Origin of the sequence: Modestobacter sp. VKM Ac-2978 (assembly GCF_026968025.1) — a bacterium.
GTDB lineage: Bacteria > Actinomycetota > Actinomycetes > Mycobacteriales > Geodermatophilaceae > Modestobacter.
In genome coordinates this window covers 739,766-793,726 of record NZ_JAPVBP010000001.1, presented here as the reverse complement: position 1 = coordinate 793,726, position 53,961 = coordinate 739,766, and the positions used below count along the sequence as shown (strand labels likewise).

Genomic DNA, 53,961 nt, shown 5'->3' with positions numbered 1-53,961 from the left:
AGGCGTCCAGAGCTGACATCAACTCGCTCACGGACACCTCCCGACGTATTCGAACGTGTGTACGAATACTACCGCCGTCGAGGACCCCGAGCAACACGGATCCGCAGGTCAGGAGCCTGTCCACAGATGCGATCAGGCTCTTGACAGGCCCGCTCCAGTCGCGGTCAGCCGGCCGAGCCGGGGCCCGCCAGCAGGCCGCGCTCGACCGCGACCAGGACCGCCCGCGTGCGGTCGTCGACCCCGAGCTTGGCGAACACCCGGAGCAGGTGCGTCTTCACCGTCGCCTCACCGATGAACAGCTCCCGGCCGATGTCGGCGTTGGTCAGCCCGCGCGCCACCCCGGACAGCACCTGCAGCTCCCGGGCCGTCGGCGCCTCCGCCGCCGGCGCCCGCAGCCGGGACACCAGCCGGGCCGCGACCGGCGGGGCCAGCACGGTCTCCCCACGGGCCGCTGCCCGCACCGCGTCGGCCAACTGCGCCAACGGCGTGTCCTTGAGCAGGTAGCCGGTGGCCCCGGCCTCCACCGCGCGCACGATGTCGGCGTCGGTGTCGTAGGTGGTCAGGACCAGCACCCGCACACCCGGGTGTGCGGCGGAGATCCGGCCGGTCGCCGTGACGCCGTCCATCCGGGGCATCCGCAGGTCCATCAGGACGACGTCCGGCTGGTGCTCGGCGACCGCCGCGAGCGCAGCCAGCCCGTCGCCGGCCTCCCCCACGACCGCCAGGTCCGGCTGGGCGGCCAGCCAGCCGACCAGCCCGCCGCGCACGACAGGGTGGTCGTCCACCACCAGGATCCTGATCACCCTCGCTCCGCTCCGGTCGTCGGCGTTCCCCGGGGTGAGCGCTCGACGTGCGCCTCCACGGTGGTCATCGCGCCGGCACCTGCACCGTGACCCGGGTGCCCTCCCCCGGGGCCGAGACGACGTCGACCGCGCCGCCCACCTGCTCGGCCCGGTCCCGCAGCCCGGCCAGCCCGACGCCGTCCGCCGCGGCCGGGTCGAAGCCCACCCCGTCGTCGGAGACGTGCACCGACACCTGCCCCGCCTCCCCCACCCCGATCCGCAGCACCACCGCGCTGGCCGCGGCGTGCCGGCGGACGTTGGCCAGCGCCTCCTGCGCTCCCCGCAGCAGCACGATCTCCTCCGCCCGGGTCAGGCCGGCGTCGTCCGCCAGCGCTGCAGTGTCCAGCCGGGTGGGCAGGCCGGTCTCCCGGCCGAACCGTTCGGCGAGCCGTTCCAGCGCCTCCCGCAACGTCGAGGAGTCCAGCGCCACCGGCGCAAAGGCGGCGACCATCGCCCGGGCCTCGGCCAGGTTCTCCCGGGCGACCTCCTCGATCAGGGCCACCCGCTCCGCGGCCGCACCCGGGTCGCCGGGCAGCTGCCCGGCGGCGGTCTGGGCCAGGACGACGATGCTCGTGTAGCCCTGCGCGAGGGTGTCGTGCACCTCGCGGGCCCAGCGCTCCCGCTCCGCGGCGACGCCCTGCTCACGGTGCGCCGCGGCGAGTTCGGCGCGGGTCGCCTCCAGCTCCTGGATCAGCGACGCTCGCTCGCGGCTCTGCGCCAGCACCCGGCTCAGCCACAGGCCCAACGCCAGGCTGAACACCAGACCGACCGAGGTCTGCACGACGCCCGACAGCGGCTCGGTGCCGCGGCTCCAGGAGACCGCCGGCCCGGCCGTGCTGGCCAGCGCGAGGAGCACCGTCCAGGTGACGCCCGGCCGGGCCGACTCGACGAGGAACCACACCTGCGAGTAGGCCAGGAAGAGCAGGAACAGCAGCTCAGGTGCGTGCCAGCCGAGCACGGTGAAGACCGCCACCAGGACAGCGAGGTAGCCGACCGCGCGCCGAGAGTGGTCGTCGCCGATGGCCGGGGCGCCGAGCACCGAGTAGGCGACCACCAGCACCCCGAGGGCGCCGAGGGTGACCGTGCGCGACCCCTCCACCCGAGCCACGAAGGTGGCCAGCACGGCGACGCCAATCATCACCACGAAGACGACGTGGAGGCCGACCACCGTAGCGCGCCAGGCGTGGTCGGACAGCGGCGCGCCGCCGTCGTCCCCACCACGGGCGGGGACGACGGCGGCGCGGAGCCGGGAGCCGACGGTCATCCGTCGGCCCGGCGCCAGCGGAACGTGCGCACGCACACCATGACGCCGATGATCACCCATGCCACCAGCACCAGGGCGGTCATCCCGTGCTCCCACCCGCCGGCGACCTCGAAGGCGGCCGCCTGCTCGGGCAGGAACGCCGAGCGCATCCCCTGGGTCAGCCACTTCAGCGGGAACACCGCCGCGACCTGCTGCATCCAGCCCGGCAGCTCGGGGAAGGCGAAGAAGACGCCGGAGAAGAACTGCAGCACGATCGCGAACGCCGAGATCGAGGTGGTCAGCGAGCTCGCACTGCCCGGCAGCGCCGAGACCGCGATGCCGAGCACCGTGCCGGCGAGCGCGCCGAGCGCGGCGACCCAGAGGAACGTCAGCCAGTGCCCGAGGTCGACCGGCAGCGGCACGTCGTAGCCGTAGCGGGCCACCGGCAGCAGCAGCGCCAGCTGCGCCGCGGTGGTCACCAGCACCTGCCCGGCCTTGCCGGCGAAGTAGGCCGCCGGCGGCGTCCCCAGCAGCTGCAGCCGCTCCAGCTGGCCGGCCTCGCGTTCGTCGGCGATCGCCGTCCCGACCGCCTGGAAGCTGGTCAGCATGATGCCGGTGGCCGCGATCCCGGCCAGGAAGTACTGCGGGAACGGCACCCCGCCGGGCAGCACGTCACCGCCGAGCACCGAGCCGAAGACGACCATCATCACGACCGGGTAGGCGAAGGAGAACACCACCTGCTGGCGCTCCCGGGCGAACAGCCGCAGCTCCACGCCGACCCGGGCCAGCGCGATGTGGGCGGTCGAGGGCGGTGCGGGGCGGGCAGTGGTGGGACGAGCAGTGGTCAGGACGGTCATCGGGGCTCTCCTCCGGGGGTGCCGACCAGCTGGAGGTAGACGTCCTCCAGGTCGGGGCGGGTGACGGTCAGACCGGGGACCTCGCCGTGCGGGGAGGCGGCGAGCAGGTCGCGCAGGACTGCGGCGGGGGTCTCGGTGGGCACCGCGCGCCAGCCGCCGTCCTCCCGCCAGCGCACCGTGGCCTGCCGGCGCAGCGGCGCACCGAGCTCGGCCGGCGGGGCGACCTCGACCAGCCGGCCACCGGCGATCACCCCGACCCGGTCGGCGAGCTCGGCGGCCTCGTCGAGGTAGTGGGTGGTCAGCAGCACCGTCGTCCCACCGGCCCGCAGGTCACGCACGAGCTGCCAGAACTGCCGGCGGGCCATCGGGTCCATCCCGGTGGTCGGTTCGTCGAGGAAGACCAGCTCGGGCCGGCCCTGCACCCCGAGGGCGACCGCGAGCCGGCGCCGCTGGCCGCCGGAGAGGCGCCCCACCCTCGTGTCGGCCTTCTCCTCCAGGCCGACCGCCGCGAGCAGCTCGTCGGTGGGCCGCGGGGTGGACGTGTACCGGGCGAAGTGGTCGAGGGTCTCCCGCACGCTCAGCGCCTGGCCTGCGCCCTCGCCCTGGCTCACCACCCCGATCCGGGCCCGCCAGGCGCGACCCGCGGTGGCCGGGTCCTCCCCCAGCACCGCGACCTGGCCGGCGTCGCGCCGCCGGACGCCCTCGAGCACCTCGATCGTCGTGGTCTTGCCCGCGCCGTTGGGCCCGAGCAGCGCGAAGCACTCCCCGCGCCGCACCTCGAGGTCCAGCCCGTCGAGGACGGCCTTCCCCCCGTAGCTCTTCCGCAGCCCGCGGACCTCGACGGCCGGGGTGAGCCCGCCGGTCGTGATCGGCAGGGGCGCTGCCTCCGTCGTCGTCATGCCCTGACCCTGTCGCCGCACCGGGCTCGCCGGGACCACCGGAGCGTGGGTCCGCCGTCCACCGATCGGTGGACGGCGGACCCGGTCATCCGAGACTGTTCACCGCGACAGCCCCTGGAACCGGCGGATGCTGAGCGCCGCGAACACGACCGTGAGCACCAGTGGCCACCCCACCGCGAGCAGCAGGGCGTGCTCGGTCGCCCAGCCCCCGCCGGCGCCCACCGGGGCGCCGAACAGCTCCCGGACGGCGGTCACCGTGCCCGCCACCGGGTTCCACTCCGCCACCGTGGCCAGCCACCCCGGCATGGACGACGCCGCGACGAAGGCGTTGGAGAGGAAGGCGAACGGCCACACCAGGATCTGTACCGCGACGACCATCGACGGGTCCCGGGCGAGCAGGCCCAGGTAGATCCCGATCCACAGGAAGGCCAGCCGCAGCAGCACCAGCAACCCGACGGCGGCGAGCGCGGGCACGACCCCGGCCGGCCGCCACCCGACCGCCAGCGCCGCCACCATCAGCACGGCCAGCCCGACGAGCGAGGACCCCAGGTCCGCCAGGCAGCGGCCGGCGACGACGGCCGACGAGGCCATCGGCAGGGACCGGAACCGGTCGGTGATGCCGCGTGCGGTGTCGGTGACGACGGCGGTCATCGTCGCCTCGACCCCGAAGACCATGGCCAGGGCGAGCATCCCGGGCACCAGGAAGTCGCGGTAGTCGCCCCCGCCGGGGACCACCATGCCGCCGCCCAGCAGGTAGGTGAACATCAGCAGCAGGAGCACCGGGAACAGCGCACCCACCAGGACGGCGGCCGGTTGCCGACGCCAGTGCGCCACGTCCCGTCCGGCGACGGCCAGCGCATCGGCGACGGCCCACCGCGCCCGTTCGACCGGACCGGGCTCGACCGGGGGCGCCTGCAGCGCGGTCATGCCGGCACCTCCGTGCGCTCGGCGTCCCGGCCGGTGATCCGCAGGTAGGCCTCGTCCAGGGTGGTCGGGCGCAGGACGACGTCGTCGACGTCGATCCCGGCCTCGTCCAGCGCGCGGACCACCGCCCCGACGACGCCCTGCCGCCGGGCCACGGGCACGACGACCCGCTCCCCTCCCCCGGCGGACGTCGACCGCGGCGCCGGACCCGCGACCCGCTCGGCCAGTCGGGCCGCCTCCGCTGCCCGCTCCGGATCGGCCACGACGAGCTCGAGCCGGTCGCCGCCGATCGCCGAGGTCAGCTCGTCGGGCGTCCCCTGCGCGACCACCCGCCCGCCGTCCAGGACGCAGACGTCGTCGGCCAGCTGCTCGGCCTCCTCCAGGTACTGGGTGGTGAGCAGGACGGTGGTGCCACCCGCCACCAGCGCCCGGATCGAGCCCCAGACGTCGCGCCGCCCGGCCGGGTCGAGCCCGGTGGTCGGTTCGTCGAGGAAGAGCACCTCCGGGGCCAGCACCAGCCCGGCGGCGATGTCCAGCCTGCGGCGCATCCCACCGGAGAAGTCGCGCACCGGCGTCGTCCCGGTGCCGAGGAGTCCGACCTGCGCGAGCAGCTCGTCCGCGCGGGTGCGGGCGGTGCGCCGGTCCAGGTGGTGCAGCCGGGCGAAGAGGACCAGGTTCTGCCGCGCGCCGAGGACGTCGTCGACAGCCGGCTGCTGGCCGATCAGACCGATCCGGCGCCGGATCACCCGCGGGTGCCGGCTCACGTCGATGCCGGCCACCTCGACGCGGCCGCCGTCGGGGCGGACCAGGGTGGCCATGACCCGTACCGCCGTCGTCTTCCCCGCCCCGTTCGGACCGAGCAGGGCACAGACCGTCCCGGGCGGGACCTCCAGGTCCATGCCGTCCAGGACCACCTTCCCTCCGTACCTCTTGATGAGCCCCACCATCGAGATCGCGCTCGTCACGGACTACCTCCGTACGCTGTACGACAACTGGTCAGACCGGCACCGTACGCCGTACGGGGACACGGCGCCAGGCCCGATCGCGCAGTGCGGGAGAGTGAGGGACATGGCGACCGAGTTCACCGGCACCGGAGACCCGGCGCGCAGCATGTCGCTGCTCTGGCGCACGCCTCCTGCCGACACCGCACGCCCGGGACCGAAGCCGTCCCTGGACGTCGACCGGATCGTGACCGCGGCCGTCCACCTGGCGGACGCCGAGGGGCTCGCCGCGCTCTCCATGCGCCGGGTGGCCACCGAGCTCGGCGTCGGGGCGATGACCCTCTACGGCCACGTGCCCGGCAAGGGCGAGCTGGTCGACCTCATGCTCGACGCGGCCCTCGGTGAGCTGTACCCCGACGACGCGGTGGTCACCTCGGGGAGCTGGCGAGCCCGCCTGACCGCCGTGGCCCGGGCCAACTGGGACTTCTTCGTCCGGCACCCCTGGGCGCTGCACCTGGCCACCGGTCGCCCGCCGTTGGGCCCCCACCTCATGCGGAAGTACGAACTGGAGCTGCGCGCCGTCGACGGGCTGGGCCTGCCGGAGGTGCAGATGGACCTCCTGGTCACGCTGGTGAACGGCTTCGTCCGCGGCACGGTCAGCGGCGTCCACGAGAAGGCCGACGTCGAGCGCGCGACCGGGGTGACCGAGGACCAGTGGTGGGCGGCGACCGAGCCCTACGTCGCCCAGGTCTTCGACGGCGAGCGCTTCCCCACCGCCGCCCGGGTCGGTCCGGTCGCCGGCGAGGAGCTCGGCGCCGGCGACCCGCACCGGTCGTTCGAGTTCGGGCTGGAGCGGCTGCTCGACGGGATCGGCGTGCTGATCAGCGACCCCACAGGCTGACCGGGACGGCGTCCCCGCCGCTCACCGTCGTGTCCGAAAGCCGCCAGTCGGCCGGGCCGGACGGTGCCATGCTCGTGTCATGACCGAGGTGCTGGAACGGGGACGGCTCGACGTGGAGCACTGCTACCGCGCCGTCACCAGCCGCGACCCCCGCTTCGACGGGTGGTTCGTCACCGCGGTGCACACGACCGGGATCTACTGCCGCCCGTCCTGCCCGGCACGCACGCCGCTGGAGCACAACGTCTCCTTCCACACCACCGCGGCCTCGGCCCAGGCGGCCGGCTTCCGCGCCTGCCGCCGCTGCCGCCCGGACGCCGTCCCCGGGTCGCCGGAGTGGGACGTGCGCGCCGACGTCGTCGCCCGGGCGATGCGGCTGATCGCCGACGGCGAGGTCGAGCGCGGCGGGGTCGGCGGGCTGGCGGCACGGCTGGGCTACTCCGAGCGCCAGCTGCACCGGCTGCTCACCACCGAGCTGGGGGTCGGCCCGCTGGCGCTGGCCCGTGCGCAGCGCGCCCAGACCGCCCGGCTGCTGATCGAGACCACGCTGCTGCCGATGGCCGACGTCGCGTTCGCGGCCGGCTTCGCCAGCATCCGACAGTTCAACGACACGGTGCGGTCGGTGTTCGGGACGACGCCCTCCGCGCTCCGCCCGGCCACCCCGCGCAGCGACGGCGGCACGCCGGGCTGGCTGACCCTGCGGCTGGCCGCCCGCGCGCCCTTCGCCGCCGACGAGGTGCTGCTCTTCCTCGGCGCGCACGCCACCCCGGGCCTGGAGGAGTGGGACGGGACGACGTTCTCCCGGGTGCTGGACCTCCCGCACGGCCCCGCCGTCGTCCGGCTCTCCCCCGCTCCGGACGGCGGACCGGCGGTGCTGGCCCGGCTCCGCCTGACCGAGCTGCGGGACCTCGGGGTGGCCGTCTCCCGGTGCCGGCGGCTGCTGGACCTGGACGCCGACCCCGCCGCCGTCGACGCGCTGCTCGGCGCCGACCCGGCGCTCGCCCCGCTGGTGACCGGCGCCCCGGGACGGCGGGTCCCGGCCGCCCCCGACGCCGAGGAGCTGGCGGTCCGCGCGGTGCTCGGCCAGCAGGTCTCGGTGGCCGGCGCCCGGACGCTCACCGCCCGCCTGGTCACCGCGGCGGGCCGGCCGCTGGCCGAGCCGGTCGGCAACCTCACCCACGCCTTCCCCCGCGCCGACGCCCTGGTCGACGCCGACCTGTCCGCGGTCGGGCTGACCGGGGCCCGCCGGCGCACGGTGCACACCCTGGCCGCAGCGCTGGCCACCGGCAGCGTCCCCCTCGACCCCGGCGCCGACCGCGACGAGGCCCGCAGTCAGCTGCTGGCCCTGCCCGGCATCGGCCCGTGGACGGCGGCCCTGGTCGGGTTGCGCGGGCTGGCCGACCCCGACGTCTGGCTCCCCGGCGACCTGGCGCTGCGGCGCAGTCTCGCCGCGCTCGGCAGCTCCGACGCCGACGCCGCGGCCCGCTGGCGGCCGTGGCGCTCCTACGCCGTGATGCACCTGTGGGCGCTGGCCGTCCCGTCCCTGTTCACCCGCGGCACCACTCCCGATCGGAGCCCGTCATGACCACCGCACCTGCCCGCTACGCCTGCGTGGCGACCCCGCCCGGACCGTTCACCGTGCTGGTCACCACCGACCCCGACGGCACCGACGTCGTGCTGGCCAGCGGCTGGACCGACGACGTCGGCGAGCTGCTGCCCGTCGTGCACCGCTCGCTGCGGCCGACCTGGGTGGAGCACGCCGACGAGCTGCCGGTGCTCGACGTCGTCGCCGCCTTCACCGCCGGGGACGTGACCGCGATCGACGCCGTGCCGGTGCGCCAGCGCTCGGGCCCGTTCCTCACCGACGCCTGGGAGGTGCTGCGCACCGTCCCCGCGGGCCGGCCGGACACCTACGCCTCCTTCGCCGAGCGCTGCGGCCGCCCGTCGGCCGTCCGGGCCGCGGCGGGGGCGTGCGCGCGCAACGCCGCGGCGCTGTTCGTCCCCTGCCACCGGGTGCTGTCCACCGGCGGTGGCCTGGGCGGCTTCCGCTGGGGCACGCCGGTGAAGCGCTGGCTGCTCGACCACGAGGCCGAGCACGCCCCCGTCGCCGTCTGACCGGCGCGCCCCGCCGGTTCACCGGAACTGTCGGACCCGTCCGGCAACCTGACCGGCATGGACGCCGCCTCCCTGCTCGTCGGGCTCCTCATCGGCGCGCTCCTGGCCGCCGCCGTCACCCTCGGGCTGGTGGCCGTCCGCGGGCGGGCCGGTGCGGCGCCGGAGGCCCTCGAGCCGGTGCACGAGTCGCTGGACCACCTGCACCGGCTGCTGGCCGGGATCGAGCGCGACCGGGCCACCGCCCACGGTGAGCTGCGGGAGCAGGTCGGCACCATCGGCCAGACCTCCGCCCTGCTGCGCCAGGAGACCGCCGCCCTGGTCACCGCGCTGCGCACCCCGCACGTGCGTGGGCGCTGGGGCGAGCTGCAGCTGCGCCGGGTGGTGGAGGTGGCCGGGCTGCTGGAGCACTGCGACTTCGTCGAGCAGCCGTCCGGCACCACCGACCAGGGGTCCGGCGTGCGCCCCGACCTGGTCGTCACCCTGGCCGACGGCCGGCAGGTGATCGTCGACGCGAAGGTGCCGTTCACCGGCTACATCGAGGCGGTCCAGGCCACCGACCCGGCGGTGCGTGCCCAGCGGGTCGCCGACCACGCGCGGCAGCTGCGCGCCCACGTCGACATCCTCGCCGCCCGCCGGTACCCGACCGCCTTCGGCACCGCCGCGCCCTTCACGGTGCTGTTCGTCCCCTCCGACGGCTTCCTCACCACGGCGCTGGAGGCCGAGCCGGCGCTGCTCGAGCACGGCTTCGGCCGCGACGTCATCATCGCCACGCCCAGCACGCTGCTGGCGCTACTGCGCACCGTCGCCTACTCCTGGCGGCAGGAGCGGCTGGCGCACGACGCCGCCGCCGTGCTCGAGGCCGGGCGCACCGTGCACGCCCGGCTGAGCACCCTGTCCGGGCACCTGACCCGGCTCGGCTCGGCCCTGGGCTCGGCGCTGACCCGGTACAACGAGACGGTCGGCTCCTACGAGCGCTCGGTGCTGGTGGCCACCCGCCGGTTCGACGACCTCGGCGTCGCCGCCGCCCCGGTGCCCACCCCGGCACCGGTCGAGGGCACGGTCCGCGCGTTGCGGCCGCCGTCCCCGGAGCTGCCCGGGTTCGAGGAGCGCGACGGCACCACCGGCTGACCCGGAGGCCGGGCTCGACCTGGATCGGTCAGGTGCGCGCGGTCGTGGTCGTCGATCCGCCCGGCAGCGGACGATCGGGGGCCGCAGCACCGGCCTGCGCGAGGCGGGCCTCCGCCACCCGGATGGCCGTCAGCTCCAGCTCGGCGGAGACCGCGAAGGCCAGGAAGATCGCACCCGAGGTCAGCTGCGCCCAGAAGAGCAGGGCGATCACGCCGGTCAGTGGTCCGTAGGCCGAGCCCAGGTAGCTGATCAGGTTCAGTGCCCCCGCCAGCAGCAGGGTGAGCCCGGTCCACAGTCCCAGGGCCAGGGTGCTCCCCAGCACCAGCAACGACCAGTCGGGCTGGCGACGGTACGGAGCCCGGCGCAGCATCAGGGTGATCGCGGCGAGCAGCAGCCCGACGGCGACCGGGCCGACCACCAGCACGACCACCTCCTCCTCGATGCCGTACACGTCGTCCATCGCCTCGGCTGCGGCCACGAGCGTGGTCACCAGCACCGACCCCACCAGCAGCGGCACCCCCGCGATGCCGGCCAGCACCAGCGCGCGGCGGTACTTCTCGACGGTGGGCCGGTCCCGCTGGATGCCGTAGATGCGGTTGGCCCCGCGCTCGAGCTGGCCCATGGCGGTCGCCAGGGCGAGCGTGGCCGCAATCAGCCCCAGCGCGGTGGCGATCGGGATCCCGTCCGGCTGGTCGCTCCACGGCGACAGCACCCGCCGGACCATCGGGTCGGAGGACCTGGGCGAGAGCTGCAGCACCGTCCGGTCGACCAGCAACCGCAGCGATGGCGTCTTGAGCAGGTTGCTCAGGCCGATCGCGGCGATCAGCAGCGGCACCGCGGCCAGCGAGAACTGCAGCCCGAGCGCCCGGGCGTGGGAGAAGCCGTCGCCGTAGCGGAAGCGGGCCCACGAGGCGCGCCACAGGTCGCTGACCCGGCAGCTGCGCAGGACCGCCCACGCGGCGCGGGCGGTCAGCCGCTCCTCGTCCCGCGCGGCGACCTCGGGGACCAAGCTCACCGAGCTCATGCAGGCGAGTCCTCCTGGACGGGGTCGTGGACGGGCGCGGTGCCCGCACCGCCGGCAACCACCCCTCGGCGTCGACCAGCCTGTGGTCGATCCCCCGACGCCCCTCCGTTCATGCCCCGCGTGTCGGGATCGTCACCGAACCGCCACGTCCTCCTCAGCCGTTCGGGTGGCCCCGGGGACACGTGGGGCGAGTGAGGCCCTCGTGCCCACAATGCGCCACCTCGGTGGGACGACACCGGCGAGTTCTGACCCGCCACTCCCGGTCGGGTCCAGCGTTCACTCAGGAAGGGCCGATACCGTGGCCCGACCAGTGGGCGGCCTCGGCCCTCCGCTGCCGACGAGGAGGTGCACCATCGCTCCGGTCACTGTCGATGCCCGAGTTCGAGACAGGCGGGAGGACGCCGTGCGTGCAGAACGCAGCGACGCCGGCCGAGCCGCAGGCCGCGGCTACCCGTCGCCCCGGGCGGCCGGTGGCGCGCCCCCCGGCCGCGCCCCCGAGCGTCGTGCCCCCGACCCGCGTGCCGCCGGTCGCGGCGGCCGCCACCCCGACGAGGTCCGCCGCCCCGCGCCCTCCGCTGCAGCACGCGACGGAGGACGGAGCGGCTCCTCTGCGTACGGCAGCCGCACCCAGAGCACCGGGATCCGCGGCGCCCTCGCGATCGCCGGCGTCTTCCTGATCACCCTGATCGCCGCTGCGGCCGACTCCTACATCGGCCTCGGCCTCGGCACGATCACGCTGGTGGCGCTCACCGCCGGGACCATCGGGGCCGCTCTGGTCACCCGACGGAGCGACCTGCTGAGCGTCCTGGTCGCCCCGCCCCTGGTCTTCGTGGCGGTGGCCCTGCTGAACATCGGCCTGGCGCCGTCGGCCAGCCTGAACCTCCCCACGCTGGCGACGCTGCTCGTGCGCGGGTTCCCGGCCATGGGCCTGGCCACCGGCGCCGCGCTCGTGATCATCCTCGGGCGGCTGGCCGCCCGCCGCTGAGCCACCCGGACACGCGAGAGGGCCGGCACCCCGATGGGGTGCCGGCCCACTCGCGTCCCGCCCGGTGTCTGCGCAGGGCGGGTCCGTCAGTCGGTCTCGACCGCGAGCGCCTCGCGACGCGGCTTCAGCTCGTGCGGCAGGGCGAACACGAGTCGCTCCTCGGCGGCCTTGACCGTCTCCACGTCGGCGTACCCGCGAGCCGCCAGCCAGTCGAGCACCTCGCTGACCAGGATCTCCGGCACGGAGGCGCCGCTGGTGACCCCGACCGTGCCCACGCCCTCCAGCCAGGCCTCGTCGACCTCGGAGGCGAAGTCGACCAGGTGCGAGTCGCGTGCGCCGGCCTCCAGGGCCACCTCGACCAGCCGGACCGAGTTCGACGAGTTCGTCGAACCGACCACCAGCACCAGGTCGCACTCGGCGGCCATCTGCTTGACGGCCTGCTGACGGTTCTGCGTGGCGTAGCAGATGTCGTCGCTGGGCGGGCTCTGCAGACCGGGGAAGCGGTTCTTCAACGAGTCGACCGTGGCCAGCGTCTCGTCGACCGACAGCGTGGTCTGGGACAGCCAGACGACCTTCTCCGGGTCGCGCACCTGGACGTTCGCGATGTCCTCGGCGCCGTCGACGAGCTGGGTGTTCGACGGGGCCTCGCCCATCGTGCCCTCGACCTCTTCGTGCCCGCGGTGCCCGATCAGCAGGATGTCGTAGTCGTCCTTGGCGAACCGCTTGGCCTCCATGTGCACCTTGCTCACCAGCGGGCAGGTGGCGTCGATCGTCCGCAGTGACCGCTGCTCCGCCTCGGCCTTGACCGCCGGGGAGACGCCGTGGGCACTGAAGACGACGACCGCGCCCTCGGGCACCTCGTCGGTCTCCTCCACGAACACCGCACCCCGGCGCTCGAGGGTCGCCACGACGTGCTTGTTGTGCACGATCTGCTTCCGGACGTAGACCGGGGCGCCGTGGATCTCCAGCGCCCGTTCGACGGCGATGACCGCCCGGTCGACGCCGGCGCAGTACCCCCGGGGGTCGGCCAGCAGGACGCGTCCGCGCGGTTCAGCCATGCCCCCACTGTAGGTGCGCGCACCGCACAGGACCCGCCGCTGCGGCCCGGAACGGGTGGCGCTGGACACGCTGGGGCGGCAGGAGTGCGCCCGGACGGGGGACGCCGCACGCGGTCGGGCTGCCGGTGATCGCCACGTGCGGCACCCTGGGCCCCATGGCTCGAGAGATCCCCGAGGTGGTCCGCGCGGCAGCCGGACTGGCCGCCACCGTGCTCGACGAAGCACGCAAGCTCCCCACGACGTTGCCGGGGCTCCCGGTCCGGCTGATCGGGCAGGCCCTGCAGACCTCGCTGCAGCTGCAGCAGCAGTACTCCGGGCTCGTGGCCCGCGGCGACGAGGTGCTCACCAGCCTGCGCGGCGACGCCGGACCAGGGCTGGCCACCTTCGACGAGGAGGACGAGGCCCCCGCTCCCCGGCCGGCCTCCGCCGGGCGCGGCTCCGCCTTCGACCGGGTCGTGGACCTCGACGACGACCCCACGGCCGAGGAGCTCGCCGACACGCTGGCCGACGACCTCGCCGCCGCCGACCTGCCGGTGGTCGACCCCGACGACCTCTCCGACGAGGTGGCGGCCGTGCTGGCGGCCAGCTCCGACGACACCGTCGCCGACCTCTCCCCGGCCGAGGTCGCCGCGCTGCCGGACGACCCGGAGGCCGACGCGGTGACCGCGGTCGTCGACGAACTGGCTGCCGAGGTCGCCGACGAGGTGGCGGTGGAGGCGCCCGACGCCGTCCCGGACGAGGTGCTCGAGGAGCTCACCGCCGACACCGTCGCGGACATCGCCGAGGACGAGGCCGAGATCGAGGCGGCGGTCGCCGACGAGCTCGTCGCCGAGCCCGCGGTGCCCGGCACCCCGCCCGCGGAGGTCCTCGGGGCCGGGGTGTCGACGCTGGAGGACATCTCCCCCGAGCAGGTGCCCGGGCAGACCCGGATCGTCGACGACGCGGTGCCCGACGTCCCCGCGCTCGACGACGCGACCGAGGAGCTGGTCGACCTCGGCGGACCGGAGGCGGCGGAGAGCGTCACGCCCGGCAGCGCGGTCACCGACAGCGCCGCCAGCGACCCGCTGGTCCCCTCCGACACGCCGGCCGACGCGACCGGGCCGGATGCCGACGGGGCACCGGTCAGCCCGGTCGAGGGCTACGACTCCTTCAGCATCCCGGCGTTGCGCGGGCACCTGCGCGCCTACCCGACCGAGACCGTGGCCGACCTGCTCGACTACGAGCGGGCCACCCGCGCCCGCGCGCCCTACGTGACGCTGCTGCAGAACCGGCTGGAGAAGCTCAGCGCCGACCGCGGCTGAGCCGGCGGCAGGGGACGAGGCAGGCAGCGGAGACGGTGGGCAGCGCGGACACGAGGGGCACCAGGCACACGAGTGGCACCGGGCACACGAGGGGCACCGCCACGGGGGGACGTCGACGGCTCGTCCTGCTGCTCGCGCTGGTCACCGTGCTGGTCGTCGCGGTCGGGGTGGCCGTCTGGCTGCGGGGTGGGGCGGACGACGACCCGGCCCCGACGGCTGTCGGCGACCCCGCCACCACTGCGTCGGCCGTGACCCCGAGCCCCACGCCCACGCCCACGCCCACGCCCACGCCGACCTTCGACCGCACCCAGCAGTCGCTCACCGACCCGGCCAGCACCTGGGTGGTCGTCAACAAGGCCCGCCCGCTCAGCCCGATCGACTGGGCCCCGGCCGACCTGGTCCCGATCGGGAACGGCTACCAGCTGCGCGCGGAGGCGGCGCAGGCGATGGACGCGATGATCGGCGCCGCCGCGGCCCAGGGCCTGGACCTGAGCGTGCAGAGCGCCTACCGGCCCTACGAGTACCAGGTGGCGCTGTTCAGCGCCCAGGTCAGCCGCTTCGGCGAGGACCGAGCCGAGATCCAGGTGGCCCGGCCCGGCCACAGCGAGCACCAGACCGGGCTGGCGGCCGACGTCGGTGGCGGCGGCTGCGACATCGAGAGCTGCTTCGCCACCACGGCCGAGGGCCAGTGGGTGGCCGCCCACGCCGCCGAGTTCGGCTGGCTCGTGCGGTACCCCGAGGGCGGCCAGGACGTGACCGGGTTCAAGTACGAGCCGTGGCACGTCCGGTACGTGGGCGCGCCGCTGGCCACCGAGATGCAGCGCACCGGGGCAGCGACCATGGAGGAGTTCTTCGGGCTGCCCTCGGCCCCGGGCTACCCCGGCTGAGACGGCCTCCTCCCGGGGCCCGTCCCGAGCTCGCCGGGCTCGGGGAGGAGCGGACCCCCCGTCTGGCAGGCTCGGGCGGGTGACCAGCCCGTCGTCCCCCGAGTCGCCCTGGCCGGTCCGCACCGTGGCGCGCAAGGTGGCCGAGTGGATCGGCCGGCTCGGTGAGGTGTGGGTCGAAGGGCAGGTCGCCCAGCTGTCCCGGCGCGGCAACGCAGCGACCGTCTTCCTCACCCTGCGCGACCCCGCCGCGGACCTCTCGGTGCCAGTCACCTGCCACCGGGACGTCGCCGACCGGCCGGGCCTGGAGCTCACCGAGGGCGCCCGGGTCATCGTCCGCGCCCGCCCCGACTACTACGTCGCCCGCGGGTCCTTCTCGCTGCGCGCCACCGAGATCCGGGCGGTCGGCCTCGGCGAGCTGCTGGCCCGGATCGAGCGGATCCGCCGGCTGCTGGCGGCCGAGGGCCTGTTCGACGTCGCCCGCAAGCGTCCGCTGCCCTTCGCCCCGGCCGTCGTCGGCGTGATCACCGGGCGGGACAGCGCCGCCGAGCGCGACGTGCTGGTCACCGCCCGGCGACGCTGGCCGGCGGTCCGCTTCGCGATGCACAACTGCGCCGTCCAGGGTCCGACGGCGGCCGAGTCGGTGATCGCCGGGCTGCAGCGGCTGGACGCCGACCCGACGGTGGAGGTCATCGTCATCGCCCGCGGTGGCGGTTCGGTCGAGGACCTGCTGCCGTTCTCCGACGAGGGCCTGGTGCGGGCGATCGCGGCCAGCCGCACGCCCGTCGTCACCGCCGTCGGTCACGAGACCGACACCACGCTGGTCGACCACGTGGCCGACGTCCGGGCGGCCACCCCCACCGACGCCGCGCACCGGGTCGTCCCGGAGATCGGTGAGCAGACGCAGCTGGTCGAGGGCCTGCGCGCCCGGGCCCGGCACCTGCTGGGCAGCCGACTGGAGCAGCAGGAACGCTGGCTGGAGTCGGTGCGCAGCCGCCCGGTGCTCGCCGATCCCCAGCGGCTGCTGGCCGGCCGCGCCGACGACGTCAGCGCGCTGCGCACCCGGGCCACCCGCACGCTCACCCACCGGGTGGAGGGCGCCGAACGCGACCTCGTGCACGCCCGCGCCCGGGTCGCCGCACTGTCCCCCGCGGCGACGCTGGAGCGCGGCTACGCGGTGGTCCAGCGGGCCGACGGCGCGCTGGTCCGCGACCCCGCCGGGGTGGACGACGGCGAGCGGTTGCAGGTGCGGGTCGCCGGCGGCCGGCTACCGGTGCGGGTCGACCGCACACCCGCCGGGGAGGATGGGGAACCGTGACCGAACAGCCCGAGCAGGCCGTCGAGCCGACCCAGACCTACGAGCAGGCCCGCGAGGAGCTCGCCGACGTGGTGCGTCGGCTGGAGGCCGGCGGCCTCACCCTGGAGGAGTCGCTGGCGCTCTGGGAGCGCGGCGAGCAGCTGGCCGAGCTGTGCCAGCACTGGCTCGACCGGGCCCGCGAGCGCCTGGCCGCCGCCGCCCCCACCGGGCAGGACTAGGGGGCGTACGGCTCCAGGGAGCCGGCCAGGGTCGCCAGCTCCTCGTCCGACGCCGAACCGCTGACCACCAGGGTGGCGCCGTCCGCGGTCCGGGTCAGCGCCGTCTCCCCGCGCTGGGTGTCGAGCCGCTCCCACGTCTGTCCGTCGACCTGCTCGGTGCCGTCGGCGGTCGCGCCGTCCAGGACGTCGGCGAGCGCAGGTGCGCCCGGGTCGTCGCTGACCACGTACCCGGCGTACTCCTCGCTGGGGGTGAACCAGCCGATCTCCAGGGTGACCGGGGCGCCGGCCTGCACCGAACCGGCGTTGGTGCGCACGCTCGTCGACCGCCACCCGTCGGGGAGGTCGGTCGGCACCAGCAGCTCGTAGTCGGCCCGTTCGGCGGCCGCCCGCTGCGCGCTCGCGGGGTCGACGTCGCGGACCGGGTCGGTGGGGTTCTGCCGCAGGGCGGTGACGCCCACGATCACCAGGCAGATGACCAGCAGCGGCAGCAGCGACCGGATCATGTTGGCCGAGGTGAAGCGGTGCATCCGGTCTTGGGCCGGGGAGGCTGCGGGGGCCGGGCCGCCGGCGTCGGGAGACGCGCCGGTCGCGGTGTCGGTCGCGGTGACGGAGGGCTGGGCGGGCCGGGGCTGCTCGCCGTCCTGGCCGGTGTCGGGCATGCCCCTAGGATCGCAGCACCGCTCCACCACCCCGCTGGGCAGCGTCGCCCGACGGCTCTCAGGAGGTCCTGTGTCCCTTCCCCTGCCCGACGGCCCGCTGCAGGCCAGGCCGGCCTCCACCCTGCGCGCCGACCGACCGGCGCCGGACCGCAACCTGGCCCTGGAACTGGTCCGGGTCACCGAGGCCGCCGCGCTGGCCGCCGGCCGCTGGGTCGGCCGGGGCGACAAGAACGGTGGCGACGGCGCCGCGGTCGACGCGATGCGCGCGCTCATCGGCACGGTGCACATGCGCGGCGTCGTGGTGATCGGGGAGGGCGAGAAGGACGAGGCCCCGATGCTCTACAACGGCGAGCACGTCGGCGACGGCTGGGGCAACGACTACGACGTCGCGGTGGACCCGATCGACGGCACGACGCTGATGGCCAAGGGCATGCCCAACGCGATCGCGGTGATGGCGGTGGCCGACCGGGGGGCGATGTACGACCCGTCCGCCGTCTTCTACATGGACAAGATCGCCACGGGGCCGGCCGCCGCCGACGTCGTCGACATCACCGCACCGGTGGCGGACAACATCCGCAAGGTGGCGAAGGCCAAGAGCAGCTCGGTGGGCGACGTGACCGTCTGCATCCTGGACCGGCCGCGGCACGAGACCCTGGTCCGGGAGGTCCGCGAGGCCGGCGCCCGGATCAAGTTCATCACCGACGGCGACGTCGCCGGGGCGATCGCCGCCGCCCAGGAGGGCACCGGTGTCGACCTGCTGATGGGCATCGGCGGCACGCCGGAGGGGATCATCACCGCCTGCGCCCTGAAGTGCATGGGCGGCGCGCTGCAGGGCCGGCTGTGGCCCAAGGACGACGCGGAACGGCAGCGCGCCCTGGACGCCGGCCACGACCTGGACCGGGTGCTCGTGATCGACGACCTGGTGCGCGGCGACGTCTTCTTCGTCGCCACCGGCATCACCGACGGCGAGCTGCTGCGGGGGGTGCGGTACCGCGCCGGCGGGGCGACCACCCAGTCGCTGGTGATGCGCTCGCGCTCGGGCACGATCCGCTCGATCGAGAGCCTGCACTCGCTGGAGAAGCTCAACCAGTACTCCGCCGTCCCCTTCGGCGAGGACGACGCCTGAACCGTCGGCCCGCGCCGCCCCGGCTCAGCTCGCGGGCGGCGGGGCCGACCGGCGCTCGGCCAGCCGGTCCAGGACGGCCCGCCACCGGCTGGGCGACTCCCCCGGTGCCAGGCTGCGCAGCTTCAGGTCACCGAAGACCGTCCAGCCCCGGACGACGACCCGCGGGGTGCCCGGGAGCCGCGGCACCGGCGCGAGCTCGGTCTTGCGGTCACCGAAGACGGTCCAGCCCTCGATCTCGGCGGCGACGCCCTCGCTGACGATGACCTCGACGTCGCCGAAGACCGTGCCCAGCTGCAGCGCCACCACCTCCTCGGAGGTCCGCAGGCCGCGGAGGTCGATGCGGACGTCGCCGAAGACGGTGCTCGCCCGCTCCGGCACGCTGGTGGTCGCGGTCAGCTTCACGTCGCCGAAGACGGTGGCGATCGTGCCCGTCGTCCGTTCGCCGACGATCTCCCCGACCGCCGGGACGGCCGACGCCGGCGCGGGGAGGTCGGTGAGCAACTGGTCGAGGTCGGCCGTCGTCACCGCGGCGTAGGCGACGTCGGCCCGCTGGGTGAACTCGTCCACGCTGATCCGGCCCTCGCCGAGGGCGGCCTGCAGCCGGGTCACCACCGCATCGCGCTCGGCGTCGGAGGCACGGACGACGGGCACCGGGTCGGGCTCCCCGGCCTGCTGCTGGCTCATGCGCCGGACCCTAGCCGCGGCGCCCGCCCGTGGTGTCTAGGGTCGCTCCCGCAGGACCATCAGCACACATCACACCCGGGGAGCGCAGCGTGGCCACCGAGACCGACGGCGGGGATTACCGCATCGAGCACGACTCCATGGGGGAGGTCCGCGTCCCCTCGTGGGCGAAGTGGCGCGCCCAGACCCAGCGGGCCGTGGAGAACTTCCCGATCTCCGGCACGCCCATCGAGCGAGAGCTGATCGGTGCGCTGGCGGCGATCAAGGGTGCTGCCGCCGCGGTCAACGCCTCCCTCGGCGTGCTGCCGCAGGACGTCGCCGACGCCGTCACCGAGGCCGCGGCGACCGTCGCCCGGGGTGACTGGGACGCGCACTTCCCGATCGACGTCTTCCAGACCGGGTCGGGCACGTCGAGCAACATGAACACCAACGAGGTCATCGCCACCCTGGCCACCGAGGCGCTCGGCTCACCGGTGCACCCGAACGACCACGTCAACGCCTCGCAGTCGTCCAACGACGTCTTCCCCTCCGCCATCCACGTCGCTGCCACCGGCGCCATCGTGCGCGACCTGGTCCCCGCGCTGGAGCACCTGGCCGGCTCCCTCGAGCGCAAGGCCACCGAGTTCGCCGAGGTCGTCAAGAGCGGCCGCACGCACCTGATGGACGCCACCCCGGTGACCCTGGGACAGGAGTTCGGCGGCTACGCGGCCGCCGTCCGCTACGGCATCGAGCGGCTGCACGCCTCGCTCCCCCGGATCGGCGAGCTCCCGCTGGGCGGCACCGCCGTCGGCACCGGCATCAACACCCCGCCCGGTTTCGCCGCCGCGATCATCGAGCGCCTGGCCGGCGAGCTGGACCTGCCGCTGTCGGAGGCCCGTGACCACTTCGAGGCGCAGAGCTCGCGGGACGCCCTGGTCGAGGGGTCCGGTCAGCTCAAGACGATCGCCGTCGGCCTGATCAAGATCGCCAACGACCTGCGCTGGATGGGCTCGGGCCCGCGCACCGGCCTGGGTGAGATCGCCCTGCCCGACCTGCAGCCGGGCAGCTCGATCATGCCGGGCAAGGTGAACCCGGTGATCCCCGAGGCGGTGATCCAGGTGGGTGCGCAGGTGATCGGCAACGACGCCGCCGTCACCTACGCCGGCACCACCGGCGTCTTCGAGCTCAACGTGACGCTGCCGCTGATGGCTCGCAACGTGCTGGAGTCGATCCGGCTGCTGGCCAACGTCAGCCGGCTGCTGGCCGACCGCTGCGTCGACGGCGTCACCGCCAACGTCGAGCAGTGCCGCACCTACGCCGAGTCCTCCCCCTCGATCGTCACGCCGCTGAACAAGTACATCGGCTACGAGGAGGCGGCCAAGGTCGCCAAGCAGTCGCTGGCCGAGCAGAAGACCATCCGCCAGGTCGTGGTGGAGCGCGGCTACGTGGAGCAGGGGAAGCTCACCGAGGAGCAGCTGGACGCCGCCCTCGACGTGCTGTCGATGACCCACCCGTAAGGCCCTGCAGAGCGGCTGTCCAGAGATGTCCACGGCCCCGTCGCAGAACTCTGCGGCGGGGCCGTGTCGCATCCTCACGAGAACTGAGTAGCGTCCAGACCTGATGAGCGAGACAGCGAACACCCCAGACGTAGCCCTGCGCTGGCCCGGCGGCGAACTGCCGCTCCGGGTCGTCCCCGCGACCGAGGGGTCCGAGGGAATCGACACGAGCAAGCTGTTGGCCACCACCGGCCAGGTCGCCCTGGACATCGGGTTCGTGAACACCGCGTCCTGCACCTCGGAGATCACCTACATCGACGGTGACCAGGGGATCCTGCGGTACCGCGGTTACCCGATCGACCAGCTGGCCGGCAAGGCGAGCTTCCTGGAGGTCTCCTACCTGCTGATCTACGGCGAGCTGCCGACGGCCGACGAGCTGGCGGCGTTCGACCAGCGGATCCGCCGGCACACCCTGCTGCACGAGGACCTCAAGGGGTTCTTCAACGGCTTCCCGCGCGACGCGCACCCGATGCCGGTGCTGTCCTCGGCGGTCAGCGCGCTGTCGACCTTCTACCAGGACTCGCTCGACCCCTTCAACCAGCAGCAGGTCGAGCTGTCGACCGTGCGGCTGCTCGCCAAGCTGCCGACCATCGCCGCCTACGCGTACAAGAAGTCGATCGGGCAGCCCTTCCTCTACCCGGACAACTCGCTGGGCCTGGTGGAGAACTTCCTGCGGATGACCTTCGGCTTCCCGGCCGAGCCGTACGAGGCCGACCCGGAGCTGGTCAAGGCGCTGGACATGCTCTTCGTCCTGCACGCCGACCACGAGCAGAACTGCTCCACCTCCACGGTGCGGCTGGTCGGCAGCTCGCACGCCAACATGTTCGCCTCGGTCTCGGCCGGCATCAACGCGCTGTTCGGCCCGCTGCACGGCGGGGCGAACCAGTCGGTGCTGGAGATGCTGGAGGGCATCAAGGCCGACGGCGGCGACATCAACCGCTTCGTCACGCGGGTCAAGGACAAGGAGCCCGGCGTCAAGCTGATGGGCTTCGGGCACCGGGTCTACAAGAACTACGACCCGCGCGCGGCCCTGGTGAAGGCGACCGCCGACACGGTGCTGGACAAGCTGGGCGGCAACAACGAGCTGCTCGACCTGGCCCGCCAGCTCGAGGAGATCGCCCTCTCCGACGACTACTTCGTCGAGCGCAAGCTCTACCCGAACGTCGACTTCTACACCGGCCTCATCTACCGGGCGATGGGCTTCCCGACCCGGATGTTCACCGTGCTCTTCGCCATCGGCCGGCTGCCGGGCTGGATCGCCCAGTGGCGGGAGATGATCGAGGACCCGGCCACGAAGATCGGCCGACCGCGGCAGGTCTACACCGGCCCGGCCGAGCGCTCCTTCGTGGAGATCGCCAACCGCTGATCGACCCAGCACGTTCTGAGGCCCCGCCGTCCACCTGGACGGCGGGGCCTCGTCGTCTCCCCCCGAAGGGGTGAGCTGCACCCCCCGAACCGGTGAGGGACCTCCACCACCCCGGGGGGCACGTCGATGGGATCAGGACACCGGACGCCGCCTGGCGGCCGGGCCGATCCGACGCAGCTGGGGGGACGACGGTGCCCGCACCACGCGCGCAAGCTCCTGCGCCGCGGCCCCGTGCACAGTCCGCCGCCGGCCGGTCCACCCGGAAGCCACCCGCCAGGAAGCCCGCCACCCGGAAGGCGCCGGTCCGGCAGCCTGCGGGGAGGAAGCCCGCCCCGCGTACCCCGGCCGGCCGGCGTCCGGCCCCCGGCAGTCGCCGTCCCGCACCGCGGCGCACCCGCACGCCCGGTGCCGTCCAGCGCTGGTGGCACCGCCTGGCCGTCGTCGGCGGCGCCACCCTGGCCCTGATCGGCGTCCTCGCCGTCACCGCCCAGCCGCCCACCGAGGCCGGCCAGGTCTCCACACCGGCCGCCGTCGCCAGCCAGGCCGAGGCCACCGCCGCCACCCTCGCCGACGCCGCCGCCCGCCACCGGGCCGCCCTGTCCGAGGCCGAGAGCCTCACCGCCCAGGCGCAGCAGGCCCGGGACGCCGGCGCGGCCGCGCTGGCCGTCGTCGCCGCCGACCGGGCTGCCGTGGGCGCCCATGCCGCCGCCGCCTACCGGCGCAGCCCGGACGAGCGCTGGCCGCTGGCGCAGCTCTCCCTGCACTCCCCCGGCTCGACGCCCGACGTCCTGCACGCGCAGGGCCTGGCCGAGCAGCTGACCGAGCAGCAGGACGCCTCGGTCGCCCGGGCCGCGCTGGCCGCCGTGCACGCGGCGCAGCACACCGACACCGCCGCCGCGGCCGACGCGGCCGCGGCCCAGGCGCGCAGCCGTGCCGCCGAGGTGCTCGTCGAGGTCCGCGAGATCGTCGCCGAGCTCGACCCGGCCGTCAGCGCCCAGTGGGCCGCGCTGTCGGCCAGCGCCGCCGCTGCCGACCAGCAGGCCCGCAACGCCGCCGCGCTGACCAGCTGGCAGGACCACCTGGGACGGCTGGCCGCGGCCGGGGTCACCCCGCCCCCCGCCGCGGCCCTGACCGACCCGGGTGCACTGCCGGCCGGGCTGGCCCCGCTGCGCGACGCCACGGGTGCGCCGGTGCCCGGCGTGGCCACCACCTACGCCGCCGGCGGCACGCTGACCGTGCTCCCCGCCGAGACCGTCGCCGCGGTCAGCGCCGCGTTCGCCCAGCTCGGCAAGCCCTACCTGGTCGGGCAGCACGGACCCGACGGCTACGACTGCGGTGGGCTCACCGCCACGGCATGGGCGCAGGGCGGCATCGGCCTGCCCGCCGACCTGCCCGGCCAGTGGGCCCAGGGCACCCCCGTACCGGCCGGGCAGCTCCAGGTCGGCGACCTGGTGTTCCGCACCGACCCGCGCAGCGGCCTGGACGACGTCGGCCTGTACCTGGGCGGCACGAGCGTGCTCTCCGCCTCCGCCGACCGCCGGCAGGTGGCGGTGCGCGAGCTGGCCGACCTGAGCACCGCCGTCCGGGTGACCGTGCCGCCGGCCACGCCCGCACCGCTGCCGGTCAGCGGCCCCGTCCCGGCGACGTGCAGCGCACCGCTGCCCGCCCCGGGGAGCACCACCGGGCCGGCGACCGGCGCGTGGGGTGGCTGGGCCAACGGGCAGATCCCGGCCGACCAGCTCTGCTCGAGCAGCAGCGGGCACCGGTTGCGCTGTGACGCGGCCGCCGCCTACCAGGCCATGGCCGCGGCCTACGCGCAGACCTTCGGCGCCCCGCTGTGCATCACCGACTCCTACCGCTCGCTGGGCGCGCAGGTCGACGTCCACCACCGGAAGCCGCGGATCACCGCGGTGCCGGGCACCTCGAACCACGGCTGGGCCCTGGCGGTCGACCTGTGCGGCGGCATCAACCGCTCCGGCACCGCGCAGACGGCGTGGATGCAGCTCAACGCCGGGCACTACGGGTGGCTGCAGCCGGACTGGGCACAGGCGGGCGGGTCGAACCCGGAGCCGTGGCACTGGGAGTACGGCGTCCTGAGCTGACCGGCGCAGGAGAGGGCGCGGCGGGTCAGGCCCAGCCGAGGTCGGCGAGCTCCCGCCACGGCAGGGTCGCGCAGGCGTCGGTCGCCTCGGCCACCAGCCGGCGCGCCACGGCGGCGTCCGCGCAGGCGACCGGCCGGCCGGGGGTGACCACGACGTGCATGTCGTGCAGCCGCAGCCCGGCCGCGGCCATCTCGACGAGCAGCTCCTCAGGGCGGACCAGCACCGCGGTGTCCACGCCGGGCACGCCGGCCGAGGTCCACAGGGCCAGCGGACCCTCGACCCGCAGCGCGGTCCGGACGACGGCGGCCCGGCCCAGCGCAGCCGAGCGCGCCTGGTGGACCAGGGGCACGGACGCGGTGCGGGACGGCCGCCAGGGCACGACCAGCTGGTCGCGCGCGACCACCACCCGCCAGCCGAGCGCGGTCTGCCGGGCGTCGGACCAGTCCAGGACGGCGATGCCGGCGGCCAGCGCGATCGGGTCGGGCACCGGGCGGCGCGCGAGCCAGGCGTCCAGCGCGGTGGCGACCGACTCGGCCGCCACGGGCACCCGGGCCCGGGTCATCTGCTCGGCGAGCTCGGCCAGCAGGACGCGGGTGCGGCGACCGGTGTCGTCCAGCACCAGCATCGGGCCGCGGCCCGCGCCGTCGAGGACGCCGAGCTCCAGGTCCGGGTCGACCCCCCGGTCGGCCAGCAGCTCCACGGCGGCCCGCACGTCGGTCACCCGGACCTCGGCCCGGTTCAGTCGCTGGAGGAGACCGCCCGGGGTGCCGAAGAGCGCTCCGGTCATGCGCTGCGTCCTCCGGTCAGGGCTTCTCGGGCCACGGTCGGCAGACCGGGCAGGGACAACACGCTCGCCACTTCGACGGCGGACAGCCGCACCGGGACCACGTCGTCCGACCAGCCGGTGGCCCGGCGGACGCGCGCGGTGGGCGCGGGCCAGACGACCTCGCGGGCGGCGGCCACGTGCAGTTCGGTGAGCACCTCGCCCAGGTGGACGGCGACCACCGGGTGCAGCGGCCCTCCGTCGAGCGCAGCCTGCACGGCCCGCTCGACCTCGAGCCGGTCCAGGCTGCTCAACCAGTGCGGGACGAGCACCGCCTGGGCCGGGTCCCCGGCGGGCGGGCCGCTCACTCCCCCACCACCGGACGACGGGCTCCGGACCCGACTGGAGGACCTTCCCCCGCACTGTGGCGAGGGGGCTCCGGCGCGGTCACGACTTGGATATCGGCAGGTGAGAGGCCCAATGGACCCGGATCGCAACCTTTTCCGCCCGCTCTGGCCAGTTCCGGGACACCGGGCCGCCGCACGTGCGGGAAGTCTGGCGGAGCTCAGCCGCCGAGCTCGGTGAGGCGCTCCTTGAGGGCCTTCTCGGCGCGGTCGGCGTGCACGTTCATGTTGCGCACCGACGTGCCCAGGTCGGCCGACAGCTGGGTCTTGGTCTGCCCGCCCCAGGTGGTCAGGTACCAGGTCGCCCAGCCCAGCACGTTGGGCTGCGCGGCGCGCTGGTCCCGGCGGGCGGTCGGGTCGGGCGCACAGGCGGCGGTCAGGGCGTGCGACAGCAGGCTCTGCTCGGCCTCGCCCATGATCTCGTCGGGCACCTCGGCGCTGTCCGGGACCACGAACTCGACCGTGTCGGTACCGCCGTCCAGGGACTGCAGGTTGCGCAGGCCGTTGAGGGTGGCGACCGTCTGGGAGTTGCGGCGCAGCGTGGCCACGCTCTGGCCCATGTAGGCGGCCAGCTCCTTCTCGCTGGGCCGGCGCTGGTTCTCCGCGGTGAAGGCGGCGACCGCCTTCTGCTGCTTGTTCTCCGTGTCGGCGGCGGTCCGGCCGTAGGCGTTGCGGCCCAGGTCGTGCACCCACTTGGAGAGCTGGGTGGCCAGGAAGGCCCCGAAGGGGACGGACTTGGTCTCGTCGTACTGGCTGACCGCCTTCAACACCCACTCGGCGACCTGCTGGTCGACGTCGTCGTTGTCGGGCAGGTGCAGCCGGATCGTGCTCATGTTCCGCTGCAGGCGCTTGAGGCTCACCCGGCAGTAGTGCCGGCACAGGCCGTCCAGGAACGCGGCGGGCAGGTCGCGGGGGGCCCGGCGGCGCACGCCGGCCTCCGGCCGCAGCCCGACGGTGGCGTAACCCTCGGCGGCGCACCAGGCGCGGATCAGGCCGGCGAGCGCCTCGCCCGTCCCGGTGTCGCCATCGACCCGGTACAGGCCGTCGCCCTCGTCGTAGGTCACCGTGACCCCGGCCGGCAGGGCGGCCCGGAACTCGGTGAGCGGCAGCTCCCGGTCGGTGCGGAAGTGCACCCGGTCGCGGGGGGTGATCGGGGCCAGTGCCCAGCCCTCGGCCTCGGTGAGCCCACCGAAGACCAGCGGTTCACGGGTGCGGGCGGGGTCGGTGGCGAGCTGGGTGGTGAGCATGTCCTGGGACACCGGTCCTCCTGAGGGGAAGTGCAGGTGGGCTGGGTGGGGCGTGCCTGGGGTGTTGCTGCTGCAGCGGGTGGGACGCGGCCCTCGTGGGCCCACCACCTCCGGCCTCAGACGAGGGCGGGCACCCCGCGGCGAGCGGAGGTGTGGACGCTGTCCGCAGAGGGACGGCGCGGCGAGGGGATGCGCGGGCTCGGGACCCGCGGCGCCCGCGGCCGGGGGGTCTCGACGGCCTCGAGCACACCGGCGGCCGCTGCCCGCTCGACCTCGTTCGGCTCGGCGACGTACACCGGCATGAAGTCGTAGAGGTCGGTGAAGAGCCCGTCGACGAAGGCGTAGGCGGCCTGCGCCTGGTCGGAGAACTTCGCGATCAGCTCACGCGGGCCGAGCTCGACGCCGACGGTGACCCGGACGGCGCGGTCGTCGCCGCTGAGCCCGGTGAGGGCGAAGGCCACCGAGTCGTGCCGGGCGGCCAGCTCCGCGAGGGCGGCGAGGCACCGGCGGGTGGCCGACCGGCGGGGACGCAGCTGGACGTGCACCACGACCGTCTCCGACCAGGCGGCGGGGACCGGCTCGTCGAGCGAGCCGTCGACGGCACCACACAGACGCAGGTCGTCGGCGCCGGACGGCCCGACGCGCAGGTCGACGGACAGCTCGATGTCGACTGCCGGGCCCGATGCGAGTGCGCTGAGTTCCATGTTCGTCTCCCCCTGTAACCGTGGTGCGTTGGGGGAAGACTTGCGCACGATCGGAGCCTCGGACGGCGAGACTCGCCGCCCTGTGACTACTGTGACGGCTGAGGTGAGCTGTTATTGGCCCGTATCGGGCGACCCTATGGCATTACTTGCTAGTCGGCTGATCTGGTCCTGGTGCAAATGCCGACAAGGCGCCCAGCGCGTCGGCGGCCACCTCGGCGGCCAGGCTCTGGGCCTCGGCGATCTGCTTGTAGACCTCTTCGCGGTGGATCGTCACCTCGCGAGGGGCCTTGAAGCCCAGTCGCACGGTGCCGCCGCGGACCTCGACGACGTAGACCTCGATGTCCTCGCCGATCCGGATGCTCTCGCCGACGCTGCGGGTGAGAGTGAGCATGGGTACCCCTCCATGGGTTCGTGTGGGCCGTCCGTGGCATCGCCCCGCCGGTCGGCGGGACCGGGAGCGCCCACCCGGGTGGGCGCTCCCTGCTCCTGCTTTCTCGGCAGGCGGCCCCAGGAAAGGGCCACCTGCCGCGGTGTCACCGCAGGAAGTCCAGCAGAGTCGGCTGGATGGCCTTCGCGGTGGCCCCCAGCGCGGCCTCGTAACCGACCTGCTGCATCTGCAGGTTCATGATCGTCTTCGGCAGGTCGACGTTCTCGATCACCGACGACCGGCTGGTGAGCGAGAGCTGCAGGTCCTTGTTCACCTGCTGCGCCGTCTCGATCCGGTTGGTCCGCGTACCGATGTCGGCCACCGCCGCCAGCATCCGGTTCAGCGCGACGTCCAGGTCCTCCAGGTGCCCGGCGAGTGCCGCCGGGTCGGCGACCACGTCGGTGGCGATCGCCTGGACGATCGCGAAGAGGTCACCGGTCGCCGGGTCCCCGAAGGCCTCCGGCCCGGTGAGGTCGACCCGGATCGCGTCGGCGTCGGACACCTGTCGGTTGACCGGGATGACCGGCATCGGCGGCACGGAGGTGCCACCGAAGCCCTGGTAGCCACCGGTGGCGGCGTCGTAGGCGATCGAGCCACTGGTGACGCCGCCGAAGACGGGCTTCCCCTGGACCGTGCTGTTGGCCAGCCCGAGCAGGCTCCCTCGGATCCCGGAGACCTCGGTCGAGATCGCCGTCGCCGAGGCATCGGACAGCGTGCCGGCGTTGAGGCCCTTGACGGTCAGCGCCCGCACGTTCTGCACCTGCTTGATCATGTTCTGCAGGGCGGAGTCCGTCGCGTCGAGCAGGCCGATCCCGTCGTTGATGTTCCGGGCGTACTGCGCGGCACCGGCGAGCTCCTGGCGGGTCTGCATCGCGGCGTTCGTGCCGGTCGGGTCGTCCGAGGGCTTGTTGATCGTCTTGCCCGAGGTCAGCTGCGCCTGCAGCTTGGCGATGGCCTCCTGGTTCCGGTTGAGGCCCTGCAGGGCGGTGACGGCGAGCGCGCGCTGGGTGATCCGCATCAGGTCACAGCCCCACTCGGCCGGTGCGGTTGATCAGCACGTCGAGCGTCTCGTCGATGGTGGTGATCATCCGCGCGGCGGCGGAGTAGGCGTGCTGGAACCGCAGCATGTTCGTCATCTCCTCGTCGAGGTTGACCCCCGAGACGGACTCGCGGGACGCGTCCACCTGCGCGGCGACCACCGTCTGGGTCTGCAGGTTGCTCGTGGCCACCGACGCCTCGACCCCGAGGTCGACGATCAGCTGCCGGTAGGCGACGGCCACGCCGGTGTCCGACTTGGCCATGGCGGCGAGCTTCGCGGCGTTGCCGGCGTCGGCCGACGCGTTCCCGGCGATCGGGGCGTACGACGCGGCGGCGAGCTTCGCCGGGTCGGTGATCAGCAGGGTGATGTTGGCTGCGGTGATCGGCTCGGCCGGCACGGTGCCCGACCCGAACATCGGTCCACCCGGGGCGCCGTTCTTGTCGTAGGCCAGCGGCGGGCCGGCGTGCACGGCGTTGACCTGGTCGGCCAGTCGCTGCGCCACGCCGTCCAGCTGCTGCTGGTACTTCGGGATCGTCTGGCTCAGCGCCGTCAGCGCACCGCCCGCCTTGCCGCCGAGGGCGAGCCGGGTGCCGCCCGGGTCGGTGACGAACGAGGGGTCCGTCGCCGTGGCCTCGGCCGGGACCGCGGTGCCCACGGCCCTGATCCCGATCGCGTCGGTGCCGGAGACCAGCGTCGCGCCGGCGACGGAGACGTTCACCTGCCCGTCGTCCCCGGGGCTGGAGGTGGCACCGATCGAGGTGGCCAGGTCCATCACCAGGGCGTCACGCTTGTCGGCCAGCTCGTTGACCGGCAGGCCGGCCTGGGTCGCGCGCTTGATCGCCCGGTTCAGGTCGGCGATCGACTGGGTCTTGGCGTTCACGTCCTGCGCCAGCGTGTCCAGGCTGTCCCGGGTCTGGGTCCACTGCTTGTCCAGGTTGCTGCTCGTGGTGTGCAGCTCCGCGACGAGCGTGGCGGTCTTCTGCAGCACGGCCGTCCGGGCGCCGTCCTCGGTCGGGTGGTTGGCCACGTCGCCCCACGCGGTGAAGACGGCGGTGAGCTTGGCCTGGATGCCGGTCTCGCCGGGTTCGCGGAACGCCTGCTCGATCTGGGCGAGGGTGGCGTCCTGGGCGGTCATCCGGGCGGTCGAGGCGGACTCGATCTGGGCCCGGCCCTCGAGGAAGGCGTCCCGGATGCGGATCACCTTGTCGGCGTCGACACCCTGGCCGACCCGGTTGCTGATCGCGTACATCGCCGGGACGGCGTTGCCACCGATCGACTGCAGCTCTGCCCGCTGCCGCGAGTACCCCGCGGTGTTGACGTTGGCGATGTTCTGCCCGGTGACGTCCAGCCCGCGCTGCTGCGCCCACAGGGCCGTCGTCGCCGTGTTCAGGCCACTGAAGGAGCTCACAGCGCACCGTCCAGCGTGACCGAGCGGTAGGCGTTGCCGGCAGCCCGGCCGGTCTGGGTGTACGTGCCGGCTGCGGTGGGCGGCTGGCTGGTCGCCAGCGCGTCGTTGATGACGGCCAGGCCGCTCTCGATGAGCTCCTTGTTGGCGTCGGAGAGCCCGCGCAGCTCGGCCACCATGAGCAGGAGCGCCTCGTGGTGCTTGGCGTAGAGGTCGTCCCACGGGGCGGGGGCCGAGTCGGCGAGCTGGCGCAGCGACGGGTTGACCTCCAGGCCCAGTCGGCCGGCGATCTGCTCGGTGGCCGCCGCCCGCTCGATCTCGAGGGTCCGCAACTGCTCCAGGACCACCTCGATCTCGTGGGCGATCCGGGCCAGCCATCGGCTCTTGCCGGTGACGATCAGGTACTGCTTCTCCTCCGCCTTGAAGAGCAGGAGGTCCAGCAGTTCCTGCTCTCGCCAGAGCAACGTCGACAGGTGCTGGTGGTCCATGCCGGCCGCCTTTCCGTCATCGTGTGCGGCCCGTCGTGCAGGCCGGCGCCCACCGGGACCGGCGGGCGCTGTCGATCTCCACTTCGGCACCCGGCCGGGCCCGGTCAAGCCGAGATGGCTCAAGGCCGGCGGGAAATGTGTCGATGGCGGTGCCACGCGGTGCACGGTCAGCCGAGAAGGGGGACGTGACCGCAGCCCGCCCCGCCGTGAGTGAGCGCCGCCCCGCCGACGTCGACGCGATGGTGACCACCCATCTGCCGCTGGCCCAGTTCGCGGTGAACGCGGTGGCCTCTCGCATCTCCCTGCCCAGCCACGTCAGCCGGGACGACCTGCTCTCCTGTGCCAGCGTCGCGCTGGTCGAGGTCGCCCGCCGCTTCGACCCGGCCGCCGGTGCCACCTTCGCCACCTATGCACTGCCGCGCCTGCAGGGCGCCGTCCTGGACGAGCTGCGCTCCGGCGACTGGGCCAGCCGCTCGGTCCGGGCCGCAGCGCGACGCACGGACGCGGCGACCGACGCCCTGACGATCAGCCTGGGCCGGCCGCCGACGAAGGAGGAGCTGGCCACCAGCCTGGGCGTCCGGCGCTCGGAGCTGGACTCGCTGCAGATCGACGTGCACCGCGCCGTGATGGTCAGCATGGACGCCGAGACCGGCACCGAGGGCGGGTCCCTGGACCTGCCCGACACCGGCGACTCCCCGGAGCGCGCACTGCTGCGCGGCGAACGAGCCCGGCACCTGCACGAGGCGATCCGCGCCCTCCCCGACCGGCTCGACGAGGTGGTGGAGCGGAACTTCTTCGGCGACGAGTCGCTCACCGACATCGCCGACTCCCTCGGCGTCACCCTCTCCCGCGTCTCGCAGATGCGGGCCCGGGCACTCACCCTGCTGCACGCCGCGATGAGCGAGGTGTGGGACGGCACCGCCGTCGCCGCCGACGGTGGGGTGCGCGCCCGCAACCAGCAGCGCGCCTACGTCGAGCGGGTCGCCGCCCGGCAGACCGCCGGCCGGGCCACGACGACCCCTCCCCCGTTCCCGGTACCCCAGCCGCGCGGCCGGGCCCGGCACGACTGGGTGGTCCCCGAACGCGGCGCGGCCGCCCTGCCCGCCTGAGCCACCTGAGTCACATCCGCACCGCGGACCTCACCCGTTCGGGTTGAGACCCGACCCGCCGGACCGTAGAAGAGATCGATCCCGCCGCACGGCTGCGGCGGTTCCTTCTCGTTCCCGGTCCACGGAGGGTCCGCATGAGCCTGGTCGTCAACAGCAACATCGCCGGGCTGAACTCCGCCCGGACACTCGGCGTCGCCGACCGGCAACTGACCACGTCGATCCAGCGGCTCTCCTCCGGCTCGCGGATCAACCGCGCCGCCGACGACGCTGCCAGCCTGGGGATCGCCGAGGGCCTGCGCACCCAGATCGGCGGGCTCAGGGTCGCGCTGCGCAACAGCCAGGACGGCATCTCGGTGCTGCAGACCGCCGAGGGCGCGCTCACCGAGGCCCATTCACTGCTGCACCGGATGCGGGACCTCGCCGTCCAGGCGGCGAACACCGGTGGCCTGGACGACGCCGCCCGGGCGAACGTGCAGACCGAGATGGGGCAGCTGCGGGCCGAGCTCGACCGGATCGCGGGGACGACGTCCTTCAACGGCCAGGAGCTCCTGGACGGCAGCTACCGCGGGATCTTCCAGGTGGGCGCGGACGCGGGGCACACGATCACCGTCGGCTTCGGGCCGGCGATGGACGCCGCCGGCCTGGGCGTCGCCGGCGTGGACGTCACCTCTCCCACCGGACCGTCCACGGCGCTGGCGGCGATCGACGCCGCGATCGGGCAGGTCTCCACGGCCCGCGCTGACCTGGGCGCCGTGCAGAACCGGTTCGAGCACAACATCGCCAAGGTCGGGGTGGCGCTGGACAACACCACGGCCTCGGAGAGCCGGATCCGGGACGCCGACATCGCCGCGGAGACGACCACGATGAGCCGGGCGTCGATCCTCACCCAGGCCGGCACGGCGATGGCGGCCCAGGCGAACCAGTCGCCGCGTGGGGTGCTGCAACTGCTGCGCTGAACGGGTGACCCACCCGTTCGGGGGACATCGCCGGAAGGCCCTCAAGGACCCGCCGGGCCACTCCGTTGACAGGGGTACGACGACCGCGGCACGGATGCCGCGGTCACCCCTTCCAAGGAGGAACCCCTCATGGGTCTGACCGTGAACAACAACATCGCGGCGCTGAACTCGTACCGCAACCTGTCGGTCACCGACAGCCAGATGAGCAAGTCGCTGGAGAAGCTCTCCTCCGGCTTCCGCATCAACCGCGCCGCCGACGACGCTGCCGGTCTGGCCATCTCCGAGGGCCTCCGCTCGCAGATCGGTGGCGTGAAGGTCGCCGTCCGCAACACCCAGGACGGCATCTCGGTCGTGCAGACCGCTGAAGGTGCGCTCACCGAGACGCACAAGATCCTGCAGCGCATGCGTGACCTGTCCGTCCAGGCCTCCAACGAGGGCTCGCTCAACGCGGACGCCAAGAAGAACATCCAGTCCGAGGTGGGCCAGCTCAAGAGCGAGCTGGACCGGATCGCGTCCACGACGAGCTTCAACGGCAAGAGCCTGCTGGACGGCAAGTACAACACCAGCTTCCAGGTCGGTGCCAACGCCGGGGAGACCATCGGCGTCAGCATCAGCACCAACATGGGTGCCCAGGGCCTGGGCGTCGACGGCGTGGACGTCTCGGCGCCTGCCACCGGCGGCACCGCGGGCTCCACCACGACCGCTGCTGCGGCCAGCCAGGCATCGGTGGCCACCCTCACCGCCACCGCTGCGCTCACCACCGCGGACTTCGACGCCCTCAACGGCTCGATCTCCTACAACGGCAAGAGCCTGGACCTGGCCTCGGTCAAGTACGACGCCGCCGAGACCGAGGTCCAGTCGCTCGCTCGCCTGCAGGCTGCCGCGGACAGCACCTTCGGCACCGGCGCGGTGGACGTGGCCGACGGCGGCACCGGTGTCACCTTCACCGGCGTCGCCCCCGGCGCCACCCCGACCGCCCAGCAGCTGGCCGACGCGACGGTGTCCTTCACCGTTGCCTCGGGCGCCTCCGTGGCGATCGGCAAGATCGACGAGGCCATCAAGACGGTCTCCACGACCCGCGCCGACCTGGGTGCCATCCAGAACCGGTTCGAGCACACGGTCAACAACCTCAACGTCGCCGTCGAGAACCTGACCGCGTCGGAGAGCCGGATCCGCGACACGGACATGGCGTCGGAGATGACCAACTTCACCCGCACGCAGATCCTGACCCAGGCCGGCACCGCGATGCTGGCCCAGGCCAACCAGGCGCCCCAGGGCATCCTGCGCCTGCTGGGCTGATCCACCCGCGTGACCTGAGCAGCACCCGGTGAGGGGGGAGGCCCTGCCTCCCCCCTCACTGCTGCCCGGGCCGTTCGGCAGCACGACGGGCCCGACTCGGGCCCTCCGGAAGTTCCTCCCGGTTTCAGGTCAAGACCGGCCCCGCACCCGCCGATCCTGGCACTGCAACACCCCGCAGCACGGATGCAGCGGATTCCCTGAAACCCACTTCCACGGAGGAACACCATGGGTCTGAGCGTCAACAACAACATCGCGGCGATGAACTCGTACCGCAACCTGTCGGTCACCGACAGTCAGATGAGCAAGTCGCTGGAGAAGCTCTCCTCCGGCTTCCGCATCAACCGCGCCGCCGACGACGCAGCGGGCCTGGCCATCTCCGAGGGCCTCCGCTCGCAGATCGGCGGCCTCAAGATGGCCGTCCGCAACACCCAGGACGGCATCTCGGTCGTGCAGACCGCTGAAGGTGCGCTCACCGAGACGCACAAGATCCTGCAGCGCATGCGCGACCTGTCCGTCCAGGCCTCCAACGAGGGCTCGCTGAACGGCGACGCCAAGAAGAACATCCAGTCCGAGATCGGCCAGCTCAAGTCCGAGCTGGACCGCATCGCGTCCACGACGAACTTCAACGGCAAGCAGCTGCTGGACGGCAAGTACAACACCACCTTCCAGGTGGGTGCCAACGCCGGGGAGACCATCGGCGTCAGCATCGGCACCGCCATGGGCGCCCAGGGTCTGGGCGTCGACGGTGTCGACGTGTCGGCGGCCAGCACCGGTGGCACCGCCGGCTCGACCACGACCGCCGCCGCTGCCAACCAGGCATCGGTGGCCACCCTCACGGCCACCGCTGCGCTGACCACCGCGGACTTCGACGCCCTCAACGGGTCGATCTCCTACGGCGGCAAGAGCCTGGACCTGGCCTCGGTCAAGTACGACGCCGCCGAGTCCGCGGCCCAGTCCCTGGCCCGGCTGCAGACCGCCGCCGACGCCACCTTCGGCACCGGCGCGGTGACCGTGGCCGACGGCGGCACCGGCGTCACCTTCACCGGCACCGACCCCGGCGCCACCCCGACCGCCCAGGACCTGGCCGACGCGACGGTGTCCTTCACCGTCGCCTCGGGCGCCTCCGAGGCGATCGGCAAGATCGACGAGGCCATCAAGTCGGTCTCCACCACTCGCGCCGACCTGGGTGCCATCCAGAACCGGTTCGAGCACACGGTCAACAACCTCAACGTCGCCGTCGAGAACCTGTCGGCGTCGGAGAGCCGGATCCGCGACACGGACATGGCTCAGGAGATGACCAACTTCACCCGCACGCAGATCCTGACCCAGGCCGGCACCGCGATGCTGGCCCAGGCCAACCAGGCGCCCCAGGGCATCCTGAAGCTGCTGGGCTGATCCACCCGCACCACCTGAACACCCGGTGAGGGGGGAGGCCCTCGGGCCTCCCCCCTCACTGGCGTTCCACCCCTGATCCCCGAACCACGGAGGTACCGGCATGGCGGGCATGAGCGTGAGCACGGGCCTCATCTCGGGCATCGACTACAAGACGATGATCAGCGAGCTGATGAAGGTGGAGGCGAACCCGCAGACGCTGCTCAGGCAGCAGCTGTCCGCCACCCAGTCCGACGCCGCCGCCTACCGCGCGGTCAACACCCGGTTCGACGCCCTGCGCACCGCCGCAGCCGCGCTCACCGACGCCACCGCCTGGACCTCGACCAAGGCGAGCAGCTCGGACCCCTCCGTGACCGCGACCGCCTCCACCGGCGCGGCCACCGGGTCGCTGAGCTTCACCGTCACGAGCCTGGCGGCGACCCACTCCGTCTACAGCACCGGCAGCTGGGCCACCGCCGACACCGCGTTGAACCCGACCGGCCCGACCACCCTGACCATCGCCGGGGTCGGCGTCACGCTGACCGCCGGCCAGACGGTCAACGACGCCGTCAAGGCCATCAACGCCTCCACCGCGGGCGTCACCGCCGTGGCCGTCGACACCGGCGCCGGCGTCCGGCTCCAGCTCACCTCCAAGACCTCGGGTGCGGCCGGGACCTTCACCGTGACCGGGGACGTCGCCGTCACGGCGCTCACCACCGGCGCCGACGCCAAGCTCCGGGTCGGGGACGCGACCGCGGGCTACGACGTGACCTCGTCGACGAACACCTTCACCGACGTGCTCCCCGGGAGCACGTTCACGGTCAGCAAGAAGGACGCCGCAGCCACCGTGACGGTGGCCAAGGACCCGGATGCGACGGCCACCAAGGTGCAGAGCCTCGTCGATGCGGCCAACTCCCTGCTCTCCGCGGTCTCCTCCTACACCGACGCGGAGAGCACCTCGGCGATCCTCAAGGGCGACAGCACGCTGCGCGGCCTGTCGACCCAGATCCTCAGCGTCGTCTCCAGCGCCGTCGGCGGGAAGTCGGCGTCGACGGTCGGCATCGAGCTGACCCGCGACGGCCAGCTCACCTTCGACAAGGCGGTCTTCACCAAGGCACTGAGCAGCGACCCGGCCGCGACGCAGGCGCTGCTCAGCGAGAAGAAGATCGTCAGCGCCGGCACCGACGGGATCAGCGGCAACGCCGACGACGTCACCTCCCCGGTCGGCTTCGCCGCACAGCTGGAGGTGCTGGCCAAGGGCGCCAGCGACAGCACCACCGGGTCGCTGGTGCTGCTCGCCAAGAGCGGGGACTCCCTCGCCAAGGACCTCGAGGACCGGATCGCCGCCTGGGACATCCGGCTCGAGATGCGCAAGACCACGCTGACCCGACAGTTCACCGCGATGGAGACCGCACTGAGCTCGATGCAGAACCAGGCGGCCTGGCTCAGTTCACAGATCGCCGGGCTGCCCTCCTGGTCCTCCTCCAAGTAGTCCCGACCCGCCGCCGCGTCTTCCCCTGGAGCCCCGAACCGATGAGCACCGCTTCCCTCCGCGCCCGCTACCTGGGTGACACGGTCACGACCGCTTCCCCGCAGCGACTGCTGGTGATGCTGTACGACCGACTCGCCCTGGACCTGGAGCGCGGCCACACCGCCCTGACCGCCGGCGACCGCGAGGCGGCGACCGAGCAGCTGCAGCACGCCCAGGACGTCGTCTTCGGTCTGCTGGAGAGCCTGCAGGTCGACGCCTGGGAGGGCGCTCCCCGGCTGGCCGCCCTCTACAACTGGCTGATCACCGAGCTCGGCTCCGCGATCGTGAAGGGCGACCTCCGCCGGGTCGCCGACTGCCGCAAGATCGTCGAGCCGTTGCGCGACGCGTGGCGGGAGGCCGCGGCCTCCCTCGCAGCGGCTCCCGCATGACCGGCGGCCCGGCCGCCGGGCGCAACCGGGTCGGGGACGTCCCCGCGCTGGTCGGCGAGGCCCGGAACTGGCCGGCGGTGCTCGACGCGCTCGAGGGCGACGTCTACCAGGCCGAGGAGACCCTCGCCCGCGGCCGGGCCGAGGAGATCGCGGCCTGGGGACGACGGTCGACCGACTGGATCCCGCCGAGCAACCTGGGCCCGCTGCCCGACGACCTGCGCGAGCGCGCCGCCCGGCTGCTGCAGCACCAGCTGGCGGTCGCCGAGGCACTGGTCGAGCGGATCACCCAGTCGCAGAAGCAGCGGGACGTCGCCGCCCGGATGTCCTACGCACCGACCCGGCCGGTCGCCTCCTTCATCGACCGGGTGCTCTAGCCACAAAGCACCACCGCACTCCCCGTCCCCCGGGACCGAAGTCGCGACTTCGGCCCCGGGGGACGTTCGCGTTCTGTCACCTCGTGCGCTCGATCGAGTGCACATGGTCATCATCGCGGCGCTGACTGCCGATGACAGAAGTGCACGGAATGCACCACCTCGCCACGGATCGGCGGCCCCTTCGCTCGCAGGCATCGCCTGTGCGCGCAACTCGCCGTACCCGGAGGTACCTCGTGCTCCGTCGCTCCCTGCTGGGCGTCCGGTGATCACCGACTCGACCATGACGGCGCTGCACGCATCCCTCACCGGGCTGCAGCAGCGCCAGCGGGTGACCGCCGACAACATCGCCAACATCCAGACGCCGGGCTTCCTCGCCGGCCGGGTCGACTTCGAGTCCACCCTGCAGGCCGAGATCGTCAACGGTCAGGTCCCGGCGGGCGGCCAGCGCACCGTCACCCGCTCGATGGACCCGACCCGGACCGACGGCAACAACGTCAACCTGGACACCGAGACGGTCATGGCGACCGAGACCGGGCTGCGCTACCAGCTGTCGATCAGCGCCCTGGACGGCAAGTACGCCCTGCTGCGCTCCGCCCTGCGGACCCAGTGATGGCGGTCTTCGACACGCTGCGCATCGGCGGCTCGTCGCTGTTCGTCCACCGCAAGTGGATGGACGCCGTCGCGGACAACATGGCCAACATCAACACGGTCAACGCCCCGGGCGAGGACGCCTTCCGGGAACGCATGATCGTCGCCGAGGCGGTCCAGTACGGCTCCGGCCAGGGCGGCGTGCGCGTCGCCGGCACCGAGCTCGGCAGCGCCGAGGGCCGGCTGGTCTACGAGCCGACCAACCCCCTGGCCGACGACGAGGGCTACGTCCGCTACCCGGACATCGACCTCGGCGACCAGATGACCCAGCTGCTCATGGCCCAGCGCGGCTACCAGGCCAACCTGGCCACCATCAGGAGCGCCACCGAGGCCTACCAGCAGGCCCTCCAGCTCGGGAAGGGCTGACCATGACCTCACCCATCGCCGGCATCTCCATCGGGATGCCCGGGATCACCGACGTCACCGGGGTCTCCGGTGCCGCCTCGGCCGCCGCACCCCGGTCGGTCTCCGGCGACGGTGGCTTCGCCGCCGTCCTCAGCGGCTCGATCGACTCGCTGAACGCCGTGCAGGGCAAGGCGGACGCCCTCGCGCTGCAGGCCGCCACCGGCGACCTGCAGGACGCGCACGACTACACGATCGCCAGCACCGAGGCCCGGCTGGCCACTGACACCGTGGTGACCCTGAAGAACTCCGCGGTCGCGGCGTTCACCGAGATCATGCGGATGCAGATCTGATGCCCGCCGCGCTCAACGGCCCGCTCGAGCGGGTCCGCACGCTGCTGGCCACGATCAGCGCCGGCCAGAAGATCGTCATCGGTCTGCTCCTGGCCGGGCTGCTGCTCGGCGGCTTCTTCTTCACCCGGTGGGTCACCGCGCCCACGCTGTCGCCGCTGTTCAGCAACCTGGCCTCCACCGACGCCTCGGCGATCGTGGAGGAGCTCAACGCCCAGGGCGTCGCCTACGAGCTCACCGACGGCGGCCAGACGATCATGGTGGCCAAGGACGCCGTCTACGACCTGCGTCTGGCGATGAGCGGCCAGGGCCTGCCGGCCGGCGACGAGACCGGCTACTCCCTGCTCGACGAGCAGGGCATCACCACCAGCGAGTTCCAGCAGCAGGTCTCCTACCAGCGTGCGCTGGAGGGGGAGCTCGCCACCACCCTCAAGGCGCTGGACGGCGTCCGGTCCGCAGTGGTGCACGTCGCGCTGCCCAAGGACGACGTCTTCGCCACCGAGGAGGGCAAGCCGACCGCCTCGGTCCTGCTGGACCTCGCCCCCGGCACCAGCCTCGCCGGCGAGCAGGTGCAGGCGGTCACCCACCTGGTCTCCTCCAGCATCGAGAAGATGGACCCGGCCGACGTCACGGTCGCCGACTCCACCGGCGCGGTCCTCTCCGCCGCCGGGGAGGGCGCCTCCTCCGCCGCCGGGGACGCCCAGTCGCAGATGGAGCAGGAGTTCGAGGGGCGGCTGGCGGCCAACGCCCAGCAGATCCTCGACCGGGTCGCGGGCCCGGGCAACGCCGTCGTCTCCGTCCGTGCCGACCTGGACTTCTCCAAGCGGGACACCACGATCGAGAGCTACGACTACAACGCCGACACCCCGGCGCTGTCGGAGAGCACCACCGTCGAGAGCTACACCGGCGCCGGCGCAGCCGTCGGCGGGGTGCTGGGCGCCGAGGACCTCGGGGTCAACGGCAACGGCGAGTCCGCGTACGACAAGGAGACCGCCACCCGGAACAACGCCGTGGACAAGACCGTGGAGACGGTCGCCGGGGCGCCCGGTGCCGTCGAGCGGCTGACCGTCTCCGTGGTGATGGACCAGGCCGCGGCCGGCGCGCTGAACCAGGCGCAGGTCCAGGACCTGATCGGCAACGCGGTCGGCCTCGACGTCGCCCGCGGTGACGCCATCACGGTCGCCGCGATGGCCTTCGACCAGACCGCCGCCGAGCAGGCTGCCGCCGACCTGGCGGCCGCCCAGGAGGCGGAGAAGACCGCCCAGATGTGGTCGATGATCAAGACCGGTGGCATCGCCCTCGGCATCGCCCTGCTGGTGCTCATCGTGTGGCTGCGCTCGCGGCGCAACCGCGAGGAGTACGAGGAGTACGAGGACGACGAGGTCGACGAGCGCATCCAGGTCGAGAGCGTCCGGGACGCGGCCCTCGACGACCGGGCGGCGCTGATCGAGGCCCAGCAGCGTGAGCGCGTGCGGGGCGAGATCTCGGAGATGGTCAGCGACCGTCCCGACGAGGTCGCCACGATGCTGCGCGGCTGGTTCGCCGACGCCAAGTGAGCACACGGTCCGGGGCCTCCCCCGGCGGGGCCCGGACACTCCCGGGAGCCCTGCCGGGTGGGGCCCCGGACTGCCGATGCAGGGGGTGGACGCCGGTGGCGTCCAGGGACAAGAGGACTGCCGTGAGCATCGCGAAGGGAGCTGAGCAGTGAGCATCGCCAGCGTCGAACAGCTCGTCGGGGTACCGGCGACGACGTCGCCCGCCCAGCTCGCCAAGCCCCGCAAGGAGCTGCCGGGGCTGCGCAAGGCCGCGGTGTTCCTGGCCCAGCTGACCAAGGAGGAGGCCGGGGCCGTGCTCGCCCAGATGCGCCCCTCCGAGGTCGAGAAGCTGACCGGCGAGCTCATGGGCCTGCAGCGGGTCAGCGGCACCGACGTCGACGACGTGCTCGGGGAGTTCCACACCCTCATGCAGGCCCGCCGCTTCGTCGGCACCGGCGGCATCGAGTTCGCCCGCGAGGTGCTCGCCGCCGGGCTGGGCGAGGAGAAGGCCGACGGCATCCTCTCCCGGCTCAACGTCGTCTACACCGAGCTGCCCTTCGCCTCGCTGCGCAACAGCGACGTCCGGCAGCTGGTCACCTTCCTCAAGGACGAGCACCCGCAGGTGGTCGCCCTGGTGCTGGCGCACCTGCCCGCACCGCAGTCGGCCGAGGTGCTCTCGGGCTTCCCGCCGGACCAGCAGGCCGACGTCGCCTACCGCATCGCGCTGATGGACCGCACCGCCCCGGAGATGGTCCGGATGGTCGAGGAGGAGCTCGGCCGCCGGATGGGGTCGCTGCTGGCCTACCAGGACATGGCCACGGTCGGTGGCGTGGAGACGCTGGTGGAGATCATCAACCGCTCCTCGCGGCCCACCGAGCGCTCGATCCTGGAGTGGCTGGAGAACAGCGACCCGGAGCTGGCCGAGCGGATCCGCTCGCAGATGTTCGTCTTCGAGGACATCGTCACCATCGACGACCGGTCGCTGCAGCTGGTGCTGCGCGACGTCGAGGCCAACGACCTGGCCACCGCGCTCAAGGGCGTCAAGCAGGACGTCCGGGACAAGGTGGTCCGCAACCTCTCCGAGCGTGCCGGGGAGAACCTGCTCGAGGAGATCGAGCTGCTCGGCCCGGTCCGCACCCGGACGGTCGAGGAGGCCCAGGCCAAGATCGTGGCGGTCATCCGCACCCTCGAGGAGCAGGGCGCACTGACCATCTCGCGGGGCGGTGAGGATGACTTCGTCGCCTGACGGCAGCGGACGGGAGACGTTGCTGCTGCGCGGGGCGCCGGCGGCCGGCGCCGTCCCCTACCAGCGCGTGCCCCAGGGTGCGCCGGTGTGGGGACGGCCGTCGGCGGTGCGCCCCGCCGCGCAGGACGCCGTTGCACCAGCCCCGGCTGCACCGGTCCCCCCACCTCGGGCGCCCCGGGCGCCCTCCGTCGTCCCCCCCGCCGCTCCGGTCGACCCCGGGACGGCGCACCCGACGGCGGCGCACAGCGACCAGGCCGCCACCACCCGGGTCGGGCTCCGGCTGGGCGAGGTCTACGCCGAGCAGCTGGCCCGACTGCGGGCGGAGGCCCGCCGGGAGGGCTGGGCGGCCGGCCACGCCGAGGGCGTGCTCGCCGCCGAGCAGGTCGTCCGCGCGGCCGAGCAGGCCGCCGAGGAGCGGCTCGCCGAGGTGCAGGCCCGCTGGGAGCGTCGGCTGGCCTCGGCCACCGCGGCCATGGGCGCCGCCGTCGAGCGCCTGGACGGCACCGCCGCCCCGGTGGTCGACGAGCTGCGGGACAGCATCCTGGACGCCGTCGTCATCCTGGTCGGCGACCTGTTCGGCCGAGAACTGGCCGTGGCCGCCGAGCCCGGCCTGGACGCGTTGCGCCGGGCCATGACCCTGTGCCCCGACGACGTGCCGGTCGTCGTCCGGCTGCACCCCGACGACCTCGCCGAGGTCCCGGCCGAGGCGCTGGCCCAGCTGCCCGCGTCGGTCACCGTCCGCGGTGACGACGCCGTCGAGCGGGCCGGCGCCGTGGCCGAGGCCGGCACCCAGCGGGTCGACGCCCAGCTGAGTGCGGCGCTGGACCGCGTCCGCGAGGTGCTCCGCTCGTGAGGACCGCCGTCGACGCCCTGGACAGCAACGACCTCATCGACCGAGCGCGCGCCGCCGCCCGTCCCCAGCTGACCGGCATCGTCACCGGCGCGATGGGGCTCACCCTCAGCGTCGAGGGCGTCTCGGCCGCCGTCGGCGACCTGGTCGAGGTCCGCACCGGCCCCCAGCCGCTGCTGGCCGAGGTGGTCGCCGTGCAGCGGGACCGGCTGACCTGCATGCCGCTGGGCGACCTCTCCGGGGTCCGCTCCGGCGCCCGGGTGCGGGCCACCGGCATGCCCCTGCAGGTGCCGGTAGGTGAGGCGCTGCTCGGCCGGGTGCTCGACGGGCTCGGCCGGCCCATGGACGGCGGCCCGCCACTGGGCAACGCGATCCGGTACGTCGACCTCACCAGCCAGACGCCCAACGCGCTGACCCGGGCGCGGGTGAGCCGGCAGCTCGCCACCGGCGTCCGGGCCCTGGACACCCTCGTCCCGGTCGGCCGCGGGCAGCGGCTGGGCATCTTCGCCGGGTCCGGCGTCGGCAAGTCGACGCTGATGAGCCAGATCACCCGGGGCACCGACGCCGACGTGCGCGTGATCGGGCTGATCGGTGAGCGCGGCCGCGAGGTCCGGGAGTTCCTCGAGGAGGACCTCGGCCCGGAGGGGATGGCGAACACCGTCGTCGTCGTCGCCACCTCCGACGAGCCACCGCTGGTGCGGTTGAAGGCGGCGTTCGTCGCCACCCGGATCGCCGAGGGGTTCCGCGACCAGGGCCGCGACGTGCTGCTGATGATGGACTCGATCACCCGCACGGCGATGGCCCAGCGGGAGGTCGGGCTCTCCGCCGGCGAGCCACCGGCCACCCGCGGGTACCCGCCGAGCGTCTTCGCGATGATGCCGAAGCTGCTGGAGAAGGCGGGCACGTCCACCACGGGCTCGATCACCGGCCTCTACACCGTGCTGGTGGAGGGCGACGACCACAACGAGCCGATCGCCGACACCGCCCGGTCGATCCTCGACGGGCACGTCGTGCTCACCCGCAAGCTCGCCACCGCCGGGCACTTCCCGGCCATCGACGTGCTGGAGTCGATCTCCCGGGTCGCCACCACGATCGTCCCGTCGCCGCAGATGACCGACGCCCGGGAGGTCCGCCGGATGATGGCGGCGCTGCGCGACGTGCGGGAGCTGATCGAGATCGGCGCCTACCAGAGCGGTTCCGACCCGCTCGTCGACCGGGCCCGCCGGCTGGTGCCGCAGATCGACGCCTTCCTGCGGCAGGCCGTGGACGACCCGACCTCGACCCCCGAGGCGTTCGCCCGACTGCACGCGATCGCCACCACGGCGTGAGCGACCCGCGGTGAAGCAGCCGGCCTTCCGGCTGGAACCGGTGCTGAAGCTGCGCCGGACCGAGGAGCGGGCCGCCGCACTCGCCTCGGCCCAGGCCGCCCGCGAGGCGACCGAGGCGGCCGAGCGCGTCGAGCGCGACGTCGCCGCACTGACCCAGCGCGCGCTGCCCGGGCACCCGACCGGCGCGGCCTTCATCGCCGCGATGGTCGCATCGGCCGCCGCGGCTGCCGATGTGTCTGCTGCACGGTCAGTGGCCGTCGCACGCGCCGAGCAGGCGGAACTGGTCCGCGCCCGGTGGACCGCCGCCGCACAGCGCACCAAGGGACTCGAACGGCTGCGCGAGCGGCACGTGGCGGCCCTGCAGGCAGCGGCCGACGCCGCCGAGGAACGGGTGGTCGACGACCTGGTCACCCGCCAGCACAGCACCAGGACGAGCAGGGAGGAGGAGACGACGTGGACGGACTGACCGCGGTGCACAGCCGGATCGGGCAGATCCAGGCGCGTTTCGCGCCCCCGGTGACCCAGAACGCCGCCTGGACCAGCGCGGCCTCCGCCGCCGGCCTCACCAGCAGCAGCCCCACGAGCGCCACCGCGGCGACCACCGCAGCGACCGGGACCGGTGCCGAGGTGGTCGGCGCGGCCACCAAGTACCTCGGCGTCCCCTACAAGTGGGGCGGCACCGACCCGGCGACCGGCCTGGACTGCTCGGGCTTCACCCAGCGCGTCTATGCCGACCTCGGCATCAGCATCCCGCGCACGTCGTCCCAGCAGGCCACCGCCGGCCGGCCGGTCGCCTCTCTGGCCGAGGCCCAGCCCGGCGACCTGGTGTTCTTCGACAACACGCCCTCCCGGCCGGGCATCGACCACGTCGGGCTCTACATCGGCGGCGGCAAGATGATCGCCGCCCCGCAGGAGGGCGACGTGGTCAAGGTGCAGGACGTCGGCAAGCCGACCCTCATCCGCCGGGTGCTGCCGGAGAACACGACCACCTCGCCGGTCACCGCCGCTGCCGGCGGCGGCCTCGCCGGGGTGCCGTACGCCGACCTGTTCACCCAGGCCGGCGCCCGGCACGGGGTCTCCCCCGCCCTCCTGGCCGCGGTCGCCAAGACCGAGTCCGGTTTCAACAGCTCCGCCGTGTCGTCCGCGGGCGCCACCGGGCTGATGCAGTTCATGCCCGCCACCGCCAAGGGGCTCGGCGTGAACGCCACCGACCCGGCGTCCTCGATCGACGGCGCCGCCCGCTACCTGAGCCAGCTGACCAAGCAGTTCGGCTCCACCGAGCTGGCGCTCGCCGCCTACAACGCCGGCCCGGGCACGGTGCAGCGCCACGGCGGCATCCCGCCCTACGCCGAGACGCAGTCCTACGTCCAGAAGGTCACCAGAGCCGCGGAGGCCTACGCATGACCAGCACGACCACCCTGCCGGTGATCTCGGCCCCGGCCCGCTCCGGTGCCGCCACCCACGGCTCCACCGGCCGGTCCTCCGGCAGCGACCGGGCACCGGCGTTCGCCAGCGCCCTCGACGACGCGCTCGGCAGCGAGCGCGCACCGTCCCGGTCGTCCCAGCGGGCCGCCGACCGCGCGGCCGAGCGCGCCTCGGACCGGTCCGCCGTCCGGTCGCCCGACCGCCCGACCGTCGACCGGCCCGACCGCCCGGCCGTCGACCGCCCCGACCGGCCGTCCGAGGCGCCGGCCACCGACGTCGACGCACCGGCGGCCGACGCTGCGGCGGAGGCCACCGACGCCAGCAGCGACACCGTCGCCGCTCCGCCGGTGCCGTTGCAGCCCGGGCTGTGGGCGTTGCTGGCCGCCGCCGCCCCCCTGACCGCCGAGCCGACCGCGGGCCTCGGGACGGCGGCCGCCGCGGCCGGCCTGATCGGCGTCGTGACCGGCACCGGGCAGGCCGTCGACGGCTCGGTCCCCCTCGCGGGTGGCCCCCTGCCGGGCGTCCCCGTGTCCGCGGTCGTGCCGCCGGCCACCGCGCCCGACGTGTCCACCTCGCCCGTTCCCCCGGCCACGGCCGGGCCGGCCGCAGCTGCCGCCGCGGCGCTGGCCGAGGCCGCCGGGCTCACCGTCGTCGTCGACCCGCTCGGCACCCCGGCCGCGGCTGGTCCGACCGCCGGGTCCGCGCCCGGGGCCGGCCCGGCGACCTCGACCGACGGCGTCGGGGCGCCGGTGCCGCTGCCCACCGCCGGCGGGGCCGCCGACACCGCCGACACCGGGTCGGGGACCACCGGGGACGAGTCCACCGCGACCGCGGCGACCACCGGGGTCGCCCCGTCGGCCGCCGAGACCGACGCCGTCTTCACCGTCCCCGGCCCGATGCCGGCCACCGCCACGCCGGTCGCCGCCACCGGCGCACCGGTGCCGGCTCCCGCAGAGACCCCCGTCGCCGCCCAGCTCGGCCGCCAGCTCGCCGTCCTGCACAACGCCCCGGACGGCAGCCAGACGATGACGGTGGTGCTCACCCCGGACGACCTGGGGCCGGTGTCCGTCCAGGTCACCGTCACCCGCGGCGTCCTGGAGGTGACCCTGCACGGGGCCCACGAGGCCGGCCGGCAGGCACTGCTCGATGCCCTGCCCGACCTGCGCCGCGAGCTCGACGGCGCCGGCCTGACCACCGGCCGGGTCGAGGTCGGTGCGGACAGCGGCAACGCCGGCTCCGGCGCGCGGACCGCGCAGGAGCTCTTCGACGCCCGGGCCGACCAGCAGGGCCGGTCCGGTCAGCCGGACCAGCAGGGCGGCTCCCGCCGCGGCGGGCAGACCGCCGACCACCTCGGCCCCGGCAGTGCCGCGCGAGCCGCCGACCAGTCCACGTCAGCCGGCGTGGACGTCCGTGTCTGATCTGGAGACCGTGCGATGACCACCCCGATCACCGGGACCGTCGGTACGCCGACCACCACCGCGTCCACCTCGACCGCGCGCTCCGACCAGATGGGCAAGGACACCTTCCTCAAGCTGCTGGTCGCCCAGATGCGCTTTCAGGACCCCAGCAACCCGACCAGCAGCAGCGAGTTCATGGCGCAGACCGCGACCTTCACCCAGGTGGAGAAGCTCGAGGAGATCGCCAAGCAGAACGCCGAGCTGCTCACCCTGCAGCGCTCGCTGAGCGCCGGCGCGCTCGTCGGCAAGCACGTCGCCTACACCGCCGACGACGGCAGCACCGTCACCGGTGCCGTCTCCTCGGTGATCGTGACCGGCGGCGTCGAGCCGCGGGCGGTGGTCGGCGACAAGGCCGTGCCGCTGGGCCGGATCACCGAGATCACCGTCCCCGAGGTCGACACCCCCGCAACCACCCCGGCGAAGCCCGCCGGCTGACCCCGGCGCCCCCGCCCTCCCCCCACACCGATCACCGATCGCGAGGAGCTCCACCGTGCTTCGTTCCATGTTCTCGGCCATCTCCGGCCTGCGCGCCCACCAGACCAAGCTCGACGTCGCCGGCAACAACATCGCCAACGTCAACACCGTCGGTTTCAAGGCCAGTCAGACCGTCTTCGAGGACACGCTGAGCCAGGTGCTGCGCAACGGCGCGGCACCCAACGGCGACGTCGCCGGCACCAACCCGGCGCAGGTCGGTCTCGGCGTGAAGGTCGCCGGCATCACCACGAACTTCGGCCAGGGCTCGACCCAGAACACCGGCCGGGCCAGCGACTTCATGATCAGCGGCGACGGCTTCTTCGTGACCAAGGTCGGCAACGAGCAGCTCTACACCCGGGCCGGCTCCTTCGACACCGACGGCGTCGGCAACCTGGTCACCCCTGACGGGGCGAAGCTGCAGGGCTGGATGGCCAACGCGCTCGGGGTCGTCGACCCCAACGGCCCGATCCAGGACCTGCGGATCCCCACCGGTCAGGTGCTCGCCCCGGTCGCCACCACCGGCGCTGCGCTGGCCGGCAACCTCTCGGCCACCGTGGTCGCCGGCGAGACCCCCGTGACCAGCCAGGTCAACATGTACGACGACCTGGGCAACGCCCACCCGGTCAACGTCGAGATGACCCGCAACGCCACCCCGGCCAACAGCTGGAACGTGACCTTCACCGACACCTCCACCGCGACGGCCACCTCGACCGGCACCGCGCTGGGCAGCGTCACGCTGCAGTTCGCCGACGGCAGCAACACCTACCTGGACGCGAACGGCCAGCCCCGCCAGGCCGGGACCCTCGCGACGCCGAACCCGGCCACGTTCGAGCTGCCCACCTCGGCCGCCGGCGTCGCCGCCTGGACGCAGGACGTGGACATCGACCTGTCCGCCATCACCCAGTTCGGTGGCAAGAGCGACGCCGCGGCCAAGACGACGGCCCAGAGCGGCTCGGCCATGGGCGTGCTGGAGGGCTACTCGCTGGCCAACGACGGCACGATCGTCGGCATCTACTCCAACGGGCTGCGGCAGAACATCGGGCAGCTCGCGCTGGCCACCTTCACCAACCCGGGTGGCCTGGAGAAGGCCGGCAACAGCTCGTTCCGGGCCGGCGACAACTCCGGCAACCCGCTGGTCGGGCAGGCCGGCACCGGTGGCCGCGGCAGCCTGTCGGCCGGCGCGCTGGAGATGTCCAACGTCGACCTGGCCGAGGAGTTCACCGGCCTGATCGTGGCCCAGCGCGGCTTCCAGGCCAACAGCCGCGTGATCACCACCTCCGACGAGATCCTCCAGGACCTGGTCCAGCTCAAGCGCTGATCCCCCTCCCCACCGAAATGGCCATTGTGGTGGTGGGTGAGGCGCTCACCTGCGCGGATGGCCCGGTCACCCCGTCGGGGGGACCGGGCCGTTCAGCTCAAGCACCGCCCTCGACACGCCGATGACCTGACTGCGGCGCGATGAGGCCCGTTCGTGGCGACACCGCCACACCCGACCCCTGGAGCAGTCCGTGATCCGTCTGACGCGCCTCAACGGCGAGCACTTCGTGCTCAACGTCGAGCTCATCCAGCGCGTGGAGGGCCACCCCGACACCGTCATCACGCTCCGCGACGACACCAAGTACGTCGTCACCGAGACCGTCGACGAGGTGGTCCGCGCGGTCCGCGACTACCGGGCCAGCATCCAGGCGGTCGCCTTCCAGATGGACCGCGGCGAGTACCGGATGCCGACCGCACACCACGCGAAGGGCACCGAGGACTCCTCGGTCCTGCCGTTCCCGAGCCGAGAAGAGCGCTGAGCCATGGACCCCGCCACCCTGATCGGGTTCGTCGTCTCCATCATCGCCCTGGTCTTCTTCATGATCCTGGAGGGCGCCGACCCGACGTCGCTGATCTTCCTCCCGGCGATCATCCTGGTCGTCATCGCGACCTTCGGCGCGGCCCTGGCCAGCCAGACGATGGACGACCTGAAGAAGATGCCCAACTGGTTCAAGATGGCCGTGCTGCCGGCCAAGGTGCCGCCGGCCACCGAGCAGATCCAGGTCCTGGTCAGCCTGGCCGAGAAGGCCCGCAAGGAGGGCCTGCTCGCCCTCGAGGCCCAGGTCAAGGACATCGACGACCCGTTCCTCAAGCGCGGTCTGCAGATGAGCATCGACGGCACCGACCCGGAGGACCTGCGCAGCATCCTCGAGGGCGAGATCTCGGCGAAGAAGACCGAGGACAAGGTCGCCGCCAAGTTCATGAACAACATGGGCGGCTACGCGCCGACCATCGGGATCCTCGGCTGCATCGTCGGCCTGATGAACGTGATGGGCAACCTCAGCAACCCCGAGCTGCTGGGTCCGATGGTCTCCGCGGCCTTCATCGCCACGCTGTGGGGCGTCATGGCGGCCAACTTCTGGTTCCTGCCGATGGGCGCGAAGATCCTGCGGGTCAGCGCGCTGCAGGCCGCGCAGATGGAGCTGCTCGTCGAGGGCATCGCCGAGATCCAGGCGGGCACCAGCCCGCGGACCGTGCGCGCCAAGCTGACCTCGCTGGTGCCGCCCAGTGAGCAGCAGCGCGAGGCGGCATGAGCAAGGGCGGCGGGCACGGCGGCCACGGTGGCCGCCGCGCCAAGAAGCACGAGGAGCACGAGGAGCACGAGAACCACGAACGGTGGCTGGTGTCCGGCTTCGACATGATGACGCTGCTGTTCGTGCTGTTCGTGGTGCTCTACGCGATGAGCTCGATCGACCTGGCCAAGTTCACCGCCTTCGCCAACGGCGCGCGGGACGGCGCCGGCGCCCCGGTCACCATCCTCAACGACGGCGCCGCCATCGCCGCGCCGATCGAGAACGACAGCCCGCTCAAGCCGGTCCAGGTGGCCCAGGAGGCCGCCATCGACGGCACCGCGCAGACCGAGGCCGAGCAGGCAGCGGCGGTGGCGGCCGCCGAGGCGAAGGCGCGGGCCGTCGCCGCCGAGGCGGAGTCGGCCTACGACCAGCTCGCGGCGGCGCGGGCAGCGATCGCCGCGGCGCTGGCCGAAGCCGGCCAGTCCGGAGCAGCCCAGTTCATCATCGACGAGCGGGGTCTGGTCGTGCGCGTGGTCTCCGACCCGGTGCTCTTCGCCCCGGAGTCCGCGGCCCTCCTGCCACAGGGGGTGACCGTGCTCAACGCCATGGGCCCGGCGATCCGGGACCTGCCCAACCTGGTCCGGGTCGAGGGCCACGCGAACTCGCTGCCGGTCACCCGCGGCGGCCCGTGGCCGTCGAACTGGGAGCTCTCCGCCGTCCGGGCCACCACCGTGCTACGGCACCTGGTCGACGCCAACGACGTCGGGCAGGACCGGATGTCGGCGGTCGGCTACAGCGACACCCGGCCGCTCGTGCCCGACACCGACCCGTCCTACGTGACCGTGAACCGACGGGTGGACGTCGTCCTCCTGTCCACCGCCTCCCCCGAGGCCAACGCACTGCTGCCCGGCATCGAGGCGGCCACCCAGACCACGCAGACCACCCAGGCCAACGGCACGACCTCCGAGGGGAGCCAGGAATGAGCAAGAAGAAGCAGGAAGAGCCCGAGGACGCCGACGGCGCCATGGGCGGCGGCAAGAAGAAGTTGCTGATCATGGGGCTGGTCGCCGTCCTGGCGATCGGCGCCGCCGCGTACTTCTTCGTCTTCAGCGGCAGCGGCGAGGCGGTTGCCGAGCCCGCGCCGGAGGCCGGCAGCGTCGTCCTCCCGGTGGAGTCGGTGGCCATCAACCTGGCCGGCGGGAGCTACCTGAAGCTCGGCTTCACGCTGCAGTTCTCCCTCGCCTACGACGAGCACGCCGGTGGCGGCGGGCACGGCGGTGGCGCCACCCCGGACGGTTCGAAGGCGATGGACATCGCCATCTCCCAGTTCTCCGGGGCAGCCCTGTCCGACGTGCAGACCAACCGGGAGGCGATGAAGGCCGCGTTCGAGGCGGCGGTCGTCGAGGCCTACCACGGCGACGTCTACGAGCTCTGGTACACGGAGTACGTCACCCAGTAGTGGAAGGACCCCCTCGCCCCCCAGCACTCGCAGGCTCGTGCCGGGGCCCTGCGAGGGGGCCGCTCCAGCAACCGCACCAGCCGCTCCTCCCCCACCGTCCCCACCGGGGAGCAGCCGCACCAGCCGGCGCCGAGCTCCTCGGCGCCGGCTGGTGTCCGGCGGTCAGGGTCACCGCGCCCCCCGCCGATGAGGACATGCGTGAGCCTGTCCGACACCGTGGCCGACGCCCCGAGCGCCGCCGCCCCCCGACTCCCCGAGGGGCAGGCGCGCGCCCGACGCCGGGAACCGCGCACCTACGACTTCCGTCGTCCCACGAAGCTCTCCCGTGAGCACGTCCGGATCCTGCAGATCACCCAGGAGTCCTTCGCCCGTCAGGCGACGACGACCCTGACCTCCCTGCTCCGCACCGGCGTCCGGGTCGAGCTGACCGGCATCGAGCAGTTCTCCTACGACGACTACATCGCCACCCTGCCGTCGTCGTACTTCGTGGCGACGTTCACCCTCGAGCCGCTGGCCGGCAAGGGCGTGCTCGCCTGGCCGCTGGACTCCGCGATGGCGATGGTCGACCACATGCTCGGCGGCTCCGGTGCCGGCGACCAGCCGAACCGGCCGATGACGGGCATGGAGAGCGCCATCACCGGCCACCTCCTGGCCCGGCTGCTCGACGAGCTCGGCCAGGCGTTCGCCCCGGTCACCGCGCTGACGCCCGCGCTGGACAGCGTCGAGTACAACCCGCAGCTCGCCCAGGCCGCCTCCGGTTCCGAGACCGTCATGGTCGCGACCTACAGCATGCGGATCGGCGCCCGGGAGCCCGAGGTCACCCTCGTGCTGCCCTTCGCCTCCTTCGCCGGCCCGCTGAACAACGCCGCCTCCCCGCAGCTGTCGGACGTCGCGAAGCACAAGCGGCAGCGGGCGCTCGAGGCGATCACCGAGCGGATCAACGACGTCCCCGTCGACGTGAGCGTGCGGTTCAACCCGCTGGACGTCCCCTCCGGTGACCTGTTGTCCCTGGCCGTCGGCGACGTGCTGCTGCTCCGCCACGCCCAGGACAGCCCGCTGCAGGTCACCACCAACGACGTGACCTTCGCCCACGCCCTCCCCAGCAACCACCGGCGCCGCCTGGCGGCCGAGATCGTCCCCGACACCTCGACCGGCGGAAAGGACCCCGCATGACCACCGCCTTCGGCACCGACCGCTCGTCGGACTCCGACACCATCGCTGCAGCCGTCGCTGCCGCGGCCCAGGCCGCAGCAGCCGCCATGCCCGCCGAGCTCGTCCTCCGGGCCGGGGAGACGGTGGCCGACCCCGAGTCGGTCCCGCTCCCCCCGACCCCCGGCGCGGCCGTCACCGCCGCACTGGGCGGCGAGGTCAGCGGCGACATCGTGCTGGTGCTCTCCGAGGAGATCGTCAGCGCGCTGACCAACTCCCCGGTCGGGCCGATGGACGTCGCCACCGCGCTGCGCCCCGCGCTCGAGGCCGCCGCCGGCGCCCTCGGCCGGGTCCGGGTGGCGGCCGAACGGGTCGAGGACGTCGTCGCGGCGCTGGACGGGCTGCGGGACAAGGGCGTCTTCCTCGCCGTCCCGCTGATCAACGGCACGGAGATCGCCGCCACGCTGGCCCTGCAGGTCACCCTGCCCCGTCCGCGGGAGCGGCGCGGCAGCCTGGACCTGCTGCGCAACGTGGCCATGGAGGTCACCGTCGAGATCGGCCGGACCCGGATGACCGTGTCCGAACTGCTCTCCCTCCACCCCGGCGAGGTCATCGAGCTCGACCGCGCCGCCGGTGCGCCGGCGGACCTGCTGGTCAACGGCACCCTGATCGCCCGCGGCGAGATCGTCGTCGTCGACGAGGACTTCGGCCTGCGGATCAGCGAGATCGTGACCGAGGCCGGCGAGTACGGGACTCCGCCCGCATGAGCTGGATGATCGTCCGCCTGGTCCTGTCGCTGGTGTTCGTCGCCGCGGTCCTGCTCTTCGCCAGCAAGGTCGCGAAGAAGCGCGGGCTCGGTGGCCCCACCGGCGTCATCGAGGTCGTCGCCCGCCAGCGGATGGGCCGGGCCAGCAGCGTCTCGGTGCTGCGCGTCGCCGGCCGGGTGCTGGTGGTCGGTTCGACCGAGGAGCACGTCACCCTGCTGGCCGAGGTCGAGGACGAGGAACTGCAGGCCGCCCTCGCCGCCCAGGCCCGCCCTGCGGTCGGTGCCAACGGCGAGACCACCGAGCTGCCTGCCGCCCGGGTCCCGGTGCCGCGGGCGGGCAACGGTGCCCTGGCCGGCTCGGTGCTCGACCGCGGCACGTGGACGTCGGTCGTGCACGAGCTGCGTGAGCGGACGGTGCGCCGCTGATGACCGCCGTCCCCGTCCGGCTGTCGGCGCCGCCGCCGACGTCCGGCCCCGCCCGCCGCCGCGCGGCCTGGCTGCTGCCGTTGCTGCTGCTGGGCACGGTCGTCCTGATGCTCCTGCTGGCCGGCCCCGCCTCGGCCGCCCCCACCGCGCCGGTCCCGCCGTCCGAGCCGGTCGCCCCAGTCGTGGACGACGGCGGCCTGGACATCTCCATCGGCGGGGACAGCCCGAGCACCGCGGTGACGCTGATCCTGGCGATCACCGTGCTGTCGATCGCGCCGTCGGCCCTGCTGCTGGTGACCTCGTTCACCAAGATCCTCGTGGTGCTGGCGCTGACCCGCAACGCACTG

The 53,961-nt window shown here is 73.6% G+C and carries 58 protein-coding genes (1 of these 58 running past the window's edge); 40 read left to right on the top strand and 18 right to left on the bottom strand.

Annotated elements, in window-relative coordinates; genetic code table 11:
* Positions 1–164 precede the first annotated feature (164 nt).
* From O2W53_RS03785 to O2W53_RS03760, 6 genes are all read right to left on the bottom strand, one after another.
* A complete protein-coding gene (locus O2W53_RS03785; protein WP_442929267.1) occupies positions 165–785 on the bottom strand; it encodes a response regulator in 621 nt (206 codons plus the stop codon).
* Positions 786–867: 82 nt separating this feature from the next.
* Positions 868–2,106 (bottom strand): sensor histidine kinase, encoded by a 1,239-nt coding sequence (locus tag O2W53_RS03780; RefSeq protein WP_269161697.1) that lies wholly within the window; start codon positions 2,104–2,106, stop codon positions 868–870.
* Positions 2,103–2,942: an ABC transporter permease gene (locus tag O2W53_RS03775; RefSeq protein ID WP_269161696.1), complete on the bottom strand. Its 840-nt coding sequence runs from the start codon at positions 2,940–2,942 to the stop codon at positions 2,103–2,105. The genes O2W53_RS03780 and O2W53_RS03775 overlap by 4 nt, the downstream gene beginning before the upstream one ends.
* Positions 2,939–3,841, bottom strand: a complete 903-nt coding sequence (locus O2W53_RS03770; protein ID WP_269161695.1) for an ABC transporter ATP-binding protein — start codon at positions 3,839–3,841, stop codon at positions 2,939–2,941. The genes O2W53_RS03775 and O2W53_RS03770 overlap by 4 nt, the downstream gene beginning before the upstream one ends.
* Before the next feature lie 99 nt (positions 3,842–3,940).
* A complete protein-coding gene (locus O2W53_RS03765; protein WP_269161694.1) occupies positions 3,941–4,768 on the bottom strand; it encodes an ABC transporter permease in 828 nt (275 codons plus the stop codon).
* Positions 4,765–5,730 (bottom strand): ABC transporter ATP-binding protein, encoded by a 966-nt coding sequence (locus tag O2W53_RS03760; protein ID WP_269161693.1) that lies wholly within the window; start codon positions 5,728–5,730, stop codon positions 4,765–4,767. Before O2W53_RS03760 ends, O2W53_RS03765 begins: the two co-directional genes overlap by 4 nt.
* A 103-nt stretch (positions 5,731–5,833) precedes the next feature.
* Here O2W53_RS03760 and O2W53_RS03755 point away from each other — a divergent pair, with 103 nt between their 5' ends.
* From O2W53_RS03755 to O2W53_RS03740, 4 genes are all read left to right on the top strand, one after another.
* Positions 5,834–6,607 carry a TetR/AcrR family transcriptional regulator gene (locus O2W53_RS03755; protein WP_269161692.1) on the top strand — a complete coding sequence of 258 codons (774 nt, stop codon included), beginning with the start codon at positions 5,834–5,836 and terminating at the stop codon, positions 6,605–6,607.
* Positions 6,608–6,686: 79 nt separating this feature from the next.
* Positions 6,687–8,189: an Ada metal-binding domain-containing protein gene (locus tag O2W53_RS03750; protein WP_269161691.1), complete on the top strand. Its 1,503-nt coding sequence runs from the start codon at positions 6,687–6,689 to the stop codon at positions 8,187–8,189.
* Positions 8,186–8,719 carry a methylated-DNA--[protein]-cysteine S-methyltransferase gene (locus O2W53_RS03745; protein ID WP_269161690.1) on the top strand — a complete coding sequence of 178 codons (534 nt, stop codon included), beginning with the start codon at positions 8,186–8,188 and terminating at the stop codon, positions 8,717–8,719. The genes O2W53_RS03750 and O2W53_RS03745 overlap by 4 nt, the downstream gene beginning before the upstream one ends.
* Before the next feature lie 57 nt (positions 8,720–8,776).
* Complete coding sequence (locus tag O2W53_RS03740) at positions 8,777–9,847, top strand: DNA recombination protein RmuC (protein WP_269161689.1); 1,071 nt, start codon at positions 8,777–8,779, stop codon at positions 9,845–9,847.
* Between the two features lie 28 nt (positions 9,848–9,875).
* Here O2W53_RS03740 and O2W53_RS03735 read toward each other — a convergent pair whose 3' ends face one another.
* Complete coding sequence (locus tag O2W53_RS03735; protein ID WP_269161688.1) at positions 9,876–10,871, bottom strand: YihY/virulence factor BrkB family protein; 996 nt, start codon at positions 10,869–10,871, stop codon at positions 9,876–9,878.
* A 403-nt stretch (positions 10,872–11,274) separates the two neighbouring features.
* On the opposite strand from O2W53_RS03735, the gene O2W53_RS03730 reads away from it, so the two are divergent.
* The gene (locus tag O2W53_RS03730) at positions 11,275–11,856 is read left to right on the top strand and encodes a DUF6542 domain-containing protein (protein ID WP_269161687.1); all 582 of its coding nucleotides are present in this window, start codon (positions 11,275–11,277) and stop codon (positions 11,854–11,856) included.
* Positions 11,857–11,942: 86 nt separating this feature from the next.
* Here O2W53_RS03730 and O2W53_RS03725 read toward each other — a convergent pair whose 3' ends face one another.
* Positions 11,943–12,914 (bottom strand): 4-hydroxy-3-methylbut-2-enyl diphosphate reductase, encoded by a 972-nt coding sequence (locus O2W53_RS03725; RefSeq protein ID WP_269161686.1) that lies wholly within the window; start codon positions 12,912–12,914, stop codon positions 11,943–11,945.
* 155 nt (positions 12,915–13,069) lie between these two features.
* Here O2W53_RS03725 and O2W53_RS03720 point away from each other — a divergent pair, with 155 nt between their 5' ends.
* The 4 genes from O2W53_RS03720 (at position 13,070) to O2W53_RS03705 (ending at position 16,635) form a co-directional block, all read left to right on the top strand.
* Positions 13,070–14,215, top strand: coding sequence for a lipid droplet-associated protein (locus O2W53_RS03720; protein WP_269161685.1), 1,146 nt, complete (start codon positions 13,070–13,072; stop codon positions 14,213–14,215).
* Between the two features lie 146 nt (positions 14,216–14,361).
* Positions 14,362–15,102, top strand: coding sequence for a M15 family metallopeptidase (locus O2W53_RS03715; protein ID WP_269161684.1), 741 nt, complete (start codon positions 14,362–14,364; stop codon positions 15,100–15,102).
* Positions 15,103–15,181: 79 nt separating this feature from the next.
* Positions 15,182–16,417 (top strand): exodeoxyribonuclease VII large subunit, encoded by a 1,236-nt coding sequence (gene xseA, locus O2W53_RS03710; protein ID WP_269161683.1) that lies wholly within the window; start codon positions 15,182–15,184, stop codon positions 16,415–16,417.
* On the top strand, positions 16,414–16,635 hold the full coding sequence (locus O2W53_RS03705) for an exodeoxyribonuclease VII small subunit (RefSeq protein ID WP_036332921.1): 222 nt from the start codon (positions 16,414–16,416) through the stop codon (positions 16,633–16,635). Before xseA ends, O2W53_RS03705 begins: the two co-directional genes overlap by 4 nt.
* On the opposite strand, the gene O2W53_RS03700 is transcribed toward O2W53_RS03705, so the two are convergent.
* A complete protein-coding gene (locus O2W53_RS03700; protein ID WP_269161682.1) occupies positions 16,632–17,294 on the bottom strand; it encodes a DUF4245 domain-containing protein in 663 nt (220 codons plus the stop codon). The genes O2W53_RS03705 and O2W53_RS03700 overlap by 4 nt on opposite strands.
* 70 nt (positions 17,295–17,364) lie before the next feature.
* Here O2W53_RS03700 and glpX point away from each other — a divergent pair, with 70 nt between their 5' ends.
* Positions 17,365–18,420: a class II fructose-bisphosphatase gene (gene glpX / locus O2W53_RS03695; protein ID WP_269161681.1), complete on the top strand. Its 1,056-nt coding sequence runs from the start codon at positions 17,365–17,367 to the stop codon at positions 18,418–18,420.
* Between the two features lie 24 nt (positions 18,421–18,444).
* On the opposite strand, the gene O2W53_RS03690 is transcribed toward glpX, so the two are convergent.
* On the bottom strand, positions 18,445–19,104 hold the full coding sequence (locus O2W53_RS03690) for a DUF1707 SHOCT-like domain-containing protein (RefSeq protein WP_269161680.1): 660 nt from the start codon (positions 19,102–19,104) through the stop codon (positions 18,445–18,447).
* Positions 19,105–19,193: 89 nt separating this feature from the next.
* On the opposite strand from O2W53_RS03690, the gene O2W53_RS03685 reads away from it, so the two are divergent.
* From O2W53_RS03685 to O2W53_RS03675, 3 genes are all read left to right on the top strand, one after another.
* Positions 19,194–20,597 (top strand): class II fumarate hydratase, encoded by a 1,404-nt coding sequence (locus O2W53_RS03685; protein WP_269161679.1) that lies wholly within the window; start codon positions 19,194–19,196, stop codon positions 20,595–20,597.
* A gap of 103 nt (positions 20,598–20,700) precedes the next feature.
* Positions 20,701–22,002 (top strand): citrate synthase, encoded by a 1,302-nt coding sequence (locus O2W53_RS03680; protein ID WP_269161678.1) that lies wholly within the window; start codon positions 20,701–20,703, stop codon positions 22,000–22,002.
* A gap of 191 nt (positions 22,003–22,193) precedes the next feature.
* Positions 22,194–24,104, top strand: coding sequence for an NlpC/P60 family protein (locus O2W53_RS03675; protein WP_269161677.1), 1,911 nt, complete (start codon positions 22,194–22,196; stop codon positions 24,102–24,104).
* 25 nt (positions 24,105–24,129) lie between these two features.
* Here O2W53_RS03675 and O2W53_RS03670 read toward each other — a convergent pair whose 3' ends face one another.
* The 8 genes from O2W53_RS03670 to O2W53_RS03635 form a co-directional block, all read right to left on the bottom strand.
* Positions 24,130–24,891 (bottom strand): hypothetical protein, encoded by a 762-nt coding sequence (locus O2W53_RS03670; protein WP_269161676.1) that lies wholly within the window; start codon positions 24,889–24,891, stop codon positions 24,130–24,132.
* Positions 24,888–25,235 carry a hypothetical protein gene (locus tag O2W53_RS03665; RefSeq protein ID WP_269161675.1) on the bottom strand — a complete coding sequence of 116 codons (348 nt, stop codon included), beginning with the start codon at positions 25,233–25,235 and terminating at the stop codon, positions 24,888–24,890. The genes O2W53_RS03670 and O2W53_RS03665 overlap by 4 nt, the downstream gene beginning before the upstream one ends.
* A 197-nt stretch (positions 25,236–25,432) precedes the next feature.
* Complete coding sequence (locus O2W53_RS03660) at positions 25,433–26,530, bottom strand: flagellar biosynthesis protein FliA (protein WP_269161674.1); 1,098 nt, start codon at positions 26,528–26,530, stop codon at positions 25,433–25,435.
* A 104-nt stretch (positions 26,531–26,634) separates the two neighbouring features.
* Positions 26,635–27,222 carry a hypothetical protein gene (locus O2W53_RS03655; protein WP_269161673.1) on the bottom strand — a complete coding sequence of 196 codons (588 nt, stop codon included), beginning with the start codon at positions 27,220–27,222 and terminating at the stop codon, positions 26,635–26,637.
* A gap of 142 nt (positions 27,223–27,364) precedes the next feature.
* Positions 27,365–27,613 (bottom strand): carbon storage regulator CsrA, encoded by a 249-nt coding sequence (gene csrA, locus O2W53_RS03650; protein WP_269161672.1) that lies wholly within the window; start codon positions 27,611–27,613, stop codon positions 27,365–27,367.
* 142 nt (positions 27,614–27,755) lie between these two features.
* Positions 27,756–28,667: a flagellar hook-associated protein FlgL gene (flgL, locus tag O2W53_RS03645; protein WP_269161671.1), complete on the bottom strand. Its 912-nt coding sequence runs from the start codon at positions 28,665–28,667 to the stop codon at positions 27,756–27,758.
* A 4-nt stretch (positions 28,668–28,671) separates the two neighbouring features.
* Positions 28,672–30,096 carry a flagellar hook-associated protein FlgK gene (flgK, locus tag O2W53_RS03640; protein ID WP_269161670.1) on the bottom strand — a complete coding sequence of 475 codons (1,425 nt, stop codon included), beginning with the start codon at positions 30,094–30,096 and terminating at the stop codon, positions 28,672–28,674.
* Complete coding sequence (locus tag O2W53_RS03635) at positions 30,093–30,581, bottom strand: flagellar protein FlgN (RefSeq protein ID WP_269161669.1); 489 nt, start codon at positions 30,579–30,581, stop codon at positions 30,093–30,095. The genes flgK and O2W53_RS03635 overlap by 4 nt, the downstream gene beginning before the upstream one ends.
* A 185-nt stretch (positions 30,582–30,766) precedes the next feature.
* Here O2W53_RS03635 and O2W53_RS03630 point away from each other — a divergent pair, with 185 nt between their 5' ends.
* The 27 genes from O2W53_RS03630 to fliP all read left to right on the top strand — a co-directional run.
* Entirely contained in the window at positions 30,767–31,690 is a 924-nt protein-coding gene (locus tag O2W53_RS03630; RefSeq protein ID WP_269161668.1) for a sigma-70 family RNA polymerase sigma factor, read from the top strand.
* Between the two features lie 134 nt (positions 31,691–31,824).
* Positions 31,825–32,646, top strand: a complete 822-nt coding sequence (locus O2W53_RS03625; RefSeq protein ID WP_269161667.1) for a flagellin N-terminal helical domain-containing protein — start codon at positions 31,825–31,827, stop codon at positions 32,644–32,646.
* A gap of 129 nt (positions 32,647–32,775) precedes the next feature.
* Complete coding sequence (locus tag O2W53_RS03620) at positions 32,776–33,945, top strand: flagellin N-terminal helical domain-containing protein (protein ID WP_269161666.1); 1,170 nt, start codon at positions 32,776–32,778, stop codon at positions 33,943–33,945.
* 225 nt (positions 33,946–34,170) lie between these two features.
* Complete coding sequence (locus tag O2W53_RS03615) at positions 34,171–35,340, top strand: flagellin N-terminal helical domain-containing protein (protein ID WP_269161665.1); 1,170 nt, start codon at positions 34,171–34,173, stop codon at positions 35,338–35,340.
* Between the two features lie 109 nt (positions 35,341–35,449).
* Positions 35,450–36,808, top strand: a complete 1,359-nt coding sequence (gene fliD / locus O2W53_RS03610) for a flagellar filament capping protein FliD (RefSeq protein ID WP_269161664.1) — start codon at positions 35,450–35,452, stop codon at positions 36,806–36,808.
* Positions 36,809–36,849: 41 nt separating this feature from the next.
* A complete protein-coding gene (gene fliS, locus O2W53_RS03605) occupies positions 36,850–37,236 on the top strand; it encodes a flagellar export chaperone FliS (protein WP_269161663.1) in 387 nt (128 codons plus the stop codon).
* Complete coding sequence (locus O2W53_RS03600; RefSeq protein WP_269161662.1) at positions 37,233–37,610, top strand: hypothetical protein; 378 nt, start codon at positions 37,233–37,235, stop codon at positions 37,608–37,610. Before fliS ends, O2W53_RS03600 begins: the two co-directional genes overlap by 4 nt.
* Before the next feature lie 280 nt (positions 37,611–37,890).
* Positions 37,891–38,220, top strand: coding sequence for a flagellar basal body rod protein FlgB (locus tag O2W53_RS03595; protein ID WP_269161661.1), 330 nt, complete (start codon positions 37,891–37,893; stop codon positions 38,218–38,220).
* Positions 38,220–38,624 (top strand): flagellar basal body rod protein FlgC, encoded by a 405-nt coding sequence (locus O2W53_RS03590; protein WP_269161660.1) that lies wholly within the window; start codon positions 38,220–38,222, stop codon positions 38,622–38,624. The genes O2W53_RS03595 and O2W53_RS03590 overlap by 1 nt, the downstream gene beginning before the upstream one ends.
* A gap of 2 nt (positions 38,625–38,626) precedes the next feature.
* Entirely contained in the window at positions 38,627–38,953 is a 327-nt protein-coding gene (locus O2W53_RS03585; protein WP_269161659.1) for a flagellar hook-basal body complex protein FliE, read from the top strand.
* Positions 38,953–40,506, top strand: coding sequence for a flagellar basal-body MS-ring/collar protein FliF (fliF, locus tag O2W53_RS03580; RefSeq protein ID WP_269161658.1), 1,554 nt, complete (start codon positions 38,953–38,955; stop codon positions 40,504–40,506). The genes O2W53_RS03585 and fliF overlap by 1 nt, the downstream gene beginning before the upstream one ends.
* A 148-nt stretch (positions 40,507–40,654) precedes the next feature.
* Positions 40,655–41,731, top strand: a complete 1,077-nt coding sequence (gene fliG, locus O2W53_RS03575; protein ID WP_269161657.1) for a flagellar motor switch protein FliG — start codon at positions 40,655–40,657, stop codon at positions 41,729–41,731.
* The gene (locus O2W53_RS03570; RefSeq protein WP_269161656.1) at positions 41,715–42,584 is read left to right on the top strand and encodes a FliH/SctL family protein; all 870 of its coding nucleotides are present in this window, start codon (positions 41,715–41,717) and stop codon (positions 42,582–42,584) included. Before fliG ends, O2W53_RS03570 begins: the two co-directional genes overlap by 17 nt.
* Entirely contained in the window at positions 42,581–43,909 is a 1,329-nt protein-coding gene (locus O2W53_RS03565; RefSeq protein ID WP_269161655.1) for a FliI/YscN family ATPase, read from the top strand. The genes O2W53_RS03570 and O2W53_RS03565 overlap by 4 nt, the downstream gene beginning before the upstream one ends.
* A 10-nt stretch (positions 43,910–43,919) precedes the next feature.
* Positions 43,920–44,375: a flagellar export protein FliJ gene (locus O2W53_RS03560; RefSeq protein ID WP_269161654.1), complete on the top strand. Its 456-nt coding sequence runs from the start codon at positions 43,920–43,922 to the stop codon at positions 44,373–44,375.
* Entirely contained in the window at positions 44,363–45,313 is a 951-nt protein-coding gene (locus tag O2W53_RS03555; protein ID WP_269161653.1) for a transglycosylase SLT domain-containing protein, read from the top strand. The genes O2W53_RS03560 and O2W53_RS03555 overlap by 13 nt, the downstream gene beginning before the upstream one ends.
* Positions 45,310–46,752: a flagellar hook-length control protein FliK gene (locus tag O2W53_RS03550; protein ID WP_269161652.1), complete on the top strand. Its 1,443-nt coding sequence runs from the start codon at positions 45,310–45,312 to the stop codon at positions 46,750–46,752. The genes O2W53_RS03555 and O2W53_RS03550 overlap by 4 nt, the downstream gene beginning before the upstream one ends.
* 15 nt (positions 46,753–46,767) lie before the next feature.
* Positions 46,768–47,226, top strand: a complete 459-nt coding sequence (locus tag O2W53_RS03545; protein ID WP_269161651.1) for a flagellar hook assembly protein FlgD — start codon at positions 46,768–46,770, stop codon at positions 47,224–47,226.
* A gap of 55 nt (positions 47,227–47,281) precedes the next feature.
* Positions 47,282–48,583: a flagellar hook protein FlgE gene (locus tag O2W53_RS03540; RefSeq protein WP_269161650.1), complete on the top strand. Its 1,302-nt coding sequence runs from the start codon at positions 47,282–47,284 to the stop codon at positions 48,581–48,583.
* Between the two features lie 190 nt (positions 48,584–48,773).
* Positions 48,774–49,061: a flagellar FlbD family protein gene (locus O2W53_RS03535; protein ID WP_269161649.1), complete on the top strand. Its 288-nt coding sequence runs from the start codon at positions 48,774–48,776 to the stop codon at positions 49,059–49,061.
* Between the two features lie 3 nt (positions 49,062–49,064).
* Positions 49,065–49,835 carry a motility protein A gene (locus tag O2W53_RS03530; RefSeq protein ID WP_269161648.1) on the top strand — a complete coding sequence of 257 codons (771 nt, stop codon included), beginning with the start codon at positions 49,065–49,067 and terminating at the stop codon, positions 49,833–49,835.
* Complete coding sequence (locus tag O2W53_RS03525; protein WP_269161647.1) at positions 49,832–50,797, top strand: flagellar motor protein MotB; 966 nt, start codon at positions 49,832–49,834, stop codon at positions 50,795–50,797. Before O2W53_RS03530 ends, O2W53_RS03525 begins: the two co-directional genes overlap by 4 nt.
* Positions 50,794–51,273, top strand: coding sequence for a flagellar basal body-associated FliL family protein (locus O2W53_RS03520; protein WP_269161646.1), 480 nt, complete (start codon positions 50,794–50,796; stop codon positions 51,271–51,273). Before O2W53_RS03525 ends, O2W53_RS03520 begins: the two co-directional genes overlap by 4 nt.
* Before the next feature lie 198 nt (positions 51,274–51,471).
* Entirely contained in the window at positions 51,472–52,446 is a 975-nt protein-coding gene (locus O2W53_RS03515) for a flagellar motor switch protein FliM (RefSeq protein ID WP_269161645.1), read from the top strand.
* On the top strand, positions 52,443–53,189 hold the full coding sequence (gene fliN / locus O2W53_RS03510) for a flagellar motor switch protein FliN (protein ID WP_269161644.1): 747 nt from the start codon (positions 52,443–52,445) through the stop codon (positions 53,187–53,189). Before O2W53_RS03515 ends, fliN begins: the two co-directional genes overlap by 4 nt.
* Positions 53,186–53,614: a FliO/MopB family protein gene (locus tag O2W53_RS03505; RefSeq protein WP_269161643.1), complete on the top strand. Its 429-nt coding sequence runs from the start codon at positions 53,186–53,188 to the stop codon at positions 53,612–53,614. Before fliN ends, O2W53_RS03505 begins: the two co-directional genes overlap by 4 nt.
* Positions 53,614–53,961, top strand: the 5' end (the start) of a protein-coding gene (fliP, locus tag O2W53_RS03500; protein WP_269161642.1) for a flagellar type III secretion system pore protein FliP. The gene runs 501 nt beyond the window's last position; only the first 348 of its 849 coding nucleotides appear in the window; the start codon lies at positions 53,614–53,616; its stop codon lies beyond the right edge, outside the window. The genes O2W53_RS03505 and fliP overlap by 1 nt, the downstream gene beginning before the upstream one ends.

Coding starts and splice junctions, on each gene's coding strand:
- O2W53_RS03780 (WP_269161697.1), bottom strand. CDS start 2,106: ATGACCGTCGGCTCCCGGCTCCGCGCCGCCGTCGTCCCCGCCCGTGGT.
- O2W53_RS03775 (WP_269161696.1), bottom strand. CDS start 2,942: ATGACCGTCCTGACCACTGCTCGTCCCACCACTGCCCGCCCCGCACCG.
- O2W53_RS03770 (WP_269161695.1), bottom strand. CDS start 3,841: ATGACGACGACGGAGGCAGCGCCCCTGCCGATCACGACCGGCGGGCTC.
- O2W53_RS03765 (WP_269161694.1), bottom strand. CDS start 4,768: ATGACCGCGCTGCAGGCGCCCCCGGTCGAGCCCGGTCCGGTCGAACGG.
- O2W53_RS03755 (WP_269161692.1), top strand. CDS start 5,834: ATGGCGACCGAGTTCACCGGCACCGGAGACCCGGCGCGCAGCATGTCG.
- O2W53_RS03750 (WP_269161691.1), top strand. CDS start 6,687: ATGACCGAGGTGCTGGAACGGGGACGGCTCGACGTGGAGCACTGCTAC.
- O2W53_RS03745 (WP_269161690.1), top strand. CDS start 8,186: ATGACCACCGCACCTGCCCGCTACGCCTGCGTGGCGACCCCGCCCGGA.
- O2W53_RS03740 (WP_269161689.1), top strand. CDS start 8,777: ATGGACGCCGCCTCCCTGCTCGTCGGGCTCCTCATCGGCGCGCTCCTG.
- O2W53_RS03735 (WP_269161688.1), bottom strand. CDS start 10,871: ATGAGCTCGGTGAGCTTGGTCCCCGAGGTCGCCGCGCGGGACGAGGAG.
- O2W53_RS03725 (WP_269161686.1), bottom strand. CDS start 12,914: ATGGCTGAACCGCGCGGACGCGTCCTGCTGGCCGACCCCCGGGGGTAC.
- O2W53_RS03720 (WP_269161685.1), top strand. CDS start 13,070: ATGGCTCGAGAGATCCCCGAGGTGGTCCGCGCGGCAGCCGGACTGGCC.
- O2W53_RS03700 (WP_269161682.1), bottom strand. CDS start 17,294: ATGCCCGACACCGGCCAGGACGGCGAGCAGCCCCGGCCCGCCCAGCCC.
- O2W53_RS03690 (WP_269161680.1), bottom strand. CDS start 19,104: ATGAGCCAGCAGCAGGCCGGGGAGCCCGACCCGGTGCCCGTCGTCCGT.
- O2W53_RS03680 (WP_269161678.1), top strand. CDS start 20,701: ATGAGCGAGACAGCGAACACCCCAGACGTAGCCCTGCGCTGGCCCGGC.
- O2W53_RS03670 (WP_269161676.1), bottom strand. CDS start 24,891: ATGACCGGAGCGCTCTTCGGCACCCCGGGCGGTCTCCTCCAGCGACTG.
- O2W53_RS03655 (WP_269161673.1), bottom strand. CDS start 27,222: ATGGAACTCAGCGCACTCGCATCGGGCCCGGCAGTCGACATCGAGCTG.
- csrA (WP_269161672.1), bottom strand. CDS start 27,613: ATGCTCACTCTCACCCGCAGCGTCGGCGAGAGCATCCGGATCGGCGAG.
- flgL (WP_269161671.1), bottom strand. CDS start 28,667: ATGCGGATCACCCAGCGCGCGCTCGCCGTCACCGCCCTGCAGGGCCTC.
- O2W53_RS03635 (WP_269161669.1), bottom strand. CDS start 30,581: ATGGACCACCAGCACCTGTCGACGTTGCTCTGGCGAGAGCAGGAACTG.
- O2W53_RS03625 (WP_269161667.1), top strand. CDS start 31,825: ATGAGCCTGGTCGTCAACAGCAACATCGCCGGGCTGAACTCCGCCCGG.
- O2W53_RS03620 (WP_269161666.1), top strand. CDS start 32,776: ATGGGTCTGACCGTGAACAACAACATCGCGGCGCTGAACTCGTACCGC.
- O2W53_RS03615 (WP_269161665.1), top strand. CDS start 34,171: ATGGGTCTGAGCGTCAACAACAACATCGCGGCGATGAACTCGTACCGC.
- fliD (WP_269161664.1), top strand. CDS start 35,450: ATGAGCGTGAGCACGGGCCTCATCTCGGGCATCGACTACAAGACGATG.
- fliS (WP_269161663.1), top strand. CDS start 36,850: ATGAGCACCGCTTCCCTCCGCGCCCGCTACCTGGGTGACACGGTCACG.
- O2W53_RS03600 (WP_269161662.1), top strand. CDS start 37,233: ATGACCGGCGGCCCGGCCGCCGGGCGCAACCGGGTCGGGGACGTCCCC.
- O2W53_RS03595 (WP_269161661.1), top strand. CDS start 37,891: ATGACGGCGCTGCACGCATCCCTCACCGGGCTGCAGCAGCGCCAGCGG.
- O2W53_RS03590 (WP_269161660.1), top strand. CDS start 38,220: ATGGCGGTCTTCGACACGCTGCGCATCGGCGGCTCGTCGCTGTTCGTC.
- O2W53_RS03585 (WP_269161659.1), top strand. CDS start 38,627: ATGACCTCACCCATCGCCGGCATCTCCATCGGGATGCCCGGGATCACC.
- fliF (WP_269161658.1), top strand. CDS start 38,953: ATGCCCGCCGCGCTCAACGGCCCGCTCGAGCGGGTCCGCACGCTGCTG.
- O2W53_RS03570 (WP_269161656.1), top strand. CDS start 41,715: ATGACTTCGTCGCCTGACGGCAGCGGACGGGAGACGTTGCTGCTGCGC.
- O2W53_RS03550 (WP_269161652.1), top strand. CDS start 45,310: ATGACCAGCACGACCACCCTGCCGGTGATCTCGGCCCCGGCCCGCTCC.
- O2W53_RS03545 (WP_269161651.1), top strand. CDS start 46,768: ATGACCACCCCGATCACCGGGACCGTCGGTACGCCGACCACCACCGCG.
- O2W53_RS03530 (WP_269161648.1), top strand. CDS start 49,065: ATGGACCCCGCCACCCTGATCGGGTTCGTCGTCTCCATCATCGCCCTG.
- O2W53_RS03525 (WP_269161647.1), top strand. CDS start 49,832: ATGAGCAAGGGCGGCGGGCACGGCGGCCACGGTGGCCGCCGCGCCAAG.
- O2W53_RS03520 (WP_269161646.1), top strand. CDS start 50,794: ATGAGCAAGAAGAAGCAGGAAGAGCCCGAGGACGCCGACGGCGCCATG.
- fliN (WP_269161644.1), top strand. CDS start 52,443: ATGACCACCGCCTTCGGCACCGACCGCTCGTCGGACTCCGACACCATC.
- O2W53_RS03505 (WP_269161643.1), top strand. CDS start 53,186: ATGAGCTGGATGATCGTCCGCCTGGTCCTGTCGCTGGTGTTCGTCGCC.